The organism is Novosphingobium jiangmenense, from assembly GCF_015694345.1.
Taxonomy (GTDB): Bacteria; Pseudomonadota; Alphaproteobacteria; order Sphingomonadales; family Sphingomonadaceae; genus Novosphingobium; species Novosphingobium jiangmenense.
The window spans coordinates 1-57,489 of record NZ_JADQDC010000002.1 but is presented as its reverse complement, the minus strand read 5'-3'; the positions used below and the strand labels follow the sequence as shown (position 1 = coordinate 57,489).

Below are 57,489 nucleotides of genomic sequence, written 5' to 3'. Positions count from 1 at the left end.
CTGCCATTGGCGACGTAATGGAGGATCACGAAGTCGCGGATGCGCTCGATCTCGAAAGTCGCGAGGCGATTGTAGGCATCGCGGTCTGCGTCCTGCACCGGGCCGTTGGGAAGGAAGTCGACAAGGCGGCTGATTGCGGTCTGGATCAGGTGGATCGAGGTTGACTCGAGCGGTTCGATGAAGCCCGACGACAGACCCACCGCCACGACGTTGCGTTCCCAGAACTTTGCGCGCCTACCGGCCTTGAAGCGGATCGTGCGCGGGTCTGCCAGTTGCTCGCCGTCGAGACGGCCAACGAGCCGCGCAGTGGCTTCGTCCTCGCTCATCATGTCAGAGCAGAAGACGTGACCGTTGCCGGTGCGGTGCTGGAGCGGTATCCGCCAGCACCAGCCTGCAGGCTGGGCAATCGAACGGGTATAGGGAACGAGCGGCTCGGCCCTCGCACAGGGCACAGCGACTGCGCGATCGCACTTCAGCCAATGGCTCCAGTCGACATATTCCACGCCCATTTCCTGCCCGAGCAGCAGGCTGCGGAAGCCCGAGCAATCGACGAAAAGATCGGCTTCGATCACCTCGCCGCGATCCAGCCTGAGGGCCGAGAGGTCGCCGCTAGCGGCATCGCGATCAAATCCGACGATGCGTCCCTCGATCCGGCGAACGCCGCGCGCTTCGGCATAGCGACGCAGGAACGCGGCATAGAGCGAGGCATCGAAATGGTAGGCATAGGGCATTGGCGGCAGGGCACTGCCCTGCGGCCGATCGATGTGGGCAAACTTGTTGCTGTCACAGGCGACAGCATTGAGCACGAATTCGCCAAGCGGCCCGGCAAGGCCCTGTGCACGGCCGCGCAACCAGTAATGATGGAATGGCAAGACGCCGAGGCTGCGCCCGGTCAGGCCGAAGCCATGGATGTAGCGATCGTCGAAACCGCCCCAGCCCTCGAAGGCGATGCCGAGCTTCCAGGTGCCATGCGTCTCGCGCAGGAACTGGGCTTCGTCGATACCGAGTGTCTGGTTGAACAGGCGGACCATCGGAATGGTTGCTTCGCCCACGCCCACGGTGCCGATATCCTCGGATTCGACAAGGGTGATCTGCCAATGCGGCGAGGCGAGCCGGGACAAGGCGGCTGCCGTCATCCATCCCGCCGTGCCACCACCTGCGATGACGATCCTGCGCTGATGTGAAGCTGGCACGTCCGTTCTCCCGCAGTCCGAAATAGAAGAGTGCCTTCTGCGGGCACGTTATGGCAACGTCTCTCTTCCCCCGGAAGGGTGGAGGGGGCGGGATGAGGCCGCCCCCTCCGGAGGGATCAGAACTTGTAGTTGAACCCGGCCATGAAGCGGCGGCCATAGGTCTGGTAGTTGCGGATCTGGAGCGGGGCTCCGTTGTCCACCGAGACGAACGGCTCGTCGGTCAGGTTCTGGCCCTGGACGAACAGCGACAGGCCGTGCAGCGGGCTCGTGTCCTTGAAGTCATAGCCGACCTGGGCGTCGACGATGGTTTCCTTCAGCGCGCGGCGCAGTTCACGCTCACCGCCGAAGCCGACGAAGATGCCCTGGAACGACGAGCGGTGACGGGCCGAGACGCGAGCGTTGAAGCCGGCCTTCTCGAAGAACAGCGTGCCCGAGGCAACCCAGCGCGAATAGTCCGGCAGGTCCATCGCATTGGCGTTCGGACCCGGCTTGATCGAGGTCTTGGTGTAGCCAAGGCCGCCGGTGAAGCCGAACCCTTCGAGCGCCGGGGTGATGACCTCGAACGGCAGGGTGCCGGCTAGTTCGACACCGTAGAGCTTGCCGCCGGTGCCATTGACCGCCGTGTTGATCGTGCCGACGTAGTTGGTGATCGGAACGGGCGCGACGATCGGCAGGCCCGTGTAGTCGTAGGGGACGACATCCTTGTAGATGTAGTTGTCCAGCTTCTTGTAGAACATCTGCAGGCCGATGTAGCCCTTGCGACCGAAGTACTTCTCGATGTTCAGGTCCGCCGCCCAGGCGCGGTACGGGCGCAACTGCGGGTTGCCGCCGTTGCCGGTGATCACGCCGCTGTTGACGTTGTAGCTGTAGTCGAGGCTGACCTTCATGTCCTCGAAGCGCGGACGCTGGATTTCGCGGGCCGCGGCGAAGCGGACAACCCAGTCACCCGGAATACGGAAGTTGAGGTTGAGGCTCGGCAGGATGTCCCAGTAGCGGGCGCCGCGAACGGTCGGCACCAGCGATGCGGCGGCGAGGTTCACGAAGCCGCGTGACTTCTGCTCGGTGTTCTGCGCGAGGACGCCGATGTTGCCGTCCATCTCGACGTCGCCAAACGTCGCCTTGAGATCGCCCTTCAGGTAGATCGACATCACGCGCTCGGTGACCGAGTAGGCCTTGGCCGGAACGTCCTTCGAGGCGTTGAGCGTCTTCACGTAGACGCCGTCCTCGACCATGCGGAACGGATCGTAGCCGATGATCGGACCCGCGCCGATGAAGGAGAGGTCGGTAGCGCCGGTGCGGTACTGCTCGGGCACCACCAGAGACTTCGCGCCGCCAGCGAGGTTGAGGAAGTACTCTTCCGGAGTCTTGGCCTTGGTGCGATCGACATAAGCCGTGCCGACAGTAACCTTCGAGAGGAAGCTGTCTTCGAGTTCCTTGCCGACTTCGACCTGGAAGCTCTTGATCTCGTCATCAATGATGCGGTCGTTGTAGTAGCCTTCCTGCGACCCCTTCGGCGCACCGCCACCCCAACCGAGCGGATCGGTGAGGACGATGGTGTTGTAGTTGCCGTAGTCGAGAACGTGGCTGGTGAAGCTTGTGCCGGTCGGGCCGCTGACGAAGGTCAGGGTGTCGGTGGCACCGACGCCACCGCCGGGGCCGGTACCGGCGTTGGTTTCTAGGCTGAGTTCGTTGCGGTCGGTCTTCGAGTAACCGAAGTCGAACGAGGCCGACCAGCCATCTTCACCGGCCCAGGCCGCGTTGAAGCCGCCCGAGAAGATGTCCGAATTGCGCTCGTAACCGTGATTGTTGACGACGGCTTCGACGCCCGAGAACGTGCCCTTGGTGATCAGGTTGCCCGAAGTCTCGATGCCGGTGGGCGACAGTTGCGCACCGCTCCAGGCGAGCGGGAATTCGATCCCGCGCTTGATCTGCTTGTCCTTGAAGTTGCCGTAGAAGCCGTCAACCGTCAGCGTCAGTTCGTCGACCGGCTTGAACTGCACGGTACCCTGGATGCCGAGGCGCTTGAGCTGGGTCGAAACGCCGAACGGCTTCATGCCGCCGATGATCTTGGTGCTGTTCGGACCGTCGGCATAGCCCCAGGCTTCGAACTCCTGCGCCTGATAGGGCTCGTCGGTGTAGGCAGCCGAAAGCGCGACGCCGAGGCGGTCTTCCATGAACTGGCCGACATAGGTTGCCGTTGCGCGGTAACCGAACTCGTTGCTGTCCTTGTTGACCTTGCCGAGATCGGCATAAGTGCCGCGACCGCCGAACGAGAGCAGGCCCTTGCCGAACTCGAGCGGACGGATCGTCTTGATGTCGACGGTGCCGACAAGACCTTGGTGGACCAAGTTGGCTTGCGGCGTCTTGTAGACGTCGACGCGGCTGACGATTTCCGAGGGGAACTGGTCGAACTCGACGTTGCGCTGCTCGCCGGTCGAAGTCTGCGGGCGACCGTTCAGCGTGGTCGAGGACAGGTCGGCGCTCGAACCGCGAATGGCGATGGAGTTGGCGCGACCGAACAGGCGCTGCGTGGTGAGACCCGGCAGGCGGGCGATCGATTCACCGATCGAGGCATCGGGCAGACGGCCGATGTCTTCGGCGGAAACCGATTCCACGATGACCGGCGAGGTCTTCTTGACGTTGACCGCCGTTGCGAGCGCGGCGCGGAAGCCGGTCACGACGATGGCCTGCTCCTGGCCTTCGGGTGCGGCTTCGGTTGCCTGGGCCTGATCCTGTGCCGCTGCCGCGTCCTGCGCCATGGCCGGGGTTGCCGCGAGGGCGACCGTGATGGCGGCGAGCGATACGCCCGCAGCAGCGGATAATGTGCGAATTGCCATGTTGAAACTCACTCCCCCAAGCCGGATCGTTCCGGCCCTGAACCTTGTGCGAAAAGCTCGATCGACTCCGGCGGTTGCCGCTGATCCCGGCCTTCCGCTCCATTTCGGTTTAAAGGGGCGATGAAGAATGACGAATATGGCATACGTATACTATGCGTATCACCGGGCCGAGATTGGTTTCAGATGATGCTTTCCGGCAACGGTCCGCACCTGCAGCAAAGGCCTGAAAACACGGGGCAACAGGTCTGCTCACGGCAACGGCCGAGCGGTGCCATTGCATGAGCCGCGCATCACGCATACACTCCGGCGAGACCGACCACGGGACCACACCGGGCGGTGGGAGTGATGGGGACATGGGGCGCAGGCCTTCCAATAAACCAACCAGTTTCGACATTGCCTACCTCGCCGGCGTTTCGCAGCCGACGGTGAGCCGTGCGCTGCGTGGCAGCAAATCGGTCAGCCTCGCCACCCGCCAGAAGATCGAGGCGATTGCGCGGCAGCTGAACTACACCGTCGACAAGAATGCGTCGTCACTGCGCTCGCAGCGCTCGAACACGCTGGCGCTGCTGTTCTTCGAGGACCCGACGCCCGACGAATCCAACATCAACCCGTTTTTCCTTGCCATGCTCGGCTCGATCACGCGCCATTGCGCCAATCGCGGGCTGGACCTGCTGATCTCGTTCCAGAAGCTCGATGACGACTGGCACAAGCGCTATCAGGACAGCCACCGCGCCGATGGGCTGATCCTGCTCGGTTATGGCGACTACACCGCGTACGAGCCGCGCCTGCGCCAGTTGATCAGATCGGGCACCCATTTCGTGCGCTGGGGATCGGTCGATGAAGGAACGATCGGCGCCACAGTTGGCTCCGACAACTTCGGTGCCGGACGGCTCGCAGGCGAACACCTGCTGGCGCGCGGGCGCAAGCGCATCGCGTTCCTCGGGCAGGCCGATTCCCACTACCCTGAATTCGAGCAGCGCTACGCAGGTCTGGCCAAGGCCATTGCGACCGCAGGCCTGCAACCCGATCCGGCGCTGGTTGTCGATGCAGTATCCTCAGAGGAAGTCGGCTACCGCGCCGCGCGCGAACTGATCGCGCGAGGGAACGCCTTCGATGCCATCTTCGCCGCCAGCGACCTCATCGCCATCGGCGCAATGCGCGCTCTGGCCGAAGCTGGATTGTCCGTCCCGGGCGACGTTGCCGTCGTCGGATTTGACGACATTCCTGCCGCAGCATTCACCTCCCCGCCATTGACCACGATCATGCAGGATATCAGGCTGGCGGGCGAAGCGCTGGTGGAATGCGTGCTGGCGCAGGTGGAAGGACGGCCGCCCAATCCGCGCGTCCTCCCCGCCCGGCTGGTCGTGCGGGCCAGCAGCGGCGGCTGATTCCGCAACGTGCATTTGTTTGGTATTCGTATGCGCATCGATTGCAGCGAGCGGCGGATTCTGCGACTTCGCGCTGCCTGGATCACTTGACGGGCCTGAATTCGATCCAAGGGCGCGGCAGACGTCCCATGCGCGAAACCGTTCGCCATCACGGAGAGACGATGACTGCACCGACCGCCGCCCGCATCGCTGAAAAACCACGGCAGAGCTTCTGGGGCCTGTGGAACATCGGCTTCGGCTATTTCGGCATCCAGCTCGCCTTTGCGCTGCAGAACGCCAATGTCAGCCGCATCTTCCAGTCGCTGGGCAGTTCGGTGGACGATCTGGCGTTCCTGTGGATCGCGGGTCCGGTGACTGGCCTCATCGTGCAACCCTTGATCGGCTACCACTCGGACCGGACGTGGGGCAGACTGGGAAGGCGCCGGCCATACTTTCTGGCAGGCGCGGTGCTTGCCGCACTTGCGCTTGTCGGACTTCCCAATACCGGCCTGCTGCTGCTGGCGGCGGCGTTCCTGTGGCTGCTCGATGCATCGCTCAACGTGGCGATGGAGCCGTTCCGCGCCTTTGCCGGAGACATGACGCCTGATGATCAGCGAGCGCAGGCCTTCGCCTTCCAGACCTGCTTCATCGGTGCAGGGGCTGTGCTGGGCAGTCTCGCCCCGGCCCTGTTCAACTGGCTCGGGATAGCCAACACCGCTGCGGAAGGCGTGATCCCTCCTTCGGTCCGCTACAGCTTCTATCTCGGCGCTGCGGCCATGGTTCTGAGCGTCGGGTGGACTGTGCTGCGCGTGCGCGAGTACTCACCCGAGCAGATGGCCGCTTTCGAAGGCGCCGCCGAAGAGGCTCATGCCGCGCAGCATGAACCCCTTGTCTATCCACGGAGCGGACCCTTCTGGATCGCGGCAGGGACAGTACTTCTCGCTCTCGTCGCCTATCTGGCGCTCGACAAGCAACTCTATGTGCTCGGCGGTGGCCTGGTCGTGTTCGGCGCCATGCAGATCGGGGTTCGCGCCACGTCGGCAAAGGGTGCACTGGCTCATATCGTGAGCGATCTCGCGCAGATGCCCGTGCAGATGCGCCAGCTTGCGTTTGCCCAGTTCTTCACCTGGATCGGCTTTTTCATCGTCTGGATCTACACGACCCCGGTGGTGACTGCCCAAGCCTTTGGTGCAACTGACGCCACCAGCGCTGCATTCAATGCGGGTGCCGACTGGGTCGGCGTGATGTTTGCCTTCTACAACGGCATCGCCGCGATCGCTGCATTCCTTCTTCCGGTCATGGCTCGAAGGATCGGCAATGCGGCCACCCACGCGGTTGCGCTGTTGTGCGGCGCCTCAGGCTTCGTCGGATTGCTCGTAATCCGCGATCCCGGCCTGCTGCTGCTTCCGATGGTCGGGATGGGCATCGCCTGGGCCTCGGTGCTATCGATGCCCTATGTGATCCTCACGCGCGTCCTGCCGCCCCGCAAGTTCGGGATCTATATCGGCATATTCAACTTCTTCGTGGTGATACCGCAGCTGGTGGTGGCCACCCTCATGGGCGGCGTGATGCGCAGCTTCTTTCCCGGCGAACCGCGCTGGACGATGCTGGTGGCGGCACTGATGATGGCTTCGGCGGCAGCAGCAATGATGCTGGTAAAGGAAAACGCAAGGGCTTCTGGCGAATGAGCAAACAAGGACTGATCGGCGCGGTGGAAGCTGGTGGTACGAAGTTCGTGCTGGCACTGGCAACGCAGGATGGCGAAATCCTCGCCCGTACGCGCATGCCGACACAAACTCCGGTCGAGACATGGCCCGCCATGCAGGCGTTCTTCGAACAGGCCGCTGCCGAGCATGGGCCAATCGCCGCATTCGGCGTGGCAAGCTTCGGCCCGATCGACATCGACCCGGCCTCGGCGGCGTATGGCACGTTCACCACCACGCCCAAGCCGGGCTGGTCAGGCGCGCGCTTTCATGACGTGCTGGCCGGCTTCGACGCCCCGATCAAGGTCGATACCGACGTGAATGGCGCTGCGATCGGCGAGTGGATGGCCGGCGCCGGGCAAGGCTGCCGCACGGTTGCATACACGACCATAGGCACGGGGATCGGCACAGGTGTCGTGCGCGATGGGCGTTCGCTGATGGGGATATCCCACTTTGAAAGCGGCCATATCATGCCGCCGCGAGACGCTGCGCGGGATCCGTTTGCAGGCATCTGTCCCTATCACGGCGATTGCCTGGAAGGTCTGGCCTGCGGGCCGGCCATCGAGCGCCGCTGGGGCACCAGTCTCGACAAGCTTGGCCCGACCGAAACCGGCATCGTCGCCGATTACATCGCGCACCTGGCCAGCACGTTGGTGCTGCTGCACATGCCGGACCGGCTGATCTTCGGCGGCGGCGTGATGAAGGCTCCGGGACTGGTGGAGATGGTGCGCAAGGCCACTGCCGCCAAACTCAATGGCTATGTCCAGCATCCGCGTCTGGACGAAGGACTCGAAGGCTACATCGTCACGCCGGGCCTTGGCGACGACGCCGGGATCACCGGCGCGATCGAGCTTGGCCGTCAGGCCCTGGCAGCAAGATAGCGGACCGCAACTTCGCCCTTGCCGCGCAGGGCCCAGGCCTCTCCGGCAAGGCGATGCTGCAACGTGAGGCAATCCGCCCCGCGTCCGGCAATGACTTCGATGCTGCCCGTGTCGAGCCATATCTCGACTGGGGCATCTTCGGTCAGCCGCATCGCGCAACGCTTGTCGAGTTGCGGGGTCACGGGATCGGTCCGCTCGACCGTCAGCGTGCCTTGCGCAAGCGTGCATGCGAGCCTGCGGCCTGCATCGTCAGACAGAGCAAGACTCCATTCCGAATTTCCCGGAAGGCCGAGGAGTGCTGCGGAAGCAAGCGGCTGGCAGCCCTCGTCTGCCGTGATCGTCTCGGCATTCGCGAACAGGGTCCGGCACGACGGCTCGACGGTCTGGACAAGGCGAAAGCCGCCACTGTCCGGACGTAGCGAGAGACGCCGGGGCAGGCTCATTGCACCGCGCCAGCCCTGCGGCGGCAGATGCTTCTGCACGGCATGATTGCCCATCCACCCGATCCAGGTCGGCCGATCCATGCGATCGCGCGGTTCGGTCCAGCCAATCGCAGCGTAGAACTCGTCGCCATGATCGGCCACTTGCCATCCTGTTTCTGGCATGAAGCGCACGCCATCGAATGTGCCGACGCGATAGAGCGCGCCCGAACCAGGCGCGCCTGAGAGCACGTCGACCTTGAACAGCCACCGCGTTTCCTGACTGCCCTCGATCGGTAACTCGACGAGGAACGGACATTCCCACAGGTGGCCGGGAGCGCCGTCGCGAGGTATCTCCGACATCTCGGACCAGCTCTTGAGATCGGGGGAGCTGTAGAGGAGCGCGCGGTTCTCGTCTGACAGCACGACAACCATGATCCAGCGGCGCGTCGGCTCATGCCAGAAGACGCTGGGATCGCGAAAGTCGGCCATCTTTCGGTCAAGCACGGGGTTGCCCGCAAACTTCGCGAAGGTGCGGCCGTGGTCGGTGCTGGCGGCGAGGCACTGGAACTGGTGGAGGCGATCGGTGCGGGCGCCGGTGTAGATGGCGACCATCGCATCTGCGCCGAACCCGGCGCTGTTGGCGTGGTCGATGACGGCGGAGCCTGAGAAGATCATGGTCTGATCTTCCTCGGCCAGAGCGACCGGCAATTCCTGCCAGGTCGCCAGATCGGGGCTGACGGCGTGGCCCCACGACATGTGCCCCCACTCCTCCCCGAACGGGTTGTACTGGTAGAACATGTGCCATTCCCCGTCCTGCCAGACGAGGCCGTTGGGATCGCTCAACCAGTTGGCGGCGGGGGCGTAGTGGTAGCGGGGGTGCATGTCAGGCCTTTGCGGGGATAATGTCGAAAGCGATCGTCATGCGCTCCCCGTCGGTGAAGGGGAACGTGCCGTGCCACATCGTCGACGGGAACAGCGCTAGACGACCGGGTTTGGGTTCGACCGCGCCGTAGGGTTCGAGCGGAAGCGCGAGTTCGGGGGGCGGATTGCCGAACTGAAGATGGCCCGAGGGCGCGGGACCGAGGTCCGCCTCGTCGGGCACCGTGACATAGAGTGCCGAGCTGATCCAACCCATCGGATGGGTATGCGTGGCGTGATAACCGCCGGGACGCAGCCGCACGGACCAACTGCCCGCGAAAAGGAACCGTCCGCGCGGGGCCGCCAGCAGGGAATGCGCGGCGTCGAAGGGTGGCAATTCGGCGATGTACTTCGAGACCGCAGCCTCGATCTTGGAGCGTACCGAGGCGATTACCGGGTCGATGCGCAGCAGCAGGGGGCGCTCGGTCTGGGTGCCGCCGCGCACCGACTGCTCGTGCCACGGCTCATGCATGGTGTGGAGCGTGCGCAGGGTCCTGGCCAGTTGCGCGAGTTCCGGAGCGGTGAAGTCCAGGTCGAAGATCCTGACATCGCGCATCCCGGCATCGAGCCAGTCCACGCGAGCATCCCCAAGCATGCGCCAGCTGAGCGAGAGGTAGGACCAGAACGCCCGCATGGCCGGTTTGCCGAGATGCTTCAGGCAAACGTCGCGCGCGCGTTCCAACTGCCCGCTGCGCAGGAAATGGCGGACGCGGGCGAGGTCGAGGCCGACGTCCTCAACTCCCTCGACACCATCGAACAGCGCAGCGTCGTCTGCCGCCTCGCCGCTCTCGCTGGCGATGAACAGCTTGCCAAGCAGCGAAGGCTGACGTTCGCCCAGCGCTGCTTCGGCATCGGCAATGACGGTTCTTGCCTCATCCCACTGCCGAGCGGTTGCGAGGACGTGGAACCACGCCATGCGCAAGCCGAAGTTGGCAGGATCGCGCTCGATGGCGAGCGGGAAGCTGCGGGCGAAGTCGCTGTCGCCCGAAGTTGCGCGCATCCCGCAAAGACAACGATGACCCTCTATCCACGCGGGATGCTGCGCCAACACGGCCTCGAGCAGCGCCTCCCCTTCCCCGTGCCGTCCCTCGGCAGCCAGCGCAGTCGCGCGGCTGCGCTGCAAGTCGATCCGAGCCGGTTGCAGACGCTGTGCAGCAGCATAGAGATCTGCAGCATCCAGCCCGGCCTCGAAGGAAATCTGGGCCAGACCCAGCGCCACGTTCGCATCGTCCGGCGCTGCCTTCGCAGCGAGCAGGATGGCATCGAGCGCACCGCCCAGGTCCTGCCGCTCGCGAAAGGCGATGGCGCGCTGCAACAGGACCTGCAGATCGCTCATGCGGCGCAGTTGGCCTTGATGAACTGCTCGTGCGTCGGCTGCTGCAGCGCCGCGTGGTGCATGGCCGCGCGCAGCTTGGCGAGCCATTCACGACCGTCGATGGCGCGATAGTCCGCCAGCGGATCGGTGCGTTCCGGGATGTTGCCTTGCCCGATGTGCACCGCGAGCCATGACGGCGCGCCGAACAGGTCAGCATCGCGCTGCACCAGGCGACCGTAGCGGCGGAAATGCTCGATCTTGGTGTGGAGCGTATCGGGCACGTCCATCGCCGCGCAGTAGCGCCACAGTTCGCTGTCGTCGCGCGTGGTGAGTTTGTAGTGCAGGATCAGGAAGTCGCGGATGCGTTCGTACTCACTGACCGCAATGCGGTTGTATTCCTCGATCACGATCGGATCGAAGGTGCGGTCCGGAAACAGCGCCAGCAGCTTCGAAATGCCCGCCTGGATCAGGTGAATGGAGGTGGATTCGAGCGGCTCCATGAACCCGCTCGACAGGCCCACCGCGACGACGTTCTTTTCCCAGAAGGACTTGCGCCGCCCAGTCACGAACCGCAGCGGACGCGGATCGGCGAGCGGCTTGCCATCGAGGCGCGACAGGAGCTTTTCCGCTGCCTCGTCCTCGGACAGGAACTGACTGCAGAAGACATAGCCGTTGCCAGTGCGGTGCTGCAGCGGAATGCGCCACTGCCAGCCTGCTTCGCGCGCGGTCGAACGGGTGTAGGGCGTCAGCGGATAAGCGTTCTCGCAAGGCACCGCCATGGCGCGATCGCAGGGCAACCAATGCGTCCAATCCTCGTACCCGGCCTTGAGCGCGCCTTCGATCAGGAGGCCGCGAAAGCCCGAGCAATCCACGAAGAGTTCGGCCTCGACTTTGCGACCGTCTTCCAGCGTGACGCCCGTAACGAAGCCCGTTTCGGCATGCTGCTCGACACTTGCGACCTTGCCTTCGATGCGGGTGACGCCCTTGGCCTCGGAGTACTCACGCAGGAACCGTGCATAGAGCCCCGCATCGAAATGATAGGCGTAGTCGAAGGTGGACAGTACGTTGCGCTGATCCGGCATCGGCGGCGCAAAGCGGTTTTCCTTTGCCAGCGCCCAAGCCATCGAATGTTCGTCGAGCGGCGCCGTATCCCCTGCTTCGCGCGCGCGCAGCCAGTAGTGATGCAGGTTGACGATGTCGAAAGCGCGGCCATGCGGACCGAAAGGGTGGAAGTAGCTGTTGCCGAGGCTGCCCCAGTCGACGAATTCGATGCCGAGCTTGAACGAACCCTTGGTCTTGCGGACGAATTCACGCTCGTCGATCTGCAGCGTTTCGTTGAAGGTGCGGATCGGCGGAATGGTTGCCTCGCCAACGCCGACGGTGCCGATCTCATCGGATTCGACCAGTGTGATGCTGCAATTGTGCCGCAACGCCTGCGCCAATGCTGCGGCGGTCATCCAGCCAGCGGTGCCCCCGCCGATCACGGCGATGGAGCGGATCATCAGGCCAAGATCGTTCATCCCTCGGTGCTCATGCAAGTCATGCCTCTCTCTGGCGTCCCTTCTTCCCTACCGCTCTTGCGGCGATATTGGAACGGAAGGGCGAGACGCATGTGCGCCCCGCCCCTCCCTGATGCGACCCGAATTTGTCGTGAGGAGGTGTCTGGTCCTCCTCCCGCCAGCATCAGAAGTTGTAGCGGACCGAAGCCGACACGGTGCGGCCGAGCGCCGGTGCGCCGCCGATCACGGTCGGGTTGACCGACGCATCGGCGATACCGCCGTTGCCACGCAGATCGAAGGTGTCGAACACGTTGTAGACCTGCAGGCCCAGTTCGAGGTTCTTCACCGGATAGACGCGGAGCGACGGGTTGAAGATAGCCTTGCCCGGATATTCGAAACCGCCATCGTCGATCGCGCTGGTCTGGCCGGTCATCGCCAGGCCGACCGTGACGAGATCGCCGAAGTCGTAGTTGGCCGAAGCGGTGTAGATCAGATCAGGCAGGTTCGGCGAACGCGAGTAGGTGGTAGCACCCGCCGTCTGGCGCTTGGCCTTCGAGTAGGTGGCGTTGCCGACGAAGCTGAAGCCACCGTTGCGGTAGGTCGCGAAGAACTCCGCGCCGGTCGACTTGAACTTGGCGTCGATCACGCAACCGCCCGAACCACCGGGGCAACGCGTTGCCGAAAGCTCGTAGGTCGACTGCTTGAAGTTGCCCTTGAGCAGCGTCATTTCCATGGTGAACTGGCCACCGAGCAGATCGCCGCGGCTCTTGATGCCGAGTTCGTGCTGGGTGACGAAGTCCACCGAAGGCGTCACGCCGTCAGCAGTACAACCGTTGCTGCCGATGTCGCTTGCACGGCACAAGGCACCATCGTTGCGGATCTTGCCGCCCAGGGTCTGGCGGTCGCTGTTGAAGCGGCCACCGCGCGAGGTGCGGGCGAAGATCGTCAGGTTCGAGGTCGCCTTGAAAAGCGCACCGACAGTCCACGAGGTGTAGCTGCGCGTGTAGTTCAGGTTCTCGCGAACGCCGTCGGCGGTGATCGCCGGGATGGTCACGCCACCGCTGTTGACCGGGAACTCGCTGCCGCCACCAATGGCGTAGCCGGTCGACTTGATGCGCTCGAAGCGGACCGAACCGTCGACGCCGAACTGGTCGTGGTCGAAATCCAGCGAGAGGTACGGCGCGGTGTTGGCGTACGAGAGGTCATAATCGCGCGAGCAGCAGCTGCCCCAGTTGTTGTTGTAGCCCGAGGTACCGGCCTGCGTCAGCTTGTTGCCGGCGCTGTCGAACAGGTCGAGCTGCGAGGGATTGTTGCCGTTCAGTTCGCGCAGCGACTTGTTGACGTGCCAGTCCATCGCGATCTTCTGGTTCATGTAGAACAGACCGGCGCGGGTGGTCAGCTTGCCCGAGGCAACGTCGAACTTGCCAGCCACCGTCAGGTCGTTGGCGAAGCTGCCGATGTCGCGGATGTTGGTGCGGACATTGACGTTGTTGTCGAGGTAGCGGTCGGTGAACAGCTGCCCGGCCTTGGGACCGCTGGCATAACGGATCGCGGCAACGGTGCTGCCGTTGACCGTCGAACCCAGAACCGAAGAAGTCAGTGCAGTGTTCAGGAACGGCGAGGCGAACGCACCGCTCATGTTGGTGTAGCGCATGTTGTTATCGACGGTGATGCCACCATCGAAATCATAGTGGAACTGGCTACCGAAGGACTGCGCCTTGGTGGTGATGCCGTCCATCTTGACGCGCTCGAGGTTGCCCTCGCGATTGTAGATCAGGAAGTCCTGGTTGTAGATCGAGTAGTTCGAGGAATCGCGACCATCGAAGCCCGGATAGGGGCGGATGTTCGTGACCTTCTTGCCGGTGATGGTGGCGAGCGCGGGGGCACCGGTGTAGTTCGGCTCCTGCGTGTCAGCAACCTTGAACAGCAGGCGGAAGTAGCCGCGGCCTTCATTGAATTCCTTGGTCAGGTTGCCCTTGACCTGGAACGAGTCCGACACGGTATAGTCGGCCTTGAGCGGGCCACGGCCGGTCTTCACGAAACCGCCGACGTGGAAGTACATGGTGTCGTTGATCGGGCCGCCATAGCGGAAATCGGCGCGGGTCTCGTCGTAGCCGAGACCACGGTTGATCGAGACGAAGCCACCTTCCTGCTTGCCGGTGTGGCTGATGTAGTTGATGACGGCGCCAGGTGCCTGCGAGGCGAAGGTGCCGGCCGAGCCGCCGCGCACGCCTTCGATGTTCTGCACCGAACCGTCGAAGCGGGTCCAGTAGTCGTTGTTGCCGAACTGGATGTCGCCGAACAGGACGGTGGGCAGGCCATCTTCCTGGATCTGGACGAACGGCGAACCGCCGGTGGCTACGGGCAAACCGCGCACGGCGATGTTCGAGTTACCACCGGGGCCGGCGGTACCGGCCACCTGGATACCCGGGATGGCGCGGAAGACTTCGGCTTCCGAGGTCGGGCGGATCGCCTGGATGGTTTCGGCCGAGATCGCGCTGACCGAGACGGCGCTGTTCAACTGGGTCTTGTCGCGACCCGATGCGGTAACGACGATCGCATCGAGACCAACGGATTCGGGCGCGGTCTCTGCAGCATCGGCCTGGGCTGCGTCCTGCGCTGCGGCAGGCATGGCAACCATCGCGCCGGAAAGCGCGACGAGCGATGCACAGGCGTAAAGGGGCGTAAGCTTCATATTTCCTCCCACCAAGAAGCTCCTGCAGCAGCTGCAGGAATCAGTCACCGTCTCGCTAGACGTCACTACAATCGTTTGCAACACCAATTAGCAATCGATTGCAGTGTTTCCCTGAACTGTGCCCGATGCGCAACACCTACCCCTTCCCGACAGGTCCTGGCCAAAGCAACATGATTGACATGCGCGGCGATAACATCGCATCAATCGGGCTTGGGGCGTTGCGCAAGATCGCGCGCAGAAGCGCTTGTGCAGGACATGCGAACTTCATGGACGACGTAAAAAAGCCCGTAAAGATCAAGAACATTGCTGAACTGGCAAGGATCGCCGGAGTTTCGGCGGGCACCGTTTCCCGCGCACTCGCCGACAAATCTCTGGTCAACAAGGAAACCCGCGAGCGGATCCAGGCACTCGCCCGCGAACACGGCTTTCGCCCGAACCAGATGGCGCGCCGGCTGCGCACGCAGCAGACTGGCGTCATCGGTGTCGTCATTCCGCTCGGCCATGAGCGACGCCAGCACATTTCCGACCCGTTCTTCATGACCCTGTTCGGCTACCTCGCCGACGAACTGACCGAGAGCGGACACGACCTCATGCTGTCGAGGGTCATCCCCGGTGACGAGGAATGGCTCGATCGCATCGTCGATTCCGGCATGCTCGATGGTGCTCTGGTGATCGGCCAGTCGGACCAGTTCGAGGTGATCGAACGGGTTGCCGAGCATTATCGCCCGCTCGTCGTCTGGGGCAGCCACCGCGCAGGCCAGAAGCAATGCACTGTCGGAGTCGACAATGCTGCCGGCGGCGCTCTGGCGGCAAGGCGGCTGCTGGCGCGCGGAGCGAAGCGGCTTGCCTTCTTCGGCGACACGCACGGCCCCGAGATTGCCGAGCGTCAGCGCGGGGTGGAACAGGCAACGGCGGGCTTGGCGGATGTCAGTCTGGCGACTTTCCCGACGCATCTGGCCAGCGATGAAATGGCCAGCCAGATTGCCGGCCATCTCGATGCCGTTGGCGATGCCGTCGACGGCATTGTCTGCGCCTCGGACATGATAGCGATGACGACGATCCGCATATTGCACGAACGCGGCTTTGCAGTGCCTGAGCAAGTCGCGGTTACGGGTTTCGACGATCTGCCGCTCGCCACCCGCATGGTCCCGCAGCTTACCACGGTGAAGCAGGACATTGCTGCCGGCGCGCGCGCCATGGTGGACTCGCTACGCCGCCGCATCGCCGGAGAGGACGCTCCCTCGACCATCATGCAACCGGAGCTCGTCCAGCGCGAAAGCGCCTGAAGCTCAGGCTATTGTGACGCGATCACCATCGAACTTGAGCGTGAAGCGCGGGGCGGGCGTTCCGCCGAAATTGCTGCGCAGCAATTCGGGATGGTCGGCGACGGTACGCCCTTCCATTCCCCAGTAATCGACGAAGCTCCACGCGACGCCTTCGCCGGTTACCCACCAGCTGTAGGACTGCTTCAACTCGTCGGCGGGATTCGCGGCGACAAGGCTGGTTCCGTTGATCGGCCGCCATGGGCCGGCCATGCTGTCGGCGACCATGCCGTAGAGTCCGTTCGGTCCCGCAACCGCCGCGGGGGAAAACGTGTGCGTTTGGGTGGACCAGAACAGGTAGTATCTGCCGTCGCGGACGATCACGTGCGGGCGCTCGAGCTCGTTATTGACGCCGACAGCATCGATCAGCGGATCGCCTAGATTCCAAGTCCCGTTGTTCAGCGTCGCGATGCCGATATTGCCGTTGAAAGGATCGTCAGACCACGCGGCGCTGCCGGTAAACAGGATGTGTGCCTTGCCGGTCGCGGGATCGCGCAGCCAGGCGGGATCGCGGAACCCCTTGATCTGCCCGGGCGCGCCGCTGTCCTGCCGATCGAGCACGTACCTTTCCCCGTCTGCCACAACGATCTCGCAGGGGGGCTGCCAATCGCCGGGCCCGGAAGCCCCAAGGCGGCCTTCGCTCACGAAGAGCCTCTGCTCGAAAGTCTGGGTCGGCTCGTCACGCCGTCCGGCGGCGGTGAAGAAGTGCTGCACGGTCACGCCGTCGTCCATCAGGACGGCTGATCCGGCCCACTCGCGACTGCCCGGATTCAGCCCGTCAGGAAAGGCGTTGCCGTGGTCAGTCCAACCGTCGTCACCGAATGAAATCAAGCGGATACGGGCGTGGCCATGGCGCTCGACCGGGTCGGCGAAGACGGGCGAGGACAGGAAGAACCACCAGTTGCGGCCGAGGTGCTCTACCGTCCGGCCGTCCTCATGCGCCAGGGGCCAGCAGTCCCACAGATCGAGGTGCTCGAACAGGCGGACGACATCTTCCTTGCCGATCAGGGGAATGCAGGGCGGATTGCCATAGCCGGTCGGCTCCCAACGGCTTGCGCCGAACGGACCAAGGGACTGAACTACCGCGGAAATCTGAGACATTTCGAACTTTCTGGGATGAATATCAGGCGCGCTTGCGCATGTGGAAGATGGTGACCGTCTCGGCCTTTGCGGGGGGCGAGGGCAGGCCGGCATGGGCGAGCCACGCGGCATCGAAGACCTGCGGAGCGGATTTCATCGCGTCAAACAGTGGCGCGCTGTGTGCGGCATGGCCGCCCTCGCCTCCGGCAATGCGAAGCAACTGCACCTCCCAAGTGCCTGAAAAGCCGACGAAAGGGAGCGGCAGCGGCTGCGGGCGGCGGTCTGCAGGAGGCTCTGCGCGGATGACGAAGAGCAGCAATTCGTCATCGCGTCCCTGGGCTTGCCACAGCATTTGGTCGGCGCCTTGGCCCAGCCAGACCCGGCCTTCGTGGAGCAGGTCACGCCATTGTTTGTGAAAGAAAATCCAGTCGGAAAGCTCGGCATGATCGGCATCGGAAAGCGTGCGCGGGTCCATTTCGACGCCGAGATGGCCGGTCATGGCCATGGCAGCGCGAAACGCGAGCGAATGGCGGCGACCGGTAGCATGCGCCGGACTTGCCGCGATGTGCGAGCCCATCACCTCAGGCGGCAAAAACGAGAGAAATCCGCGCTGTATGCCGATCCGACTGACGGCGTCGATGTTGTCGCTGGTCCAGTACCGATGGCAGAAGTCGGCCATTCCGGCGTCATTGCGACCACCGCCACCGGCACAGGACTCTACCTCAACTCTCGGGTGCGAAGAGCGAACTCTCGCGAGCAGAGCATAGACTCCGCGAAGCTGAGCGGCACCTCCGGCGGGCGCGAGATCGCGGTTGTGGTCCCACTTGAGGTAGGTGATCGGAAGCTCGGTCAGGAGGGTGTCGAGACATTCGAAAAGATAATCACGAACGTCCTCGCGCCGCATGTCCAACACGAGCTGGTTGCGCGCCGTCGGCCTTGCCCTTCCCTCTGACGCCAGCACCCAATCCGGATGGGCGCGGTAAAGGTCACTGTCCGGGTTGATCATCTCCGGCTCGACCCACAGGCCGAATTCCATGCCCAGCGCGTTGACGCGATCGGCCAGCGGCTTGAGGCCGTTAGGATACTTGCGCGGATCCGGCGTCCAGTCGCCAAGACCTGCGGTGTCGTCGTCACGGTTGCGGAACCAACCATCGTCGAGAATGAAGCGCTCGACCCCGACCGAGGCCGCAGCTTCGGCGAGCGCGACGATGCGGTCCTCGTCATGGTCGAAGTAGCAGGCTTCCCAGGAATTGAGATGCACCGGACGCGGGCGCATCTTGCCGCCGGGCCACTGCAGGCGCTTGCGCACCGCTTCGTGAAATGCCGCTGCCGCACCGTTCCGCCCCGAGGCCGAGACCGTGAAGATGGCGTCAGGCGCAGTCCAGATTTCGCCCGGACCGATCACGACCTCACCCGGTTGCAGCAATGCGCCTGCGCTGATCGTCCAGAAGCCTTCATCGTCGCGCTCGATCGCGATCCGATTGTCACCAGTCCACGCCAGTTGCAGCGCGCGGACCACTCCTGCGTGGAAGGTTGCGCCTTCATCCAGCAGGTAGGCCCCGCCCGGTCCACCATGGCCCGAAATGCCGCGACGGACTTCCCGCACCCACGCCTGTTGCGGCATCGGCTCGCAGCATTCGACAAGCTCGGCATTGTGCCGGCCGCGCCACGAGATGATCTCGCGCGCAGCGGCAGGAACGGGCAAGAGCGCACTGGCCAGCCAATCCACGGTGAAGGCTTCCGAGCCGATGTTGCGCACGGTGCTTCGGCATACGTATGCCGTGCCGACCACCTCGAACACCTGCTCCAGTTCGAGGCCCGAAATTTCGTCCCGGTGCAGGAAAGTGATAGCGCTGCTGGTTTGCGAAACACTTGTCGCTGCAAAGCCGACGGTCAGGGGCATCCCTGCCCGGCTCGCACGCAGGACCTCGGGGCCAAACCAGCCCAGACGGGATACAGGGGCCACACTCAACGGCACATCCTGATCGAGCGAGTAGGAGGCGGGCGCGCGGCTTGCAGACAGCGGCGGCAGATTGTCCACATGAACCGTCGGGCCGCAATGCCGCCAGACCGGGGACCCATCTTCCCGGACATCCCAGACCAGCGAGCCGGCGCCCGCGTGCAATGCAATCGAGCCCGTCATCACGCGGCCAGAGCTGCCTGTGGCATCGCGCTGACGCGGCCTTCGCGGACCCACAGGACCGAGAACCCGGCAAGCGCCAGCGAAACCCCGCAGAACATCAGCATGTTGCGCGGATCGCCGCCAAGCGCGAGCTTGTAGGCATCGAAGCCGATGGAAACGAAGCCGAGGTCAAGCCGGCTCATCACCACGGCGAAAAGCAGCATCGGGATGACGATCATCATATTGAAGATCCCCATGTAGACGCCGGTGCGCTGCGGCGGGATCGAATTGGTGAGGATCGCGTAAGGGTTGCCCATGATGCTGCCCCAGGCGAGGCCGATGCCGATCGCGGGCAGGAAGAGCAGCGCCTTGTCCGTGACGTTGGGCAGGAGGAACATGCCCACGCCGCCTGCAAAAAGGCACAGCGCATGGAGCGGCCCCGGCCCGATACGCTTGACCAGCGGCACCATGGCAAAGGCGGTGACGAACGAGATGGCGTTATAGAAAGCCGCGACTTCGCCGTTGGTCAGGACGGCGGTGTGGAACGCGCTGCTGTGAACGTCTGCCGTGCCATAGACCGTGCGGCTGATCGAATAGACGGCGTAGGTCCAGTACCCTGACATGCCGACCCACTGGAACAGGCTCATCAGCCCGAGCTTGCGCATGGCTACCGGCATATCGGCAATGGCCTCGCCGATCTCGCGCAGGGTGGCCGCCACGCCCTTGGGCTGGGCCTTGATGTGGGCCACTTCCTCGTCCGTCAGGGGCAGTTCGGGGACCCGGAGAACGGACCACAGGATCGTGGTCATCGAAAGCACCGCGCCGATCATGAAGACGATGCGCACGGTGTAAGGTATGCCGTGGCTGTCGACCCAATCCTGGTTCATGCCGAAGCCGACGAGCAGTGAGGGCGTGAGGAACGCGAGCATCTGGGCCAGACCGGTGAACGCGCTCTGCGAGAGGAACCCGGCCTGACGCTGGTCCGGGTTCAGGCGATCCGAGACATAGGCGCGATAGGGCTCCATTGTGATGTTGTTGCCGGCATCAAGGATCCACAGCAGCGACATCGCCATTAGTATCGAGCTCGACAGCGGCATGAAGAACAGGCCGAGGCAGCACAGTACCGCACCGATCAGGAAGTACGGCGTGCGACGCCCCCACTTGCTGGCAGTGCGATCGCTCATCGCGCCGATGATTGGCTGCACCAGCAGCCCGGTAATCGGGCCTGCAAGCTGGAGCATGGGGAGCTGGGATTCGTCAGCACCGAGGTAGCTGTAGATCGGGCCCATGTTGCCCTGCTGCAGACCGAAGCTGAACTGCAGGCCAAGGAAGCCGAGATTCATTTCCAATATCCGCGCCAGCGGCAGATGCGGTCTGCGGATACTGCTTGCAACTTGCATGCGCGAACTCTCCCATCGGGTTTAGCGACCCGTTGGAGCGATCATGTCACATGCGGATAAGAAAGACAACAATCGATTGCATAAGGTGGCGAGAAGGCCATCACGCCAGAGTGCGGCTAGTCCTCAGAACTGGATCGCGCTTGGCGGGGTGGTTGATAACACTGCTTCTGCTCGCTCGCGCATCCTGTTCGCGAACTGCCCATGCGTGATGACGTAGAGTTCGTTCGCGACAATGGCGTCGGCAACCATCTCTCCGACCAGATCGGGGTCCATCCAGTCGTTGCCAACCACTCGCTTGGCAAGCGCCTGTTCCGATGCGACGAAACCACTGCCCTCACGCAAGTGCGCGGGACGATTTCGGGCAGCCTCGTGGATGTTCGACCGCACGAAGCCGGGGCACAAGACGCTGCAACCGATGCCCTTTGCGGCAAGGTCCGCCCGCATGTTCTCGGACAGGTTGAGCACCGCGGCCTTGCCAGCGGCATAGATAGCCAGATGGCCGGGCATTACCACCGAGGCGGCGAGGGACGCCGTGTTCACGACATGACCGCCGCGTCCGTGCGCGATCATCTGTGGAAGGATCGACTGGAGACCGTTGACCACGCCCCCGAGATTGACGCCGAGACCGAAGTCCCAGTCTGCGTAAGTCGCCTCCAGCACCGGTCCTTCAACACCGACCCCGGCGTTGTTGACGAGGATGTCGACGCCCCCAAGTTCGTCATCAAGCCGCCGGGCGGCATCGGCATAGGCGGCGCGATCGGTGACATCGAGCTCCATGGCGATCACGCTTTCGCCAAGGCCCTCGGCCGTCATCGCCTTGAGGGCCTTGCCGATATGGTCGGGGCGCAGGTCGGCGATGATGACGAAGGCATCGCGTTTGGCCAGAGCCTTGGCAATCCCCAGACCGATGCCTGAAGCTCCGCCCGTAACGAAGGCATTGCGGCCGGCAAAGGATGTGATCGCCATAGGTCTTCTCCCACTGTCCCGGTCGATCATTCAGCCGGGTTTATCAGTACCTTGCACTGGTGCGTGCGCTTGCGCAGGCTCTCGAACACATTGGGCGTTGCATCGAGCGAAATCGTGTCGGTTACCAGCAGACGCGGTTCGACAGCGCCGCGGTCAAGCGCATCAAGGGCAGCTTCGTATTCCTGCCGGGTAAAGAAGGCAGAGGTGATCAACCGGACCTGCTTTGACAGCATGGCGAAGCTGTTGAAGGTGTCGGGCCGGGTGCAAAGGCCGAGCAGGACGATCGTGCCATCGTTGCGCACCTGATCGACGGCTTGCGCGATCAGGCCGGGAACGCCGACGCATTCGAACACTACGTCGGCCTTGCCGCCAAGCGCGCGTTCGGCGCTGCCGATGGGGTCGGCGGGATCGACGACGAAATCGTGCGCACCCATTTGCAAGGCGCGATCGCGTTGCCATTCGGCGAGGTCCTGCACGACCACGCGCCCTGCCCCGTAGCGGCGCGCCCAGAAGGCGACGGCGAGGCCGATGGGGCCGGCTCCGAGGACAAGGACCTTGTCGCCGATCTTCATCCGGCTGAGGGCAACGCCGTGGAGGGCGACGGCGAGTGGTTCGACGATGGCACCATCGGCAAGGCTGGCGCTCTTGGGGAGGCGGACGCACTGGTTGGGCCTGGTCAGCGCGTATTCGGCATAGCCGCCGCCCTGGAGGCCGAACTTCTCGCACCACTGGACTTCGCCCGTGCGGCAGTAGTGGCACTGGCCGCAGCTCTGCAGGGGGACGACCGAGACGAGATCGCCGGTCCTGAGGCCCTCGACGCCCTTGCCGAGTGCGACGACTTCACCGGCGAACTCGTGGCCGAGGATGGAGCCTGCGCCCTGCCCGTAGGCCGGGTCCTCGGTCATGTGCAGGTCGGAGCCGCAGATGCCGCAACGGCCAACCTTGACGATTACGTCGCCCTCACCCGGCGTGGGATCGGCGATGGTCTCGACGGCCAAGGGCTGGTGCAGGCCCTGCATCACGGCGGCGCGCATGGGGCTGGCCTTACTTGTACTTGCCGAGCATCATGCCGCCGTCGATCACGACATGGCTGCCGGTCATGTAGTCGGACGCATCGGACGCGAGCAGGAGGGCGAGCGGCTTGAGCTGCTCCGTCTCGGCCACCGAGCCTAAAGGAACGATGGCATCCCATGCTGCGCGGGCGACCGGGTCCTTCTTGAGCCAGCCTCCGCCGATGTTGGTGACGAAGGGGCCGGGCGCGATGGCGTTGATGCGGATCTTGAACTCTGCAAGTTCGAGGCCGAGGGCGCGGACCATGTGCAGGACGCCAGCCTTGGCGGGCATGTAGGGCAAGCCGACGATGGGTTCGGTGACGAGGCCGGCGTTGGAGGCGGTGGTGATGATCGAACCGCCGGTACGACCGTTGGCACGGCCCTCCTTCTTCATGATGCGTACGGCGTTGCTGACGGTGTAGAACACGCCGTTGAGGTTGACCTGGATCGAGCGGTCCCAGCGGTTGTGGTCGTAGGTATCGACCTGGCCGTCCTCGTTGCGGTGGCCTGCGGGATTCCAGAAGCCTGCGCCGGTGTCGATGCCGGCGTTGGCAAAGCAGATGTCGAGGCCGCCATAGGCGCGGTCGTGCGCGTCGAAGGCGGCGGCGACGTCGTCCCAGCTGGACACATCGAGCCGGTCGGCCCGGACCTCATACCCCAGTTCGCGCAGGCGGGCGGCTTCACGCGAGGCGCCATCGGCGTCGATGTCGGTCAGCGTGACGGCAGCGCCGGCCTCGGCCATGGCTTCGGCATAGGCGAGGCCGATGCCCGATGCGGCGCCGGTGACCAGCGCGGAGCGGCCCTTGATGTCAAACCTGTCGAGCGTTCCCATTGGCATCCTCTTGTATTGATTGTCGTTCGCGATCGATCAGGCGCTGCAGCATGCGGCGGGCGCGGACGCCGCCGCCGTCGCCATTGAGGATCAGCGGGCGCAGGTCCCAGAAGTCCTGTCCGCGCATCAGGCGGTGGCTGTCGCGGATGATCGGCATGTCTTCCTGCTCGAACGCGAATTCGAGCGCGCCACGCATGGCGGCGGTGAACTCGGCGTCGCCCAGCTTGTAGTCGCGGGCGGTGGCCCAGAAGTAGTGGGTTGTATCCGGCGTCTCTGGCGTGAAAGCGTGGAGCGAGGGCAGCAGAGTGCATTGCTCGCGCGGTGTGCCGGGATCGCCTGCGCGGAAATCGAAGTAGAGGACGGCGGGGGCGTGCCACTGGACGAGGCCGTAGAAGTCCTGTTTGCGCCCCTCGGTGCCCATGACTGCGGAGATGCCGACGGAAAGTTCGTCGTTCAGCCGCACGTATTCTGCAAAGACACTCTCCGCGTCCTGCCAGAACTTACGCTCGCCTTCGGTGAAGGCGCTGGCGACAAGCGCGGGGTGGACGAAGTTGGCGTGGCTGAGATCGAGGATGTTGTCGCTGTAGAGTTCGTAGTGGCCTTCGGCGACAGTAGCGCCGCGCACGGCCTCCCACTTCGGGTCGGACAGCCAGGCGAAGTCGGGGATCAGGGCCGGGTCGGCTTTCTCCGGATCGCCCATCCATATCCACAGCAGGGCGTGGCGCTCGACCAGCGGATAGACTTGCAGCCGCGCATCGGGAAGCTGGCCGCCGGGGTGGGGATTGTGGATGCAGCGTCCCTCCCCGCTGAAGCGCAGGCCGTGGTAGGGGCACATCAAGGCGCCATCGATCACGGTGCCATGGCCGAGAGGGGCGAAGCGGTGCGGGCAGCGCCCGGTGATGGCCTGCGCTACGCCTTCCGCATCACGGAAAAGCGCAACCGGTTCTTCGAGGAACGTGCGCTGCTGCGGTTCCGCGCCGAGATCACTTGCCCAGCCTGCCACGTACCAGGTGTTGCGCAAGTACGTAGCCTGAGGCTGGGCGGAGAGTTTCGGAACGGGACCGCTGCTCACGGTTGTGCCCTCAGAGACAGAGCGCAGGATTGATCGCGATGTTGTTCTCGCGGCAGTAGGTCTCGTAGTGGTTCATGAACCACCACACGTCGAGCGTTTCGACATGGTTGCCGTGCTCGTCGAAAAACTCGTTGGCGCCCTGCATGTGGAACAGGGCCTTCATACCATTCGGGTCATCGGTGACGAGGGTGTGCGCGGTGCCAGGCGTTTCGGTGATGAAATCGCCCGGACGGCAAACCCAGTCATATTCGAGGTAACGGAACGAGCCTTCGAGGCCGATGGCCCAGACCTTGCCGCGGTGCTTGTGGGTGCCGATGACGCCCGGCCCTTTGATCCACAGCACGTTGACATAGACGTTCTCGCGCACGTCGAAGGCTAGGTGACGGATCGCGGCGTTGTCGCCGAAGGGAACCCACGGGCTCTCGACTTCCGAGGAACCGACGTAGGTGCCCTCGACGCCCTTGGCGCGGATGAGGTCACCGTAGAGTTCGGGGACGTTGACGATCTTGTAGGCGCCCGAAGGCGGCGCGGTCATGGTACCCATGGTGGCCTCAGAGATAGAGCTTGGGATTGATGGCGATGCCGTTCTCGCGGCAGTAGGTCTCGTAGTGGTTGATGAACCACCAGACGTCGGTGGTATCGACCAGCACGGCGTTCTCGTCGTAGAACTCGATCGGCCCCTGCATCCATCCGAAGAGCTTGCAGCCTTCCGGGTGGTCGGTGACGAGCGTGTGGCTCTCTCCGGGCGTTTCGAGGATCAGGCCGCCGGGTGTCGCCACCCAGTCGTATTCAAGATAGCGCACGCTGCCTTCGAGACAGACCATGGTGATCGTGCCGCGATGGAAGTGCGTGCCGATCACGCCGGGGCCCTTCACCCACAGGATGTTGGAAAACAGGTTCTGGCGGACGTCGAAGGCAAGGTGCTTGATCGCGGCGTTCTCGCCGAATGGCACCCAAGGGCTGTCGACATCGGTCTGGGCGTCGATGTAGCGACCGCCGGGGCTGAGACGCTTGACCAGGTCCTTGTGCGCGAAAGGAACGTCGACGATCTCTGCCTTGTCCGAAGGCGGCGCGGTCATCACGGTGGCGGTGCTCATTATGCAGGTCCTCTCAACGGATCAGCGTGTCAACGTAGTCGGCACCGATGCCGACGGCATCGTAGTGCTCGCGCGCGGCCTTCATGTAGTCGAACACGTCGTAATGGCCGACGGTGTTGCCCTCGTCATCCAGCCACATCAGCGGGCCGGAGACGACAAAGAACACCTTCATCGGGTCCTCGTGTTCGTAGCAGACCAGCGTGTGGCTCTCGCCCGGCGTTTCATAGACGAAGTCGCCGGCGGTCGCGGTCCAGCTGTGCTCGAGATAGGCCCACTTGCCGCTGATGGTGTAGGCCCAGATCGGGTGCGGGTGATAGTGGCGGTTCACGAGGCCCGCCTTCTTGCTCATCAGGACATCGGCCCACATGTTCTTGGCCGGGCTGATCCAGACAGGCTTGGAAAAAACGGTTTCGGAGATCGGCACCCAGTAGCGCTCGTCGCCCTCGGCAATCTTGGGCATGTAGACTTCGGGCAGGCCGCCTTCGCGGAAGACCTTGTCGACCGGCTTGATGTCCTTCCAGAATTCCGTGTGCGCCGCTTCAGGCATTGTCTCTCTCCGTTCTCATTTGTGAGGAACGCGGGCGAGGATGAGGGGACGAACCCCGCCCGCGCTTCCTGTCAGTGCATCAGAACTCGAAGCCGAGCCTGACGTACCATTCGGCCGGACGGCTGTAGGTGCCGTAAATCTGGCCGCCCGCGATCTGCGCCTGACCGGTCACCAGATAGCGCTCGTTGGTGATGTTGGTGCCGCCAACCGTGAGATTCCACTGGTTGTCGGGTGCCTGATACTGCAGGCTGGCGTTGACGATGTCGGTCGTCGGACGCAGCAGCAGGATCGTGCCCTCGGTGTCGTTGCGCATGCCCGTGGTGTGGGTCCAGTCTGCCAGCGCGACGATCTTGCCATCGCCGATTGCCATTTCGAAGCGCGGAGCGACGTTGAACTTCCATGACGGCGCCTTCGGCAAGTCCGACCCCTTCTGCACGCCGAGCTGGAACGGATTGGGCGCAACCTGCGCCGGAGCCAGCACGCTCGTGTAGTAGGCATCAAGATGGCCCGCCGAAGCGGTGATGGTGAAGCCATCGGCCGGGGCTGCGACCATCTCGATTTCGAAGCCCTTGATGCGGGCGTCACCAGCGTTCTGAATGGTCGGAGACACCCCCTGCTGGAAGTTCAGTTGGATGCCCTTGTACTTGGTGGTGAACACTGCGGCGTTGAGCTGCAGCCTGCGGTCCAGCAAGGTCGACTTCACGCCGGCTTCGAAGGTTTCGGCAACTTCTTCACCAAAGGTCGGCGCAACTGGCAGCGGGTTGGAAAGGCGGGTCGTCCAGCCACCGGTTTTGTACCCGCGCGAGAACGAGCCATAGGCCATTACGTCTTCGGTCGGATGCAATTGCAGGCCGAGCTTGTACGAGAAATCATCGAACGTCTGCTTGTTCGGCGAAGTCGGATAATAGCGGAACGGCTGCGACGGAATCGGGAAGCCGACAGCCGCCGCGCAGGCGGAGCTGGGATTGCCGGTCGCGGGATCGGTGGCGAGGCAGTTGAACAGCTTGTAGTTGAAGCCGTTCGCGTCAGCCTGGGCGCCGTCATACTGCTTGTTTTCCTTGGTGTAGCGGGCACCGACCGAAATGCCGATCAGATCGCTGACGCGCCAGTCAATCTGGCCGAAGCCTGCATAGGCTTCCGTATCGACCTTGCCCGGACCATCGACCTGCAGCAGACCGGCCGAGAAGGTCACGAAGTCGCGCAGATCACCCTTTTCCTTGAAGCCATAGCCGCCGAGCACGAAGTTCAGCGCCCCGTCCATTGCCGAGCCGGTCAGCTGGACTTCCTGGCTGAACTGGTACTGGTCGACGATGAAGCTGGTCTGGAGGATCGGCAGCGGGGAGTTGTCGAGGTCGACGCCCGCCTTGAAATCGACTTCGCGATACGAAGTGATCGACTTGAGCATGACATTGTCCGAAAGGTCATACTCAAGGTTGAGACCCAGACCCCACTGCTTCAGCTTCGAGAAGTTGTTGCCATTGGCGTAAGTCGTATCCTTGTCGGTGTTCACCCAACGACCGTCGTACGGCAGCAGATTGTTGAACGGATCGCCGTCGACGTTGCGGCTGGCAAGACCCGGAATGGTGTTGTAGCCGTTCACGCTAGAACGCGGTCCGCACAGTGCGGTCGCATTGCGGGCCGCGATCTGGTCGGCGGTCGCCCCGATGCAGAAGTTGTAGAGGCCTGCGAACAGGAAGCCCGAACTGCCCGTTACGACGTCAAGCGCGGTGCCGGGGATGTTGTTGGCGGCAACGCCCGCGAACGGCCCCGGGATCGGCGTGACAGCGAGAACGGTGTTCGCGGTCGAATCCTGATCGATGTTGGTGTAGTCGCCGCTCAACGTAGCGCGGAAGCTTGTGCCGTTGTCCCAGCGCAGCTTGCCACGCAGGTTCCACGAATTGTCGCCACCCTGGCGACTGCGGGTTTCATACCCGGAAGCAGGGAACTGGGTGAAGCTGTCGTTGGCCCCGGCATTGGGATAGGCGATGCGCTTCTGGAAACCATCGCGCTTGTGGATGCCGAAAGCGACCGACGAGCTGAGGCCTTCGGTCAGCGGAATGTCGACCAGGCCACGAGCCTGGACGCGATTGAAGCGGCCGACGGTAACGTCGCCCTTGACGTGGAACTCCTTGCCCGGCGTATGCGTCACGATCGAAATCGCGCCACCGATGGTGTTCCGACCGAACAAGGTGCCCTGCGGCCCCTTGAGGACTTCGATCCGCTCGACATCGAGCAGATCCTGGTTGGCGCCGATCGAACGGCCGAGATAGACGCCATCAAGATAGACGCCGACGGCAGGGTCGATGTTGAACGCGAAGTCGGAGGAACCAATGCCGCGGATAGTCGCGCCGAGCACGGCGCTTGAGCCGGAGAACGGGGTCGATGCGTCAAGGGTGACGTTAGGCGTGATGCCCGAGAGCGCCGAGACGTCGCCCACCGCGCGCTCCTGCAAGGCGCCGGCGGTGAAAGCGGTGATTGCAATTGGCACGTCCTGGACGTTTTCCGCGCGCTTCTGGGCCGTCACGACGATCTCTGCGATACCGCCGGTGCTGCTGTTTTCGGCCTGAGCCTGCTCTTGAGCAAACGCCGGCACGGCGAGGGCCGTTGCCAGTGCTGCGATGGAAACCGATGCAATTCTCATGGTTTTCCTCTCCCTGTTGTTTCGTGGTTGATTGCCAGACCGGGACCCCTGCCCCGGAATCACGCCAGCCTGATACGCACTGGCGGAACTTGTCGCTTGCACTCACGCGCAAGCCGATCAGGACTGCTGCGCAAACTTCGATGCTGCGCAGCATTCCCCTACGTCATGCGGCCCATCCGCCAGTCGCGCGGGGCCGCGCCAAACTGCTGCCGGAAGCAGCGGGTGAAGTAGGCGCTGTCGTTGAAACCCAGTTCGAACGCGATCTCCGTGATGCTGGCATCGGGCCGCGCGACGAGCCGGTCCGCAGAGCGGCGGAGCCGCTGTTCGAGGATGTAGGCCGTGGGCGTCGTGCCCATTGCGGCAAAGACATTCTGCACTGTGCGGACCGAAATGCTGCAGGCATCGGCGATCGAAGCCGTGCGCAATGCAGGGTCGGCGAGATTGGCGGCGACCGTTGCCAGCACGCGCCGACGCAGTTCGATATCGCCATTGGCGACGACCGGGCGCTGCGAGCCGCGCATGGCCATGGCGGCAAGATCGTAGAACACCGCGTTGACCCCGGCTTCCCACTCGGGATCTTCGGCTGCGCCCTCACCCTGCTGCCACAGCGACAGCAGGAAATCGTGAAACACCCTGCCACCGGGCGTTGCTCCGCACATGCGCTGGAGCAAGGCGTCGTCGACACCGGGGAAACGCTCGGCCAAGGGGGCACGGGGGAACTCGACGACCAGCATCTCATGGCCGGTCAGCTTGATCGAGTAGGGCGAGTGCGGGCTGGCGAGTACGAAGTCGCCGGGTTCGAGCACGCATTCCGCCTGCTTCTGCGAATGCTGGCTCGTGCCGCGGCACTGCAGGTGCAGGATCAGCCGCTCCTCGTTCTGCGGAAGCGGTGTGCGCCCCACGGCCGAGTGGGTGGAGTCGGTGCGGATCATGTCGAGTTCGCCGACCCGCCAGGCCAGCATCTTTCCCGAAAAGTCCTCTCCGGGCACGTTTACGAATGAGCCCGTGAAGACCCTGTCGGCAATTTCGTTCCAGTACCGTGCACGCTGCGGCGGTGCCACGTCACGCGTGTGAAATCTGAGAAGTTCGCCCATTGTGCTTCCCTCCCTTTGTCAGGCCCCGAAGGCCATGGCCGGTCCGGCGCGCCGGGCAACTACGCGCGGCGCGGATTCGATCAGTCCAAGCGTGAGCAGTCCGGCCAGGATGGTGCAGCCGAACATGAGCCAGAGCGGCGCGGACAGGCCGTAGACATCGGCAAGGCTGCCCGCGAGAAACGGCGAGAGTACGCCGCCGAGAACCTCGCCAGTCCCCATCACCACGCCGGTCAGCGTTGCAGTCAGGCGCGGGTCGACCGATTCCGCGGGGATGGTCGCCATGAACATCGGGAACAGGCCGTTGAGGCCCCAACCGAAGAAGAAGATTGCAGCGAGCACCCAGGTCGAACCTTCATAGTACAAGCCGCCCAGAGGCAGGATCACGCCGAGGAAGGAGAAGAAGATCATCACCGGGCGGCGTCCGATCGCGTCCGAGATCGCGGGGACGACGAAGCTGCCGAGGCCTGCGGAGATGCCGAGCGTTGCCATCAGCCAGCCCATCGTCTCAGGGGCAAAGCCGCGCGCCTTGGTCAGGTAAAGCGGCATGAATGCCCAGCAGACGACAAGGTACGAGACAAGCAGGATCGAGATCAGGGCGCAGAGGATCACGTTGCGATGCGCGAAGGCCTCGCGCAGGGTTATGCGCGGCGAGGCGTCGTCATGCGCCTCGACCGGCGGTTCGCGCAGGGTGAACCAGATCAGGGCGGCAGTGACGAGGCCCGGCACGGCTGCAAGATAAAAGCCGGTGCGCCATCCGGCTGCGACGGCGACCGGTACCAGCAGGATGGGCGCGAGACCGGAACCAAGTAGGTTGGAGCCAAGGTTTTGGGCCACGCCCATGGCAAGTCCGCGACGCTCGGGCGCAACTTCCGACACGATCATCGAGTGGCTCACCGGCATGACCCCGCCCTCGGCCGCACCCATGAGCAGGCGGGCGCCGAGCAGCATCAGGAACGAGGAAGCGGCACCCGAAATGAACGAGCACAGGCAGTAGGCGACAGTCGCCACGACAACCACCGGCTTGCGCGACCCGAGCTTGTCGGAAATCCGGCCGACCAGCAGGCCTGACAGTGCCCACGTCAGCGAGAGGGCCGAGCTGAACATGCCGACCTGGGTGTTGGTGAGGTGCAAGTCAGGCTGGACGAACGGCATGAGGAAGTTGAGCGCGTTGCGATCAAAGAACAGGATGCCGAAGTTCAGGCTCAGCAGCGCGGTCACCCACACCTGGTATCCGCCGCTTCTGGTTGTGCCCGTGGTCATCCTGCTTTCCCCTCGTGATAGTTTTTTTATGCGCTGCTCAGATGAACGGCCGGACAGGTTCGGAACCGTCCCAGCCTTGCGAGGCGCGCCACATCGCGGTGAAGTGTGCGTCCATGCCGGGCGTTGCCGGGATCAGTTCGAGAAAGCCGGGGGCAGCGGCATCGCCGCCCTCGAGATAGGCCACGCTCCCGCCGGTCGGGACAGCCGCCTTGAACGCAAGCTCGTAGCCGCGCGCGTTGTAATCAACGAGGTCCGCTTCGACATCGGCACAGGCTATGCCGAAGTGGTGAAAGCCATAGCCGCGCTGCTCAATGGTCTCGCGATAGACCGAAGGATTTGCGTCCAGCGGCTGGATCAGTTCGATCTGCATGTGCCCGGCAAAGCCCATGGCGATGGTGACATCGGCGGTCGAAGGCGCGCCGCGATAGAACTGGTCCGGGGCGAGAAAGTGATCGAGCAGGAAGAACGGTCCCGCACCGCAATCGCGCTGGAAATGGGCGATCGAAGCGCGGATGTCCTCGACCACGAAGGCCGTCTGCATCACACCGCCAAAGGGCTGGCCGAAGCCAAGCAACTGCGTCATCGATTTCCTCTCCTGCGCCCCATCTCTTGCGGACGGCGGCGCACATGACTGCTCAAAGCGTTATTGCGACTTTCCCGAACAGGCCCGCCGACGACTGATAGGCGTAGGCATCACGGGCGTTTTCGATTGGGAAAGCCTTGTCGACGACCGGCTTGATGCCATGCTGGTCGATGAAGGCATTCAGCCTCTGGGCCATGCCCTTCGAGCCGACGAAGATCCCCCGGATCGAAGCACCCTTGAACATCAGGCCATGCGGGTTGGTGTCGCCCTCGCGGGTCAACACGCCGATCAGAGCGATCTCACCAGCAAAGCCCACTGCCGCGATCGACTGCTTGAGCGTGCCCGCGCCGCCGACCTCTACCACCTTGTCCACGCCGCCACCGGCAAGGCGCGCTGCTTCGGCACCCCATTCTGGCGTTGTGCGGTAATTGATCACGTGATCGGCGCCGAGCGCCTTTACCCGCTCGAGCTTTTCATCCGACGATGATGTGGCGATCACGGTTGCCCCGGCAGCCTTGGCAATCTGCAGGGCAAGCAATGAGACGCCCCCGGTTCCGAGAACCAGCACTGTATCGCCCGCCTTGACCGGCCGAGGCCCTTCCATCAGCGCGTTCCACGCCGTGACACCGGCGCAGGGAAGGCAAGCTGCCTGCGTGTAGTCCAGTGTCTCGGCCAGCTTCACGACGCCACGCTCGGGCAGAACGACGTAATCCTGCAGCATGCCCGGAGCGGGAGGTGCGCCCAGCGCCACGCCCATGCCGGGGTTTGGCGGGCCATCCATCCAGTCCTGGAAGAAGATACCGGCCACACGATCGCCGATCTTGAGGTCTGACACGCCGTCGCCGACAGCCGCGATCTCGCCAGCACCATCCGAAAGCGGCACCGTGTCGTTCTGGACAACTCCGCCCATGTAGAAGCCGAGCGGAATGATCTGGTCGCGATAGTTCAGCGAGCAGGCCCGCACGCGCACGAGCACTTCGCCCGGACCGGGTTTCGGAATGTCGGCCTCGTCCAGTCGCAAATCGTCAAGCGACGTCGAGCCTGCGGAAATCACCCACTGGCGCATCGGCATTTTCTCCCTGTGAGAGGGATCATCACCGATTCAGCGCGACAAATTAATCAGTTGGACAAACGAATTTCACACAATGAAATCTAACTCGGGTTCGCCTCTAGTGCTACCGCGATTGCCCGTGCCGTTGCCTTCAGCGCGTCGAGATGACGCTGGACGACCGCTTCGTCGGCACCTCGACGACCGGGCCACGTGACGTTGATCGTCGCGATCGGGGAACCGCCGACCATGATCGGCACCGCCATGGAGCGGCGGCCATCGCGCAGCACAAGCTGTTTCGAGCGATCAGGCCACGGTAGGAGAGGATCGCGCGTAGCGTACCCGCGCTGCCTCACCTGCTGCAACATCTGGCGCAGTTCGGCTTCACTCCCCTCGGGCGGGTTTGCGGGTCGCAGTCGGTCGATAATCGAGTCCCGCTCAGCATCACCGCAAGCCGCGAGATAGGCCCGCCCGGTGGCCGTGTGAATGTAGGACAGCTTGACTCCAACTGGACCGAGGATCGCGGAGTCGAGCCGGAACAGCGGGCTGTTGGTCTCGAGGATCTCCATGTGATCGAGTCGCGGCGCCGCAAGCACTGACGGCCATGCCACTTTGGTCGACAGGGCCTTCATGTGCGGGGAGGCCACTTCGGCAATGTGGGCCGCAGACGTGAACGAGGCGCGCTCGATCCGGTCCACATGCGGAAGATAGGCTCCGTCGGCCAGGCGCTGCCACACGAGCCCTTTTTGACCCAGAGTCACGAGCATTCGCAACAGCGTGGCCTTAGGCAATCCTGTCGCTTGATGCAGTTCGTGAAGGCTCGCCGCCTTTCTCGTCTGCACCTCGATCAGCACGTCCAGTCCACGCTCCAGCGCGCGCACGGTCTTGACCCGGCGTTCCAGCATCCATCCTGCTCCGGCAAATTCTGCGTTTCACCTTATGCAACGCAAAATCACGAAACCCCCGTGCAAAGTCAACCGCGCTGTCGCAGCAATAAGGGACGGAGAGGAAAACCAACGATGTCGAAACCGAGCGTCCTGTTCATCTGCACCCAGGATACCAAGGAAGAGGAATCCCGCTTCACCCGCGCCTCGCTCGAAGCCGCAGGCGTCGAAGTGGTCCACCTAGATCCCAGCGTTCGCCGCAGTGTCGGCGGTGCGGAAATCTCGCCGGAGATGGTCGCCGAAGCGGGTGGCATGACGATCGAGGATGTCCGCGCACTGGGGCACGAAGGCAAATGCCAGGACGCCATGATCCGCGGCGCCATTGCCGCCGCGCACCAGTGGGACGCAAAGCATCCGGTTTCCGGCATCCTCGCGGTCGGCGGCTCGATGGGTTCGGCATTGGCAGGAGCGCTGATGCAGAGCTTCCCTTATGGCCTGCCCAAACTGATCGTCTCGACCATGGCCTCGGGCTTCACCAAGCCGTACATGGGCGTCAAGGACATCGCGATGATGAACGCGGTGACGGACATTTCCGGCATCAACACGATCAGCCGCGACGTTTTCCGCAATGCTGCCAATGCCCTTGCCGGCATGGCCAAGGGCTATGACCGCGACAAGGGACCGGAAAAGCCGCTGGTCCTGATCACCACGCTCGGCACCACCGAAATGAGCGTGAAGCGCATCCGTCAGGCGCTCGAGAGCGATGGCTGCGAGGTCATGGTGTTCCATTCCTCGGGCGCCGGCGGACCTACGCTGGATGGCCTCGCCACCGACAAGGATGTGGCGCTGGTGCTCGATCTTTCGCAGACCGAGATCCTCGATCACCTGTTTGGCGGGCTGGCGGATTCCGGACCCGATCGCGGACGCCCGGCACTGCGCAAGGGCATTCCCACGATCCTCGCCCCCGGCAACGCCGATTTCATCATCGGCGGGCCGATCGATGCATCGCGCCAGCAGTTTCCGGGGCGCCGCTATCATGAGCACAATCCGCAGCTGACTGCGGTGCGTACCGGCATCGAGGACCTGAAAAGACTGGCCGATCACCTCGCCGCAAATGTGCGCGAAGCGAACGGCCCGGTCCGGGTGTTCACGCCGCTCAAGGGCTTCTCCAGCCACGATAGCGAGACCGGGCACCTTCAGGACCTCTCGGTTCCCGGCCCATTCGCCGAATACCTGGCACAGGTCATGCCCGAGGGCGTGCCCGTCACCGCCATCGATTCCCACTTCAACGACGAAGCCTTCTCGAGCGCCGTGATCGCGGCCGCGCGCGAGATGCTGGCTGCAAAGAACTGATCCGGAAATGACTGACGACCTGCCCCTCACCCACGAAGACATCGCCGAGATCGCCGCGATCCTCGAGAAATCGGGCTATCGCGAACTCGACCTGTCGACCCGCCGCTTCCGCCTTCGCGTGGCCAAGGGCGATAGTTCCGACAGTGGCGTGACGCAGGAATGGCAGTGGGCCGGATCGGCGGCGGAAGTAGCCGCCGATACCGCTAGAGCCGAGGCCGATCCCGACGCCATTTGCTCACCTCTCCCCGGCACGTTCTACCACGCCCCCCAGCCCGGTGCGCCGCCGTTCGTGCAACCGGGTGACGAAGTCGGCCCGGAGACCGTGATCGGCATCGTCGAGACCATGAAGCTGATGAACCCCGTTCATGCCGGACGCAGCGGGCGCATCGGAGAGGTCCTCGTTCCCAATGGCACGCTTGTCGCCAAGGGCGAAGCGCTGGTGCGGCTGACCTGACATGATCCGCAAGCTGTTCATCGCCAATCGCGGAGAGATTGCGCTCCGCGTGATCCGCACCGCGCGCGCCATGGGGATCGAGACCGTGCTCGGTGCATCCGAAGCGGATGCCGCGTCACTTCCGGCGCAATTGGCGGACCAGGTCGCGATCGTAGGCCCCGGTCCCTCCTCGCAGGGCTATCTTGCGATCGATCGCGTGGTCGAGGCGATGGTCAAGTCCGGGTGCGATGCGGTTCACCCCGGATACGGTTTCCTGTCTGAGAACGCATCCTTTGCGCGCGCGGTTCACGCCGCTGGTATTCGCTTCGTCGGGCCGGACATCGAGACGCTTGAAGGCATGGGCGACAAGCTCGCCGCGCGGGCGCTGGCAGTCGAAGCTGGCTTGCCGGTGCTTCCCGGTGGCGAAGCCGCCACTCGCGCCGATGTCCACGCCCGCGCCGCGCAGACCGTTTACCCGCTTCTGCTGAAGGCCGTGGCCGGTGGCGGCGGCAAGGGGATGCGACGCGTCGATCGACCGGAAGACCTGGATTCCGCCCTCGACATGGCTCAGGCGGAAGCGCAGGCCGCCTTCGGCAACAGCGCCGTCTATGTCGAGCGCTTCGTGGCGCGTGGGCGTCACGTTGAAGTGCAATTGCTGGGCGATGGCACCAACGCCATCCACCTCGGCACGCGCGATTGCTCGATCCAGCGTCGCTTCCAGAAGCTGGTCGAGGAGGCCCCTGCCCCGGCCATGCCCCTTGCGGCGCGCGAAGGTATCGAGCAGGCGGCAGTGAAGCTGGCTCGGCATATCGGCTATCGCGGAGCAGGCACGGCCGAATTCCTTGTCGATGCCGAGGATTTCTCGTTCTACTTCCTCGAACTCAACGCCCGCATCCAGGTCGAGCACCCGGTGACCGAGGCGATCACCGGGGTCGATCTGGTCGAACAGCAGTTGCTGGTGGCGATGGGCAAGCCGCTCTCGCTGACGCAGGCGATGGTCCGACCGCACGGTCACGCCATCGAGGTGCGCATCAACGCCGAAGACCCCGACGCAGACTTCCGCCCTTCGCCCGGACACGCGACCCGGGCTTGCTGGCCTGCCGGAGAAGGCGTCCGCGTCGATACGCACATCGGTATCGGCGGCGAGGTACCGCCGTTCTATGATTCGCTGATGGGCAAGCTCATCGTGCATGGCGAGACGCGCGAACAGGCGGTCGAACGCCTCGCCCACGCGCTGCGATCGCTGCACATCGAAGGGCTGCCCACTACTGCCCCGCTCCACCGCCGCATCGTCGCCGATCAGCGCTTCATCGCAGGCGGCGTCGATACCGGCTTCCTCACGGGACTTGCCCAATGACCGAAATCCGTCTCGTCGACGTCACCATGCGCGACGGCAATCAGAGCCTGTGGGGCGCAACAGGCCTGAACACGGCGCATATGCTGCAGGCCGCTGCCTTGACCGAGGCCTGTGGTTTTCGCGCCATCGACTTCACCTCGTCGAGCCACATGGCCGTGGCTGTGCGCTACTTCCAGAACAACCCGTGGGAGCGGCTGCGCCGCATGTCGGCCGCGATGCCGACGACGCCGCTGCAGTTCATCACCACCGGCTTGCGTTTCATCGCCTGGCAGCAGGCCGATCCCGAGTTCATGCGGCTTGTCTACCGTGCACTGCAAGCCAATGGCGTCGGGCGGTTCGTGCTGCTTGATCCGATGCACGAGGTGCCGGCGGTCATCGAAGCGGCCAAGCTGGTGAAGGAAGAAGGCAACGCCGAAGTCATGGCGGCACTCACCTTCACGCTCTCCGAAATCCACACCGACCAGTTCTATGCCGACTTTGCCCGCGCGGTCGGGGAGAGCCCGAACATCGACCTGTTCTATATCAAGGACCCGGCGGGCCTGCTCTCGGTAGACCGCGCCCGCACGCTGGTCCCTGCGGTAAAGGCCGTCATCGGCAATCGTCCGCTCGAGATCCATGCCCACACCACGGTCGGTCAGGGCATGATGGCCAGCCTCGAGGCGGCGAAGCTTGGCATTTCTGCGATTCACGTGGGGGTCGGCCCGGGAGGCGATGGATCGTCACTGCCGGAGGCAAACCGGATGGTCGCCAACCTCGAAGAAGCGGGCTTTGACGTCGGTGTGGACAAGGCCGCGCTCAAGCGCCTGACCACCTATTGGCAGAGCGTGGCGCTGGCAGAAGGCCTGCCGCCCGGCACGCCGCAGAACTTCGACGCCAGCTTCCTGCGCCACCAGATTGCAGGCGGCGTGATGACCACGATTGCGCGGCAGCTCGATGAACTGGGCCTCTCCGACCGGATGGGCGCGGTAATCGAGGAGACCGGGCAGGTCCGCGCCGACCTCGGCTTCCCGATCATGGTCACGCCGTTTCCGCAGATGGTCATGACCCAGGCCCTGTTCAACGTGATCGGCGAACGGCGCTATGCGCAGGTTTCGGATCAGGTCATCCGCTACTGCATGGGCAAGTTCGGCAAGCCCACCTCGCCGGTGGATCGCGAGGTTCTTGCCACGATCATGGACCGCCCCCGCTCGCGCGAGTTGGAGAACGAGCCAACCTTCCCTGCGCTCGGCGATCTGCGCCGCCAGTTCGGCTACAACCTCCCCGACGAGGAGTTTCTGCTGCGCGCTGTCATGCCCGCCGAACAGGTTGATGCCATGCTCGCCGCAGGCCCGTCGCGCGCGACCTATTCGCCCAAGGCCGCCCCGATCATCTCGCTGCTGCGCAAACTCGCGGCCAAGCCTGACGCACGCGACATCGTGATCGAGCGCGGCAACTTCCGCCTCGCCCTCCATGCCGGAGCCTCGCTTTGACTTTGACCGCTGACTTCAAAGCCCGCCTGCGCGATGCGGCCGGCTTCATCTTCGACATGGACGGCACCATTGCCCTTGGCGATGCCAAGAGCGGCGGCCATCGCGCGCTGCCTCATGCGGTGGACGTGCTCAACGCGCTGAAAGACAGCGGCAAGCCCTTCGTGGTCTTCACCAACGGCACGGCCAAGCCGCCGGTCGCCTATGCCAATTCCCTGCGCAATGCGGGCTTTCCGGTGGACGACGACCAGATGCTCACGCCATCGTCCTCGGCGGCTGTCTGGTTGTCCAAAGCCGGCGTCGACAAGGTGCGCGTTCTCGGCAATCCCGGCTGTGCGGAACCATTGATTGCCGCAGGCCTCGATGTGGTGGGGCCGTCGGAAGAGGCGGAAGGCGTGGAGGCAGTCTATACCGGCTGGTTCCGCGAGTTCGATTTCAACGCGCTCGAAGCCGCATGTCATTCGCTGTGGAACGGGGCGCGTTTGGTCACGGCTAGCAACGTGCCGTTCTTCGCCACCGAGAACGGTCGGGCGATCGGAGCGAGCTTCCCGATCAACGCCATGCTGACCGCGATGACGCGCAAGCGCCCACGCATCCTGGGCAAGCCCTCGAAAGTCGCTTTCGAAACGGCGCTGACGATCATGGGCCTGCCGCGCAGCGCCACCAAGGATGTCGTTGTCGTGGGCGATGACCCGGCGCTCGAAATGCGGATGGCCAATGCGGTCGGGGCGCACTCGATCGGTCTGGCAACGGGCATCATGGGCAGTGATCTCGCCTTGCCGGAAAAGGACCGGCCGTCGGTCCTTCTCAACGATCTCAAGCCACTGCTTGACGCGATCTAACGCTTCTTGCGCGCCGTTGGCGCATGAAAGTCCGGATGCTTGTCGGCAATCCAGAGCAGGAAGCGCGCCAGATCAGGATTGGCGCGGAGCAGCGCAAGATTGTCGCCCATTCGCGCCAGGTCCGCATTCGGGAACGTGGCGTGCAAGGTGCGATGGCAGATCGGGTGCAAGGGCACGGAAGTCCTTCCGCCCCTGCTTTTGGGAACGGGGTGATGCAGTTCCACCCGACGTCCCAGATCGCGCCTGCAAAGCCAGCATGGGCCAATAACGGCAGGCATCAATCGGTCATGGCGGGTTCCGACGGTGGCCTTCCCGACCGCCAGAGGTAGAGTCCGGCACCGACGATGATGAGAGCCCCTGCCGCAGCAACGATGTCAGGCCGCTCGCCGAACAGGGCCCATCCGAACGTGCCTGCCATCAGCAACTGCACATAAGTCATCGGCGCAATCGATGCTGCACCGGCCCGCGTGGTCGCCAGGTAGATCAGGGCGTGCGCACAACTCGCCGAAACCGCAATGATCGCGGACTTGATCAAGACCGAGGTCGGCAAGGCCGGAACCGCGAAGAAATGCACCCCACTGAAATGTCCTGCGGCGGTGCCAATGCACAGAAAAACCGCGCCAATCAGTGCCACATTGAACTGCATGGACAGCGCAGACCCGGTGCCCGCGACCTTGCGGTTCGCCACCATGAGGGAGGCCATCCCGGTTGCGGCCACCACCGGCAAGAGAGCGACCGGTCCCAGCAACGCCAGATTGGGACGCAGGATGATAAGCACGCCGGAAAAGGCCACGATCGTCGCGATCCATGTCTCGCGGCGCATCGGTTCGCCCAGCAGCAGCGCGGCAAGGATCGCCGTGATCATCGGGCTGGTAAACGAGATCGCAGTCGCCTCGCCGATCGGCATGAGATGAACGGCACTGAAGAACGACATCGCCGACATCGCCACGCTGAAACCGCGCAGCACCTGCCAGCGCAGCTTGGGAAAGGCAAAGCCCTTGGGTCCTTCACGGATCAGCAGGATGAGCCCCAGCCCCGCCGCACCGAAGACATAGCGCAAGGCGCCGATCGCAGTGCCTGGCCATGCCCCGGCCATGCTCTTGACCAGCACGTCACCGACCGAAAGCAGCGCAAAACCGCCCAGGGCAAACAGCAATCCGGACCTGTGACTTTCCTGCAAGCTAAGAGTTTCCCTTGCGCCGCACCACGTGGTTATCGACCATAACCAAAGCTCTAGCGGCCAAGTCGCGTCCGCTCCAGCAGGAAGTGCGGCACTTTACCGGTAGTTAACCATGCCGCCCTAGAAATACGGACTTGCGGGGCGCCGGGGGCCTTTCGCGCAAGGACGGAAACGGGGCCACATGACCAAGCTTATCATCCAGATTCCCTGCCTCAACGAGGCCGACAGTCTGCCCGATACGCTCGTAGCCCTGCCCCGCCGCATTCCCGGCATCGACAAGATCGAAATCCTGATCATCGACGATGGAAGCACGGACGGCACCGCCGAAGTCGCCCGGAGATTTGGTGCGCATCACGTCGTCCGCCATCGCCGCAACCGGGGCCTTGCTGCCGCGTTCCAGAGCGGCCTCGACTCCGCGCTTGCCGCTGGCGCCGACATCATCGTCAACACCGACGCCGACGGACAATACGCGGGCGAGGACATCGCCAAGCTCGTCGCACCGATCATCGCCAACGAGGCCGATCTGGTGATCGGCGATCGAGGCGTGGGCCGCAATGAACATTTCGGCCCGATCAAGCGTCGGCTCCAGCGCATTGGCAGTGCGGTGGTGCGAAACCTGTCGGGCACCGAGGTCACCGATGCTGTCAGCGGGTTTCGCGCGATCAGCCGCTCCGCCGCACAGCGGATCACCATCACGACCGAATTCAGCTACACCACCGACATGCTGATCCAGGCCGGACGCAAGCGGTTCAAGATCGTCAGCGTGCCGATCCGTACGAATGCCACCGAGCGCCCCTCACGCCTGTTCAAGTCGATCCCCCAGTTCATCGCGCGACAGCTGATGACGATGGGCCGGGCCTATGCGACCTACAATCCGCTGCGCACATTCGCGCTTATCGGCGGCACGATTGCGTTGGTCGGCCTGCTGCCGGTTCTTCGCTTCCTGGCGCTGTGGGCAATGGGTGATGGCGCCGGACACGTGCAGTCCCTGGTGCTCGGCGGCGCGATGATCGTTCTCGGAACTCTCACGGGACTCCTCGGCGTGCTGGCCGAACTGATCGGGGCAAACCGCAAACTCCTCGAAGCCGCACTCGGACATATCCGCAGGCTCGAACAGGACATCGCAACGCTCAAGGACCGCACCCCGCCGAGCCTTGATTGGCGCGGGGAGAATGGCTCGGACAAGGAAGCGGCATGACCGCGGTATCCCAAACGGCGACATCACCTCAGCCGACCCTGAAGACCAGCGACAGATCGCATCTGATCGCACTGGGTGCGCTTCTCGCAGTATTGGCGCTGCAAACTCAGGTGGTACTCTACCGCGCGATCAACTGGGATGAGTTCTGGCACTACAGCCTAACCGTGCTGGCGACGCAGGGGCGGCTCGATCAGCCGTTGCAAACCTTTTTCACGCGCGCGTTCATGTGGGTGCCAGGGCTGCCCGGCAACGCTGTGGACCACGTCGTCCTGATCCGCCTGTTCATGCTCGGCTATGAACTGGTGACCCTTGTCTGCATTGCCGGTATCGCCACGCGGTTCAGCGACCGGACAACCGGCCTCCTGTCCGCGCTTGCCTATCTGGCGGCAGGCTACGTCCTGCAGCACGGCACGTCCTTCCGCTTCGATCCGCAGGCAACTGCGCTGCTGATGGCAAGCCTTTGGGTACTGCTTTGCCGCCCGACCAGCACGCCGTGGATGCTGCTCGCAGGCGTGCTTGGCGGCTTGGCCGGCCTCGTCACGATAAAGGCCGTTCTCTATGCGCCAGCCTTTGCGGGCGCCTTCTGGCTTCGCTGGACTGAAGGCGGGAAGGACCGCGCCTACTTCAAGGCGGTCGTCACGATGATCGTCGCCGCTGCGCTGACATTCGCGATTGCCTATACGCTCCATGCCAACAGCATTGTCGAGGCGAGCGGACGCGGGGCGAAGGATATCGTCGGCTCATCGGCCGAAAAGATGTTCAGCCTCACAAACCACCCCTACTGGCGACACAACCTGAAGGGCGCCATTTTCTCGCCTGCCACCACACTGCTTGTTCTGGCAGTCCCCTTCGCCCTGCTGCGCAGCCAACGCTCTGATGCAGAACGGATCGCGCTGGCGGGGCTTTGGCTGCCGCTCACGACGCTCGGCTTCTATCACAACACCGCGCCCTACTATCACGTCTTCATGCTGGCTCCCGTGGCGGCATCGGCATGCATAGTGATCCAGCTTGCCACGCGACGCTATGGGGCCTTGTTCATCGCCCTGTCCCTTATTGCCGGCGCAGCAATCACGATGAGCCGCGAAGAGCGCGTTACACTCGAGAAGCAGCGCCAACTGGTCGCGGCGGCTAACGAAATCTTCGGGGCGCCAGTCGGCTACTTCGACAGCTGCGCCATGTTGGGCCAGTTCCCGAAGGCAAACGGCTTCATGACTCCCTGGGGCACCGAACGCTACCTGCGCGGCGAATTGCCGAGCCTTGAGCAAATTCAGCGCGAGCGCATCGTCCCGCTGGTGGTGAACGATGACCAGATGTTCGCCGACGCTCTCAACTCGAAGAAAGCCGTCCGCGAGCTTCTGCCCTCCGACCTTGCCATGTTGCGCAAGAGCTACCTGCATTTCTGGGGTCCCTTCTGGATCGCAGGCTTTGATCTTCGACAGTCGGATGCACCATCAACCATCAGCGTGGTTGTTCCGGGTCCGTACACAGTGGCATCCGGGAAAAACATCGTGATCGATGGCGTCCGCCATGCGGCCGGTGCTGTAATCGAACTGGAACGCGGCCAGCACACGGTGGCAGCGAATGCCGGAGCCGTGCGCCTTCTATGGGGCCGCAATCTCCGCATGCCTGCGCAACCAGCGCCGTCCGAACCCTACTTCACGTCCTTCTGAAACGATGAAGCTGACCTCGACTTTGACTGGTCGCATCGACGGGCTAACCGACCTTCGCGCGAGGCTGCAGATCCTTTCGGCCCGCCACCGAGCGTCACTGCTTATTGCCGCGACCGCGCTGTTCGCATGCGGCAGCTGGTACGCCTTTCGATCGCTTGGCCTGTCTCCGCTCGATCTTGATCTCCGGGCGCTTCTGGCAACAGTGCTGCTCATGCCGCTGTCGCTGCTCTATTCCGGACTGGGGCTGGTCCTGCTTTCGCGCTGCGTGGGGGCAAAGACATCTCTGCAGCAGGCTACGACAATCGCCTCATACGGCACTCTGGCCGAGGCATTGCCCGTACCGGGCGGAGCAATGGTCCGGGTTGGCGCACTGATGGCGGCCGGGGCCAGCGCTACGCGAAGTTCGCTGCTGGTGCTGATGACAGCGGTCTTGTGGATTGCCCTTGCGAGCCTCGGATGTGGCTTTGCCTTGTGGCTTCATCAGGCCCCTGCCAGCTGGCTCCTTGCCTCTGTCGGCCTTGTCGGCGTGATCATGACTGTCTCTTGGCTGGCGCGACACGTCGGAGCGAAGCTGACACTGCTGACCGTCGGCCACCGCTTCTCCGGACTGGTCCTGATCGCGGTTCGGCTTCACTTCGCGCTGCTGTGTCTGGGATTGCTGGTGCCGCCGATCAATACGCTGCCGTTTGCCCTGGCAAACATTGCGGGCTCTGCGGCGTCCATCGCTCCGGCGGGCCTCGGCATCAGCGAAAGCCTTGCCGCGCTTGTTGCGGGATCCGTCAAGGTAGCGCCGGCGGCGGCGTTCCTTGCCGTCGGGCTTGACCGTCTGGCCTGTCTGGCGGCCAGTGCGCTTGCCGTGCTTGCCAGCCTTCTCACCAGAGGGCCGAGCCAGGCACCTCAAGGCGACGGCAGATGACTGGAAAAACGGTCGTCTGGGGCACGTTCGATTGTGGCAAGCCGCGCGTGCGGATCATGCTTGAGGCCTTGCGCGAACTCGAGCCAAACCTTGTGGTTTGCCACCGCTCCCCATGGACCGGGATCGAAGACAAATCCGTGCTTGGACCACGCGCGCGCGTAATGGTCCTCCTGCGCTGGCTGGCGGCCTATCCGGCTTTGCTGTTCGCCTATTTGCGGGCGCCGCGTCATGACCGCGTGGTGGTACCTTACCCCGGTATTCTCGATGTTCTGATCCTCTACCCTTTCGCCAGACTGCGCGGTGCGCAGATCTGCTGGGACATGTTCCTTTCAGCATACGACACTGTCGTGATCGACCGGCAGATGCTTCGCGCCAACGGTCTGTTCGCCAGGCTGCTCTACGCCACCGAATGGCTGGCGACGCGCGCCGCACAGACCATACTGCTCGATACCCGCGAACATGCCCGCTATATCGCCGACCTCTATCGCCTGCCTGCGGCCAGGACAAAATCGGTCTGGGTCGGGGTCGAAAGCGACGTTTTCACGCCCGCGCGCAATCCACCGACCGGAAAGCCTGTCAAAGTCCTGTTCTACGGCCAGTTCATTCCGTTGCACGGCCTGCCGGTCATCGTCGAGGCTATCCGCCAGATCGCTGGACGTCTCGATGCACCGGCAATGGAATTCACGATCATCGGCACCGGCCAGGAACAGCCGACCGTCGATGCCATGATCAAGGAACATCAGTTAGGGAATCTGAGGCGTGTTCCTTGGGTGGACTACAGCCTCCTTGGACAGAAGATTGCCGATGCCTCGATCTGCCTCGGCGTGTTCGCCGCCGACGGGAAGGCAGCTCGCGTAATCCCGAACAAGGTGTTTCAGATTCTCGCTGCAAAGCGACCGCTGGTAACCATGGACTGTCCTGCGATACGGGAGATCATAGCGCTTGGCAGGTCGATAAGGCTTGTTCGCCCCGGAGATCCCTCAGATCTTGCCGACGCTCTGGTCGCACTGGCAAACGAACTGTGCGACCCTGCAAAGGCTGCAGAAATTCATGAGGCCGCGCAGAAGGAAATGCCCATGGTCGGAATGACTGTCGTCCGGGAACAACTTGCAAGTGTGCTGGAGACACAGTGAGCACGACCACGATGCCCCTCGCCCCGTCCGAAGCCCGGGAAAACCTGTTCCGCAAGGACAGGCAATACGGGCCTATGCTGGAAGGATCATGGGTGCCGGCCCCTCGCTACGTACTTCGGCGAGAGCGCATCTTGGCAGCTCTGGCCGCACGAGCGCCGGGACGTGTCCTGGAGGTAGGCTGCGGCGCTGGCGCCTTGCTGCGCGAACTGGCCGATCTCGGGCACGAATGCACCGGCCTTGAAGCCGCCCCCGCCGCCGCGTCGGTGGCACGGACCATGAACAACGGTGCAAATCGCACGCAGATCGTCAGCGATCCTTCTTCCGACTGGAACGAAGGTTTCGACATTCTTCTGGCGTTCGAGGTGCTTGAACACATCGAGCAGGATGCGCAGGCACTTCGGGAATGGCTGGCATGGTTGAAGCCCGGCGGCCTAATCATACTGTCGATGCCGGCCCACATGCGCAGCTGGAGCAAGCGCGACGAATGGGCGGGCCATGTCCGGAGGTACGAGCGCGAAGATATCCTGAGACTGGCTGCAGAAGCCAAGGTCCAAATCGAGCTGATCGAGTGCTACGGTTACCCCCTGGCAACCTTTACCAACTGGCTTGCAAACAAGCGATTCCGGAACAAGGAAAAGGCTGGAGGTGCGGCTGATCCGCTTGCCGCCACGGCAGCCAGCGGAACAGACCGTTCGGTCGATCTTGCCTATTTCGGCATGCAGCAGAACTGGCTCGGTCGCTTCGCCATGACGCTGGCCTGCTGGACCCAGCGACTGTTCCTGAAGACAGACCTTGGCGACGGATACATTATCGTCGCCAGCAAGTCCTGAAATGGCACGCATTAGGAAATCTTCAAAGTTTCAAGTCTATTCACCATTCCTGAAGACGGATCGCTGACCAGATTGGTCGCATGATCCTCGGGAAGCTGACGGGAAACTGCGGATGAGCGCTTTCGGGCGAAAGAACGGTATTGCAGGCACGAGCAGCGGAGGCCGTCCTTCGTTTGGCGTCGCGCGCCCCATGCGCAATGGCGAGGCACCGCAAGCAGCGAGTCCCTCGCCGGCCGCCGTACCGATGCCAATGCCCATGGGCGGCGATCAGTTTCCGCCGCTGCCACCGATGGACCCGGTCGATGCGCCGGCAAACGCCGCGTCGCTCAAGGCTGATGCGCTCACCCGCCTTGCTGATCGCGCCAATGGCGTGAACGAGGGCAACTACCAGGCGGAAGGCTTCGAGGCCTCGGTTCACAAGATCAAGGAACAGGTGCTGCCGCGCCTGCTCGAACGCGTCGATCCGGAAGCGGCGGCCACGCTGACCAAGGACGAGCTTTCGGAAGAGTTCCGCCCGATCATCCTTGAAGTTCTGGCGGAACTGAAGGTTACCCTGAACCGCCGCGAACAGTTCGCGCTGGAAAAGGTGCTGATCGACGAATTGCTCGGCTTCGGTCCGCTCGAGGAATTGCTCAACGACCCCGACGTGTCGGACATCATGGTCAACGGGCCAGAGCAGACCTACATCGAAAAAAAGGGCAAGCTTCAGCTCGCCCCGATCCGGTTCCGCGACGAAAGCCACCTGTTCCAGATCGCGCAGCGGATCGTCAACCAGGTCGGCCGCCGCGTCGACCAGACCACGCCGCTGGCCGACGCCCGCCTCAAGGACGGCAGCCGTGTCAACGTCATCGTGCCGCCGCTCTCCCTGCGCGGCACCGCCATCTCGATCCGCAAGTTCTCCGAGAAGCCGATCACGCTCGACATGCTGCGCGATTTCGGCTCTATGTCCGACAAGATGTGCACCGCGCTCAAGATCGCGGGCGCCTGCCGCATGAACATCGTCATCTCGGGCGGTACCGGTTCGGGCAAGACGACCATGCTCAACGCCCTGTCGAAGATGATCGATCCGGGCGAGCGCGTGCTGACCATCGAAGACGCCGCCGAACTTCGCCTGCAGCAGCCGCACTGGCTGCCGCTCGAAACCCGCCCGCCGAACCTTGAAGGCCAAGGCGCGATCACCATCGGTGACCTTGTGAAGAACGCCCTGCGTATGCGTCCTGACCGCATCATCCTCGGCGAAATTCGTGGCGCGGAATGCTTCGACCTGCTCGCCGCGATGAACACCGGCCACGACGGCTCGATGTGTACGCTCCACGCGAACAGCCCGCGCGAGTGTCTGGGCCGTATGGAAAACATGATCATGATGGGCGACATCAAGATCCCGAAGGAAGCCATTTCGCGCCAGATCGCGGAATCGGTCGACATCATCGTGCAGGTCAAGCGCCTGCGCGACGGTTCGCGCCGCACGACCAACATCACCGAAGTGATCGGGATGGAAGGCGACGTGATCGTGACGCAGGAACTGTTCAAGTTCGAGTATCTGGACGAGACCGAAGAGGGCAAGATCATCGGTGAATTCCGCCCGTCGGGTCTGCGCCCTTACACCCTGGAAAAGGCGCGCCAGTTCGGTTTTGATCAGGCTTACCTCGAAGCCTGCCTCTGATCCGGGATCAGGCCGCGAACCATTCCCTCGCGGCCAGCCCCAGGAACACGCAGGCGGCGATGAACGTGACCATGTAGATCACGGTCCAGGGCATGAACCCGACCGCATCAAGGTTGACCCGCCGCAGCCGACGGCGCTCCGCCCACACCGAGGTCAGGGCGACGGTGAGCGCCAGCGCTCCCGCCGTGAGGTGAAACTGCCAGATGTGCGGGAACAAGTCTTCCATTGCCCGCCAGATGGGCAAGGAAGGGGTTGATCGCAAGGGGCAAAGGCCTATTGCCCAAGGCAATGTCCGCACCGAAGCCACCCGCCCAAGACCGTCCGATGCTCGCTCTCGGCCTGCGTTTTCTGGCGACGGTGCTGTTCTCCGTGATGCTGCTGCTGGTCAAGTTGACTGGCGAGCGCAACATTGCCCTGCCTGAAACGCTGTTCTTTCGCCAAGCCCTCCCCGCGCTGGCCATCTTCGGCTGGCTGGTCGCGCGCGGACAGGTTGGGCGCCTTAAGACAAAGCGCCCGTGGATCCACGCCCGGCGCGCCCTGATCGGCGGTACGGGCATGTTTCTCACTCTCGGCGTTGTCAGGCTGCTGCCGCTGGCAGAGGCGACAATTCTCGGCTTCACCACGCCGATCTTTGCCGTGATCCTGTCCGCTGTCTTCCTGAAGGAAAAGGTCGGCGTCTGGCGCTGGACCGCCGTGCTGATGGGCCTCCTTGGTGTGCTGGTGATTGCTGGACCGGACACGTCAAGCCTGCCACCCTTCGGCATTGCAGTAGGCATTGGCGCTGCATTCATGGTCGCTCTGGTGACCATTCAATTGCGGGACCTCGGACGCACCGAAGAGCCTCTCACCGTGGTCTTCTACTTCTCGGCCTTCAGCGCGCCGGTGCTTGCGCTGGGCCTGATCGGGCAGGACTTGCACCACGATCTGGTGGGGTGGGCCATGCTGATCGGGATCGGCGTCTCCGGTCTGTTCGCGCAGATCGCGATGACCGCATCGCTCCGCTTCGGCTCGGTCTCCAGCGTGATCGTGGTCGATTACATCCAGTTGGCATGGGCGACGTTCTGGGGCTGGCTGATCTTCGACCACCTTCCGCCGGCTACGACGTGGCTTGGTGCGCCGATCATCATCGGGGCGAGCCTGCTCATCGCCTGGCGCGAGCACGTGCTTTCGCGCAGCCGGAACCCTGCCCCTCTGGCCACGTGATGGAACCGCGCCAGCCATGGCGCGTTTTCCCCTTCGTCCTGATCGTGAGGCCTGTCCTCACAAAACAAGTTCGAAAGGTGAAAGCCATGATCCGCAAGTTCGTTTTCGCCACCATGATGGGTGGCCTTCTCCTCGGCGCCACCGCCTGCAACACCGTTCGCGGCGCCGGCGACGACCTCAAGTCGGCCGCAAACACGACCGAAGAAGCAATCAACTGATCGTTTCTTTGGCGAGAAAATGGGCCGCTCCAGACATCCGGGGCGGCCCTTTTCGTATCTTTAGTCCTTGTAGACCAGCTTGGGCTTTCGCGCCGCCAGCGTCTCATCAAGGCGACGGCGTGGAGCCAGATGCGGGGCTGACTTGAGCAGTTCGTCCCCTGCCCGCGCCCGCTCGGCCAGCGAGCGCATGGCACCGATGAACTGGTCGAGCCCGGCCTTGCTCTCGGTTTCGGTCGGCTCCACCAGCATCGCGCCGTGGACGACGAGCGGGAAGTAGACCGTCATCGGGTGATAGCCCTCGTCGATCAGGCCTTTGGCGAGATCGTTGGTCGAGAACCCTGGGGCAAAGCCATCGTCAGAGAACAGCGCTTCGTGCATGCAAGGGCCTGCTGCACCGAACGGGGCATCGAGCACGTCGTCGAGGCTGCGAAGCACGTAGTTGGCGTTCAGCACCGCATCGCCAGATACCTGCCGCAACCCGTCAGCGCCGTGGCTGAGGATGTAGGCGAGCGCGCGGGTGTACATGCCCATCTGGCCGTGGAAAGCGCACATGCGGCCGAACGCATGCGGGTGCTCCTCATGCGCCTGCTCTTCCTCGATCAGCTTGATCGAGCCATCGGCCTGCCGCGCGGTGAAGGGCAGCGGACCGAACGGGGAAAGCGCTTCGGACAGCACCACCGGCCCTGAACCCGGACCACCGCCCCCGTGCGGGGTGGAGAAGGTCTTGTGCAGGTTGATGTGCATGGCATCGACGCCAAGGTCACCCGGACGCACGCGCCCGACGATGGCGTTGAAGTTGGCACCGTCGCAATAGACGTATCCGCCCGCAGCGTGGACCGCATCGGCGATGATCTTGAGATCACGCTCGAACAACCCGCAGGTGTTGGGATTGGTAATCATCACGCCCGCAACGTCCGGCCCAAGCCGCGCAGTGAGCGCTGCGGTATCGACGCGACCGTCCGGGGTGGCCGGGATATTCTCGACCTTGAACCCGGCGAAGGCCGCCGTCGCCGGATTGGTGCCATGCGCGCTTTCCGGCACGAGGATGACGTCGCGCGGATCGCCCTTGGCTTCCAGAGCGGCGCGGATGCAGAGCAGACCGCAAAGTTCGCCATGGGCACCGGCCTTTGGCGTCATCGCCACGCCGTGCATGCCGGTGAGTTCGATCAGCCAGTGCGCCAGCTCGTTGATCACACCCAGTGCGCCTTGCACCGTGTGGACCGGCTGCAGCGGATGAACGTCGGCAAAGCCGGGCATGCGCGCGACCTTCTCGTCAAGCCGCGGGTTGTGCTTCATCGTGCACGAGCCGAGCGGGAACAGGCCGAGGTCGATCGCATAGTTCTGCCGCGACAGGCGGGTGTAGTGGCGGACGGTCTCCGGCTCCGACAGGCCCGGGAGATCGGGACGTTCGGCCCGTGCCATCGGCCCAAGGGCCGAAAGGTCGATGCCATCGGTCTCGGGGAAGTCCACGCCCGAACGATCGGCATTGCCGAGTTCGAACAGGAGTGGCTCCTCGAGCTGCAATGCGCGGTTGCAGGTGAAGGTCTGGATGCCGTTGTCGGGCGCGTTCTCGCCCATCGAGGGACGCCATCCGGTGGGATTGATCGCGTTCATGCCAGCACCTCCTTCAGCGCCGAGACCAGCGCGGCGATGTCCTCGTCAGTCGTGCATTCGGTGGCAGCGACGACCATGCCGTTCGCGAGCGCCGTTTCCTGCGGATAGAGCCGCCCGAGCGAGATGCCGCCCAGCACCTGACGGTCGGCGAGATCGCGGACGATCTGGCGCGCGTCGGTCGGCAGGGTCACCGCGAATTCGTTGAAGTAATGGCTGTTGACCACCGTCACGCCGGGCACCCCGGCCAGAGCGGCAGCCGTCTTGCGCGCGGCGAGGTGGCTGAGCTTGGCCATGTCCGCCAGACCCGAACCGCCGAGCAGCGTCATGTGGATCGAGAAAGCCAGCGCGCACAGGCCGGAGTTGGTGCAGATGTTGCTCGTCGCCTTCTCGCGGCGGATGTGCTGCTCGCGGGTGGAGAGCGTGAGCACGAAACCGCGCTTGCCATCGGCGTCTACCGTCTCGCCACAAAGGCGACCGGGGATCTGGCGCAGGTACTTCTCACGGCAACCGAACAGGCCGAGGTACGGGCCGCCGAACTGGAGGCCGACGCCGAGCGACTGCCCCTCGCCCACGACGATATCGGCGCCGAGGCTGCCAGGGCTCTGCAGCACGCCAAGCGCGACCGGTTCGGTCACCACCGCGATCAGCAGCGCACCCGCGCCTTGGGCGGCGGCGGCAATCTTGGCGAGATCGGGGATGCGGCCGAGTATGTCGGGGTATTGCACGACGACGCACGAGGTTTCAGCGTCGATCTTCGCGATCAGCGCATCATCGTCGGGCGTGGCTTCCAGAACCGGCGCGCTGGTGTCGAGCACGTCGCCGGTGAACTTTGCCATCGTGCGCGCGGTTTCGACATAATGCGGATGCACGCCGCCCGATAGCACGGCCTTGCCGCGCTTGGTCACGCGGCCCGCCATGGCAATCGCTTCCCAGCACGCAGTCGAACCGTCGTAGAGCGAGGCATTGGCAACGTCGGTGCCGAACAGCCGCGCTACCTGCGTCTGGAACTCGAACAGCACCTGCAGCGTGCCTTGCGCGATTTCCGGCTGATAGGGGGTGTAGGCCGTAAGGAATTCGCCGCGCTGGATCATGTGATCGACAGTGGCGGGCACGTGGTGGCGATAGGCCCCGGCGCCAAGGAAAAACGGCACCGATCCGGCAGTGGTGTTGTTCGCCGAAAGCCGCGCCATGTGGCGTTCAACGGCCAATTCGGTGGCATGGTTGGGCAGGCCTGCGATGGGGACGGCAAGGCGCGCCTCGGCGGGCACATCGGCGAACAGTTCGTCGATCGAGCCCGCGCCGATGACCGAGAGCATTGCGCTCCGGTCGGCGTCGGTCAGGGGAAGGTAGCGCATGGGATCACAGCTCCGCGACGTAGGCCTGGTAGGCGGCCTCATCCATCAGGCCTTCGAGTTCGGCTGTGTCGGAAAGGGTCATCTTCCACAGCCAGCCCTCACCTTCGGGGTCCGAGTTGACCAGTTCGGGCTCGTCTTCGAGCGCCGCGTTGGCCACTGTGACCTTGCCCGAGACCGGGGCGTAGACGTCGGACGCAGCCTTGACGCTGTCGACCACCGAGGCGCTGTCGCCCTTGCCGACCTCGCTGCCCTCGCCGGGGAGTTCGACGAAGGTGATGTCGCCCAGCTGGCTCTGCGCGTAGTCGGTGATCCCGACCGTCGCTTCAGCGCCTTCGACCGCGATCCATTCGTGGTCCTTGGTGAAATAGCGGCTCATCAGGCGGCTCCTTTGCGATGGTAGCGATGGGGAACGAAAGGCATGGGCACGACGCTGGCGGCGAGCTTGCGGCCGCGCACGTCGATGGAAAGCGGGGTGCCGGGGGCAGCGAGATCGGCCGGCACATAAGCCATGGCGATCGGGCGCTCGAGGCTGGGCGAGAAACCGCCCGAAGTGACGGTGCCGACTTCGGTTTCGCCGGAAAGCACCTTGGCGCCTTCGCGCGCGGCCATGCGGCCTTCGATGGCGAGGCCGACGCGACGGGTGGGCGCTCCGGCACCGATCAGCGGCAGGACCTTGTCCGCGCCGATGAAGCAACCTTCGTTGCGGCGGCGCTTGTTGACGCCGAACAGCAGGTCGGCGCTCACGGGATCGACCGTTTCGGTCATGTCGTGGCCGTAGAGCGGAAGGCCGGCTTCAAGTCGCAGGCTGTCACGCGCGCCTAGGCCGATGGGTTTCACCTGCGACTGGGCGCAGATCAGGTCGGCAAGTTCGGCTGCATTTTCGGCCGGAACCGCGATCTCGAAGCCGTCTTCGCCGGTATAACCCGAGCGGCTGATCCACGCATCGACCCCGCCGAGCTTGAACTGGCCGCCGCGCATGAAAGTGAGTGCGGAGAGCGGGTGCTCGCCGGTGACCAGCTGTTCGAGGGCTTCAAACGCCTTCGGGCCTTGCAGCGCGAAGAGCGCGCTGTCCTCAAGGTGATTGATGGTGACCGCATCGGGCAGATGCTCGCGCAAGTGGCCGATGTCATCCCACTTGGTCGCGCCGTTGACGACGAGATAGAAGCCGGTGCGCCAGCGCGTGACCATCAGGTCGTCGAGAATACCGCCCTCTTCGTTGAGCAGCAGCGAATAGCGCACGCCGCCGACAGGCAGGGTCGAAAGGTCGATTGGCAGGACAGCTTCAAGCGCCGCCTCCACGTCTTCGCCTGACAGGTAGAGCTGGCCCATGTGCGAAACGTCGAAGAATCCGGCGTTTTCGCGGGTCCAGAGGTGTTCGGCGATGATTCCTTCAAACTGGACCGGCATCCAGTAACCGGCGAAATCGACCATGCGGCCGCCGCGCGCGCGGTGCCACTGGTCGAGCGGCAAGGTCAGCGGGCCGGCCGGCACGTCCGGATCGACGTCGGCAATTTCGCCGGAGTTATTGCCAGAGCTATTGTATGTGTCGCTCACAAATATCATTCCCGTGCAGTTCAGACGCCATGCGGCGCCCCCTCTGTCACGGAAACCTGAGAGCTTTCCCCCGCCCGCCTCTCCAGACGGGTTTGGATGGGGTTACCCCTTCGGCGGCCCTTCCCTTTGCGGGAAGCGGCACTTTCCAGAGTGTCGCTATCGACCAACGCGGTCCATTTGCCTGAGAGATTCCGGGGCGGTTGCTCCTTCGGCGTCTCTCGATCCTGAACGAATCGAGAGAACTCTCCCGCGCGATCAGCGACGGTTCCTCTTCGTTGCAGTGCAGCGTGAAGTCAACCGCCGTGAGACGAGCTTATCCCCGGCGCAGGATGCGGCGCATCTCGTCATGCTGGTGGACGAAGCGCCCGCCCTGCTTTGCGCCGGCCAGCGTCAGGATCACGCGAGCAACGTCGCTGGCCTTGGCCGAGCGGTATTTGCGCAACGACCCTAGCATCAACAGGTCCGCCAACGGACTGAGGATCATGCCGATCCGCTCCGCAGGGCGCGGCGCGCCTTCGCGTTTCCCGCGCAGCAGGCCGGGCCGGATCACGTCGAGCCGATCCAGATGCAGCTTGGCCAGCTTGTCTTCCACCTCGCCCTTGACCGAGAGGTAGAAGTTCTTCGACGAGAACTGCGCGCCGACCGAGGATATCACGATCAGCTGCCGCGCGCCCGCAGCCTTGGCGGCAGCGGCACATTCCAACACCAGGTCGTGATCCACAGCGCGGAAAGCCTGCTTGTCCCCGCCGACAGCCTTGATCGTGGTGCCAAGCGCAATAACCACAGTATCCGGGCGGCCTGCCGCAATGGCATCGGACCAGTGCCCGGTGTCGGACAGCAGCATCTCCATCCGCGCCCCCTTGGGCAGCGGCACTTCGCGCCGCGCGACGGCGACGAGGTGGATATCGGAGCGGCCTACCGCTTCGGCCATCACCGCGCGGCCGATCAATCCGGTGGCACCGACAAGAACCACACGCGTCTGCTCAGACATTGCGCAAACCCTCCGGCGCCTGTCCGAACAGCCTGGCGTAGCTGTCGATCGCATAGCGGTCGGTCATGCCCGAGATGAAGTCGGCCATGTGCCGGGTCTTGGCGGGTTCGGTTGCCGGAAGCGAAGCCTGCCAGCTTTCGGGCATCAGCTTCGGATCGTCGGCATAGGCCTTGAACAGAGAGGCAATCACGCCCTTGGCGCGGTCCGCCGTCTGGCACTGCTCCTCGTGCAGATAGAGGCGCTGGTACATGAACTGCTTGAGCGCCCGCTCCTCCTCGCCCATCGCCGCCGAGAAAGTCGCCAGCGGACGACCGGCGCATCGCACATCCTCGACGCTCGCAACGCCTGTCTCTGCGATGTTGGCCTGTGCCGTCGCGATCACGTCGTTCACCATGTGGCCGATCTGGCCGCGCACCAGCTCTCGCAGCATCCGGTCCTGCGGGGCACCGGGAAAGCGACGTTCGATTTCGCGCCACTGCTCGGCCACCGAGGGTAGTTCGAGCAGCTGGTCGAGACACAGGAACCCTGCCCTCAGCCCATCGTCGATGTCATGGTTATCGTAGGCGATGTCGTCCGATATCGCCGCGACTTGCGCTTCCAGCGAGGCAAAGGTGGTAAGGTCCAGCGGGAAGGCCGCGTCCAGTTCCTCAAGCGCCCAGGTCGGCTTGAAGATCGGCCCGTTATGCTTGGCGAGTCCCTCCAGAGTCTCCCACGACAGGTTTAGCCCCTCGTGCCCGCAGTAGGGGCTTTCGAGTCGCATCAGCACGCGCAGGGTGTTCGCGTTGTGGTCGAAGCCCCCCGCCCCGGCCATCGCCTCTTCGAGCGCGTCTTCGCCAGCGTGGCCGAACGGCGGATGGCCGATGTCGTGAGCAAGGCACAGCGCCTCGGTCAGATCCTCGTCCAGTCCCAGAGCGCGGGCAATCACACGCCCGATCTGCGCCACTTCCAGGCTGTGCGTGAGGCGCACGCGGTAGTGGTCGCCATCGGGGGCGATGAACACTTGCGTCTTGTGGCGCAACCGCCGGAATGCGATCGAGTGAATGATCCTGTCGCGATCACGCTGGAACGCGCTGCGAGGGCCGCGCGAGGCCTTGTCGTCCAGCCCGAACTCACGGCCCCGTGTGCGCGCCGGATCGCTGGCGTAAGGTGCGCGGCCCTCGATCACGCTGCGCTCAACCGAGAATCCAGTCGACTGCCGCCTGCGCATGGATGCGCGTGCCGTCGAAGATCGGCAGGACGTTGGCATCGACGTCGATCACCATGTCGAGCTCGGTGCAGGCCAGCACCGCTGCCTGCGCCCCACGCTGCCCCATGTTGGTCAGCATGGTCTTGAACGTGCGCTCGGCCGAGCGCGAGGCCTTGCCCAGCATCAGTTCGTCGTAGATGATCTTGTCCATCGCCTCGACTTCCTCGACCACCGGCGGCAGCAGGCTGACGCCGTGGGCGACGAGGCGCTTGCGGTAGAAGCTTTCCATCACGACGTTGCGAGTGCCGATCAGCGTGGCGTTGCTGACGCCCGCTTCCTTCATCTTCGCGCCCACCGCGTCGGCAATGTGGATCACCGGCACCGAGACTGCTGCCGCCACTTGATCATAGACCTTGTGCATCGAATTGGCGCCAATGAGCAGCGCGGTTGCTCCGGCCTGTTCAAGCCTGCGGGCGCTGTCGGTCAACACCTCGGCAGCATGGTCCCACTGCTCTGGCGTGGACAGCCGGATCAGATTGGTGAAGTCAAGGCTTTCAATCAGCAGCGGCGCGCTTGCCATTTTCGAGGTGCGCGCCTGAACCAGCTGGTTGATGTCTTCGTAGTAGGTGCGGGTCGAAACCCAGCTCATGCCGCCGATAAGGCCGATCTTGCGCAAAACGTTAACTCCCCGGGCTGGGATGACAGCCCCCTGTATGCACCGGCATTACGAAAGGCCGCGCGACAGGTCCAGACCGCTAGCGCTTCTTCTCCGGCGCCAGACCGCTCGCACAGAGCGCTGCGGCGCTTGTCGTGACGCCGAGCAGTTCGGCATCGCCGAGGCGCTTCACCGTGGCGACATAGTCGGCAAGGCCGCGCTTTGGTCCTTGGAGGGCCTGCAACCGCTTGAGCTGTCCGATGCTCAGCCGGTCGGTCATGCGTGTTGCCATGCACGAGGCGTTGGAATCGGAAAGGCCCGCATCGACCAGAGCCGAGCGGACCTTTCCATAAGCCAGTTTCGAGGGCGCGCAGGCTGCCACCGTCAAGGCAATCGCGATGACGGCAGCGCCTTTGCGCATCAGTGCTGCCCCAATCAGTGCTGGAGCGCCTTGACGATGTCTTCGACCATCTTCTTGGCGTCGGCCAGCAGCATCATCGTCTGGTCCATGTAGAACACGTCGTTGTCGACTCCGGCATAGCCCACACCGCCCATCGAGCGCTTGACGAAGAAGATCGTCTTGGCCTTGTCGACGTCGAACACCGGCATGCCGTAGATCGGCGAGGATTTGTCGGTCTTGGCCGCCGGATTGACCACGTCGTTCGCGCCGATGATGAAGGCAACGTCAGCCTGCGCGAACTCGCTGTTGATGTCCTCCAGCTCGAACACTTCATCGTAGGGCACGTTGGCTTCGGCAAGCAGCACGTTCATGTGGCCGGGCATGCGGCCCGCGACCGGGTGGATGGCGTACTTGACGTTGACGCCTTCCTTCTTGAGCACGT

The 57,489-nt window shown here is 63.8% G+C and carries 51 protein-coding genes and 2 riboswitches (1 of these 53 only partly in view); of the genes, 17 read left to right on the top strand and 34 right to left on the bottom strand.

Annotated features, from left to right (window positions below; translation table 11 throughout):
* Positions 1-1,193, bottom strand: the 5' portion of a protein-coding gene (locus I2488_RS02845) for an FAD-dependent oxidoreductase (RefSeq protein WP_196274316.1). It extends 334 nt beyond the left edge of the window; 1,193 of the gene's 1,527 nt are visible here — the first part of the coding sequence; the start codon lies at positions 1,191-1,193; the stop codon falls past the left edge of the window.
* A gap of 116 nt (positions 1,194-1,309) precedes the next feature.
* The gene (locus tag I2488_RS02840; protein WP_196274315.1) at positions 1,310-4,030 is read right to left on the bottom strand and encodes a TonB-dependent receptor; all 2,721 of its coding nucleotides are present in this window, start codon (positions 4,028-4,030) and stop codon (positions 1,310-1,312) included.
* A 353-nt stretch (positions 4,031-4,383) separates the two neighbouring features.
* On the opposite strand from I2488_RS02840, the gene I2488_RS02835 reads away from it, so the two are divergent.
* The 3 genes from I2488_RS02835 (at position 4,384) to I2488_RS02825 (ending at position 7,981) form a co-directional block, all read left to right on the top strand.
* Positions 4,384-5,418, top strand: coding sequence for a LacI family DNA-binding transcriptional regulator (locus tag I2488_RS02835; RefSeq protein WP_196274314.1), 1,035 nt, complete (start codon positions 4,384-4,386; stop codon positions 5,416-5,418).
* A gap of 161 nt (positions 5,419-5,579) precedes the next feature.
* On the top strand, positions 5,580-7,085 hold the full coding sequence (locus tag I2488_RS02830; protein ID WP_196274313.1) for an MFS transporter: 1,506 nt from the start codon (positions 5,580-5,582) through the stop codon (positions 7,083-7,085).
* Positions 7,082-7,981 (top strand): ROK family protein, encoded by a 900-nt coding sequence (locus I2488_RS02825; RefSeq protein ID WP_196274312.1) that lies wholly within the window; start codon positions 7,082-7,084, stop codon positions 7,979-7,981. The genes I2488_RS02830 and I2488_RS02825 overlap by 4 nt, the downstream gene beginning before the upstream one ends.
* Here the strand turns inward: I2488_RS02825 and I2488_RS02820 are convergent.
* The 4 genes from I2488_RS02820 to I2488_RS02805 form a co-directional block, all read right to left on the bottom strand.
* A complete protein-coding gene (locus I2488_RS02820) occupies positions 7,960-9,285 on the bottom strand; it encodes a glycoside hydrolase family 32 protein (protein ID WP_196274311.1) in 1,326 nt (441 codons plus the stop codon). The genes I2488_RS02825 and I2488_RS02820 overlap by 22 nt on opposite strands.
* A gap of 1 nt (position 9,286) precedes the next feature.
* Entirely contained in the window at positions 9,287-10,657 is a 1,371-nt protein-coding gene (locus I2488_RS02815; protein WP_196274310.1) for a putative 2OG-Fe(II) oxygenase, read from the bottom strand.
* Positions 10,654-12,156, bottom strand: a complete 1,503-nt coding sequence (locus I2488_RS02810) for a tryptophan halogenase family protein (RefSeq protein WP_214652184.1) — start codon at positions 12,154-12,156, stop codon at positions 10,654-10,656. Before I2488_RS02810 ends, I2488_RS02815 begins: the two co-directional genes overlap by 4 nt.
* Positions 12,157-12,319: 163 nt before the next feature.
* Positions 12,320-14,830: a TonB-dependent receptor gene (locus I2488_RS02805; RefSeq protein WP_196274309.1), complete on the bottom strand. Its 2,511-nt coding sequence runs from the start codon at positions 14,828-14,830 to the stop codon at positions 12,320-12,322.
* Positions 14,831-15,096: 266 nt separating this feature from the next.
* Between I2488_RS02805 and I2488_RS02800 the strand changes: the two genes are divergently transcribed.
* Positions 15,097-16,116 carry a LacI family DNA-binding transcriptional regulator gene (locus I2488_RS02800; RefSeq protein ID WP_196274308.1) on the top strand — a complete coding sequence of 340 codons (1,020 nt, stop codon included), beginning with the start codon at positions 15,097-15,099 and terminating at the stop codon, positions 16,114-16,116.
* Between the two features lie 3 nt (positions 16,117-16,119).
* Here the strand turns inward: I2488_RS02800 and I2488_RS02795 are convergent, their stop codons facing one another.
* From I2488_RS02795 to I2488_RS02720, 16 genes are all read right to left on the bottom strand, one after another.
* Positions 16,120-17,253, bottom strand: a complete 1,134-nt coding sequence (locus tag I2488_RS02795; protein ID WP_196274307.1) for a glycoside hydrolase family 68 protein — start codon at positions 17,251-17,253, stop codon at positions 16,120-16,122.
* Between the two features lie 22 nt (positions 17,254-17,275).
* Positions 17,276-19,375, bottom strand: a complete 2,100-nt coding sequence (locus tag I2488_RS02790) for an alpha-galactosidase (RefSeq protein ID WP_196274306.1) — start codon at positions 19,373-19,375, stop codon at positions 17,276-17,278.
* Positions 19,375-20,697 carry an MFS transporter gene (locus I2488_RS02785; RefSeq protein ID WP_196274305.1) on the bottom strand — a complete coding sequence of 441 codons (1,323 nt, stop codon included), beginning with the start codon at positions 20,695-20,697 and terminating at the stop codon, positions 19,375-19,377. The genes I2488_RS02790 and I2488_RS02785 overlap by 1 nt, the downstream gene beginning before the upstream one ends.
* A 180-nt stretch (positions 20,698-20,877) precedes the next feature.
* Positions 20,878-21,720 carry an SDR family NAD(P)-dependent oxidoreductase gene (locus I2488_RS02780; RefSeq protein ID WP_196274304.1) on the bottom strand — a complete coding sequence of 281 codons (843 nt, stop codon included), beginning with the start codon at positions 21,718-21,720 and terminating at the stop codon, positions 20,878-20,880.
* A gap of 26 nt (positions 21,721-21,746) precedes the next feature.
* Positions 21,747-22,754, bottom strand: a complete 1,008-nt coding sequence (locus I2488_RS02775) for a zinc-binding dehydrogenase (RefSeq protein WP_196274303.1) — start codon at positions 22,752-22,754, stop codon at positions 21,747-21,749.
* A gap of 10 nt (positions 22,755-22,764) precedes the next feature.
* The gene (locus I2488_RS02770) at positions 22,765-23,604 is read right to left on the bottom strand and encodes an SDR family NAD(P)-dependent oxidoreductase (RefSeq protein WP_196274302.1); all 840 of its coding nucleotides are present in this window, start codon (positions 23,602-23,604) and stop codon (positions 22,765-22,767) included.
* Positions 23,582-24,676: an aromatic ring-hydroxylating oxygenase subunit alpha gene (locus tag I2488_RS02765; RefSeq protein WP_196274301.1), complete on the bottom strand. Its 1,095-nt coding sequence runs from the start codon at positions 24,674-24,676 to the stop codon at positions 23,582-23,584. Before I2488_RS02765 ends, I2488_RS02770 begins: the two co-directional genes overlap by 23 nt.
* Positions 24,677-24,686: 10 nt before the next feature.
* Positions 24,687-25,220, bottom strand: coding sequence for a 2,4'-dihydroxyacetophenone dioxygenase family protein (locus tag I2488_RS02760; RefSeq protein ID WP_196274300.1), 534 nt, complete (start codon positions 25,218-25,220; stop codon positions 24,687-24,689).
* Positions 25,221-25,227: 7 nt separating this feature from the next.
* Entirely contained in the window at positions 25,228-25,773 is a 546-nt protein-coding gene (locus I2488_RS02755) for a 2,4'-dihydroxyacetophenone dioxygenase family protein (RefSeq protein WP_039332131.1), read from the bottom strand.
* 13 nt (positions 25,774-25,786) lie between these two features.
* Positions 25,787-26,320 (bottom strand): 2,4'-dihydroxyacetophenone dioxygenase family protein, encoded by a 534-nt coding sequence (locus tag I2488_RS02750; RefSeq protein ID WP_196274299.1) that lies wholly within the window; start codon positions 26,318-26,320, stop codon positions 25,787-25,789.
* 79 nt (positions 26,321-26,399) lie between these two features.
* Positions 26,400-28,961, bottom strand: coding sequence for a TonB-dependent receptor (locus I2488_RS02745; RefSeq protein ID WP_196274298.1), 2,562 nt, complete (start codon positions 28,959-28,961; stop codon positions 26,400-26,402).
* Between the two features lie 158 nt (positions 28,962-29,119).
* Entirely contained in the window at positions 29,120-30,055 is a 936-nt protein-coding gene (locus tag I2488_RS02740) for a helix-turn-helix domain-containing protein (RefSeq protein ID WP_196274297.1), read from the bottom strand.
* An 18-nt stretch (positions 30,056-30,073) separates the two neighbouring features.
* Complete coding sequence (locus I2488_RS02735; RefSeq protein ID WP_196274296.1) at positions 30,074-31,315, bottom strand: MFS transporter; 1,242 nt, start codon at positions 31,313-31,315, stop codon at positions 30,074-30,076.
* A gap of 37 nt (positions 31,316-31,352) precedes the next feature.
* The gene (locus tag I2488_RS02730) at positions 31,353-31,898 is read right to left on the bottom strand and encodes a VOC family protein (protein WP_196274295.1); all 546 of its coding nucleotides are present in this window, start codon (positions 31,896-31,898) and stop codon (positions 31,353-31,355) included.
* 52 nt (positions 31,899-31,950) lie between these two features.
* Positions 31,951-32,964 carry a zinc-dependent alcohol dehydrogenase family protein gene (locus I2488_RS02725; protein ID WP_196274294.1) on the bottom strand — a complete coding sequence of 338 codons (1,014 nt, stop codon included), beginning with the start codon at positions 32,962-32,964 and terminating at the stop codon, positions 31,951-31,953.
* A gap of 86 nt (positions 32,965-33,050) precedes the next feature.
* Positions 33,051-33,851, bottom strand: coding sequence for an IclR family transcriptional regulator domain-containing protein (locus I2488_RS02720; RefSeq protein WP_196274293.1), 801 nt, complete (start codon positions 33,849-33,851; stop codon positions 33,051-33,053).
* A 114-nt stretch (positions 33,852-33,965) separates the two neighbouring features.
* Here I2488_RS02720 and I2488_RS02715 point away from each other — a divergent pair, with 114 nt between their 5' ends.
* Genes I2488_RS02715 through I2488_RS02695 form a run of 5 tightly spaced genes read left to right on the top strand, consistent with a single transcriptional unit; the run spans position 33,966 to position 39,281 of the window.
* Positions 33,966-35,183: a Tm-1-like ATP-binding domain-containing protein gene (locus I2488_RS02715; RefSeq protein ID WP_196274292.1), complete on the top strand. Its 1,218-nt coding sequence runs from the start codon at positions 33,966-33,968 to the stop codon at positions 35,181-35,183.
* A 7-nt stretch (positions 35,184-35,190) separates the two neighbouring features.
* Entirely contained in the window at positions 35,191-35,637 is a 447-nt protein-coding gene (locus tag I2488_RS02710; protein ID WP_196274291.1) for an acetyl-CoA carboxylase biotin carboxyl carrier protein, read from the top strand.
* Between the two features lies 1 nt (position 35,638).
* Positions 35,639-36,973 carry an acetyl-CoA carboxylase biotin carboxylase subunit gene (locus I2488_RS02705; protein ID WP_196274290.1) on the top strand — a complete coding sequence of 445 codons (1,335 nt, stop codon included), beginning with the start codon at positions 35,639-35,641 and terminating at the stop codon, positions 36,971-36,973.
* Positions 36,970-38,442, top strand: a complete 1,473-nt coding sequence (locus tag I2488_RS02700) for a biotin carboxyl carrier protein (protein ID WP_196274289.1) — start codon at positions 36,970-36,972, stop codon at positions 38,440-38,442. The genes I2488_RS02705 and I2488_RS02700 overlap by 4 nt, the downstream gene beginning before the upstream one ends.
* Positions 38,439-39,281: an HAD-IIA family hydrolase gene (locus I2488_RS02695; protein WP_196274288.1), complete on the top strand. Its 843-nt coding sequence runs from the start codon at positions 38,439-38,441 to the stop codon at positions 39,279-39,281. The genes I2488_RS02700 and I2488_RS02695 overlap by 4 nt, the downstream gene beginning before the upstream one ends.
* On the opposite strand, the gene I2488_RS02690 is transcribed toward I2488_RS02695, so the two are convergent.
* Both I2488_RS02690 and I2488_RS02685 read right to left on the bottom strand, forming a co-directional pair.
* Positions 39,278-39,559 (bottom strand): HNH endonuclease family protein, encoded by a 282-nt coding sequence (locus tag I2488_RS02690; protein WP_196274287.1) that lies wholly within the window; start codon positions 39,557-39,559, stop codon positions 39,278-39,280. The two genes, I2488_RS02695 and I2488_RS02690, sit on opposite strands and share 4 nt — an antisense overlap.
* Entirely contained in the window at positions 39,559-40,437 is an 879-nt protein-coding gene (locus tag I2488_RS02685) for a DMT family transporter (protein WP_246465456.1), read from the bottom strand. Before I2488_RS02685 ends, I2488_RS02690 begins: the two co-directional genes overlap by 1 nt.
* A 205-nt stretch (positions 40,438-40,642) precedes the next feature.
* Here I2488_RS02685 and I2488_RS02680 point away from each other — a divergent pair, with 205 nt between their 5' ends.
* The 6 genes from I2488_RS02680 to I2488_RS02655 all read left to right on the top strand — a co-directional run bounded on the left by I2488_RS02680 (position 40,643) and on the right by I2488_RS02655 (position 47,871).
* Positions 40,643-41,659 (top strand): glycosyltransferase family 2 protein, encoded by a 1,017-nt coding sequence (locus tag I2488_RS02680; protein ID WP_196274285.1) that lies wholly within the window; start codon positions 40,643-40,645, stop codon positions 41,657-41,659.
* Positions 41,656-43,329, top strand: a complete 1,674-nt coding sequence (locus I2488_RS02675; protein ID WP_196274284.1) for an ArnT family glycosyltransferase — start codon at positions 41,656-41,658, stop codon at positions 43,327-43,329. Before I2488_RS02680 ends, I2488_RS02675 begins: the two co-directional genes overlap by 4 nt.
* Before the next feature lie 4 nt (positions 43,330-43,333).
* The gene (locus I2488_RS02670) at positions 43,334-44,245 is read left to right on the top strand and encodes a hypothetical protein (protein ID WP_196274283.1); all 912 of its coding nucleotides are present in this window, start codon (positions 43,334-43,336) and stop codon (positions 44,243-44,245) included.
* 56 nt (positions 44,246-44,301) lie between these two features.
* On the top strand, positions 44,302-45,378 hold the full coding sequence (locus I2488_RS02665; protein WP_246465482.1) for a glycosyltransferase: 1,077 nt from the start codon (positions 44,302-44,304) through the stop codon (positions 45,376-45,378).
* Entirely contained in the window at positions 45,375-46,208 is an 834-nt protein-coding gene (locus tag I2488_RS02660) for a class I SAM-dependent methyltransferase (protein ID WP_343070969.1), read from the top strand. Before I2488_RS02665 ends, I2488_RS02660 begins: the two co-directional genes overlap by 4 nt.
* A 112-nt stretch (positions 46,209-46,320) precedes the next feature.
* On the top strand, positions 46,321-47,871 hold the full coding sequence (locus I2488_RS02655) for a TadA family conjugal transfer-associated ATPase (protein WP_196274282.1): 1,551 nt from the start codon (positions 46,321-46,323) through the stop codon (positions 47,869-47,871).
* Between the two features lie 7 nt (positions 47,872-47,878).
* Here the strand turns inward: I2488_RS02655 and I2488_RS02650 are convergent, their stop codons facing one another.
* Positions 47,879-48,097 (bottom strand): hypothetical protein, encoded by a 219-nt coding sequence (locus tag I2488_RS02650; protein ID WP_196274281.1) that lies wholly within the window; start codon positions 48,095-48,097, stop codon positions 47,879-47,881.
* Positions 48,098-48,159: 62 nt separating this feature from the next.
* Here I2488_RS02650 and I2488_RS02645 point away from each other — a divergent pair, with 62 nt between their 5' ends.
* On the top strand, positions 48,160-49,074 hold the full coding sequence (locus I2488_RS02645) for a DMT family transporter (protein ID WP_246465455.1): 915 nt from the start codon (positions 48,160-48,162) through the stop codon (positions 49,072-49,074).
* An 86-nt stretch (positions 49,075-49,160) separates the two neighbouring features.
* Positions 49,161-49,292, top strand: a complete 132-nt coding sequence (locus I2488_RS19690; protein WP_255460619.1) for a hypothetical protein — start codon at positions 49,161-49,163, stop codon at positions 49,290-49,292.
* A gap of 60 nt (positions 49,293-49,352) precedes the next feature.
* Here I2488_RS19690 and gcvPB read toward each other — a convergent pair whose 3' ends face one another.
* From gcvPB to I2488_RS02600, 9 genes are all read right to left on the bottom strand, one after another.
* Positions 49,353-50,906 carry an aminomethyl-transferring glycine dehydrogenase subunit GcvPB gene (gcvPB, locus tag I2488_RS02640; protein WP_196274280.1) on the bottom strand — a complete coding sequence of 518 codons (1,554 nt, stop codon included), beginning with the start codon at positions 50,904-50,906 and terminating at the stop codon, positions 49,353-49,355.
* Complete coding sequence (gene gcvPA, locus I2488_RS02635; protein ID WP_196274279.1) at positions 50,903-52,261, bottom strand: aminomethyl-transferring glycine dehydrogenase subunit GcvPA; 1,359 nt, start codon at positions 52,259-52,261, stop codon at positions 50,903-50,905. The genes gcvPB and gcvPA overlap by 4 nt, the downstream gene beginning before the upstream one ends.
* Positions 52,262-52,265: 4 nt before the next feature.
* On the bottom strand, positions 52,266-52,637 hold the full coding sequence (gcvH, locus tag I2488_RS02630) for a glycine cleavage system protein GcvH (RefSeq protein WP_196274278.1): 372 nt from the start codon (positions 52,635-52,637) through the stop codon (positions 52,266-52,268).
* A complete protein-coding gene (gene gcvT / locus I2488_RS02625; RefSeq protein ID WP_343070985.1) occupies positions 52,637-53,773 on the bottom strand; it encodes a glycine cleavage system aminomethyltransferase GcvT in 1,137 nt (378 codons plus the stop codon). Before gcvT ends, gcvH begins: the two co-directional genes overlap by 1 nt.
* A gap of 75 nt (positions 53,774-53,848) precedes the next feature.
* A riboswitch (glycine riboswitch) is annotated at positions 53,849-53,974 on the bottom strand.
* Positions 53,975-54,075, bottom strand: a riboswitch (glycine riboswitch).
* Between the two features lie 53 nt (positions 54,076-54,128).
* A complete protein-coding gene (locus tag I2488_RS02620; protein ID WP_196274276.1) occupies positions 54,129-54,806 on the bottom strand; it encodes an NAD(P)H-binding protein in 678 nt (225 codons plus the stop codon).
* A complete protein-coding gene (locus I2488_RS02615; protein WP_196274275.1) occupies positions 54,799-56,013 on the bottom strand; it encodes a deoxyguanosinetriphosphate triphosphohydrolase in 1,215 nt (404 codons plus the stop codon). Before I2488_RS02615 ends, I2488_RS02620 begins: the two co-directional genes overlap by 8 nt.
* Entirely contained in the window at positions 55,979-56,668 is a 690-nt protein-coding gene (locus tag I2488_RS02610; protein WP_196274274.1) for an aspartate/glutamate racemase family protein, read from the bottom strand. Before I2488_RS02610 ends, I2488_RS02615 begins: the two co-directional genes overlap by 35 nt.
* 79 nt (positions 56,669-56,747) lie before the next feature.
* A complete protein-coding gene (locus I2488_RS02605; RefSeq protein ID WP_196274273.1) occupies positions 56,748-57,068 on the bottom strand; it encodes a hypothetical protein in 321 nt (106 codons plus the stop codon).
* 14 nt (positions 57,069-57,082) lie between these two features.
* Positions 57,083-57,489: NAD(P)(+) transhydrogenase (Re/Si-specific) subunit beta (locus I2488_RS02600; protein ID WP_196274272.1), on the bottom strand; the 407-nt coding region annotated here is incomplete at its 5' end.

Excerpts from the sequence above, each read along its gene's own strand:
- I2488_RS02840 (WP_196274315.1), bottom strand. The coding sequence starts at position 4,030 with ATGGCAATTCGCACATTATCCGCTGCTGCGGGCGTATCGCTCGCCGCC.
- I2488_RS02835 (WP_196274314.1), top strand. The coding sequence starts at position 4,384 with ATGGGGCGCAGGCCTTCCAATAAACCAACCAGTTTCGACATTGCCTAC.
- I2488_RS02830 (WP_196274313.1), top strand. The coding sequence starts at position 5,580 with ATGACTGCACCGACCGCCGCCCGCATCGCTGAAAAACCACGGCAGAGC.
- I2488_RS02825 (WP_196274312.1), top strand. The coding sequence starts at position 7,082 with ATGAGCAAACAAGGACTGATCGGCGCGGTGGAAGCTGGTGGTACGAAG.
- I2488_RS02820 (WP_196274311.1), bottom strand. The coding sequence starts at position 9,285 with ATGCACCCCCGCTACCACTACGCCCCCGCCGCCAACTGGTTGAGCGAT.
- I2488_RS02815 (WP_196274310.1), bottom strand. The coding sequence starts at position 10,657 with ATGAGCGATCTGCAGGTCCTGTTGCAGCGCGCCATCGCCTTTCGCGAG.
- I2488_RS02810 (WP_214652184.1), bottom strand. The coding sequence starts at position 12,156 with ATGAACGATCTTGGCCTGATGATCCGCTCCATCGCCGTGATCGGCGGG.
- I2488_RS02805 (WP_196274309.1), bottom strand. The coding sequence starts at position 14,830 with ATGAAGCTTACGCCCCTTTACGCCTGTGCATCGCTCGTCGCGCTTTCC.
- I2488_RS02800 (WP_196274308.1), top strand. The coding sequence starts at position 15,097 with ATGGACGACGTAAAAAAGCCCGTAAAGATCAAGAACATTGCTGAACTG.
- I2488_RS02795 (WP_196274307.1), bottom strand. The coding sequence starts at position 17,253 with ATGTCTCAGATTTCCGCGGTAGTTCAGTCCCTTGGTCCGTTCGGCGCA.
- I2488_RS02790 (WP_196274306.1), bottom strand. The coding sequence starts at position 19,375 with ATGACGGGCTCGATTGCATTGCACGCGGGCGCCGGCTCGCTGGTCTGG.
- I2488_RS02785 (WP_196274305.1), bottom strand. The coding sequence starts at position 20,697 with ATGAATCTCGGCTTCCTTGGCCTGCAGTTCAGCTTCGGTCTGCAGCAG.
- I2488_RS02780 (WP_196274304.1), bottom strand. The coding sequence starts at position 21,720 with ATGGCGATCACATCCTTTGCCGGCCGCAATGCCTTCGTTACGGGCGGA.
- I2488_RS02775 (WP_196274303.1), bottom strand. The coding sequence starts at position 22,754 with ATGCGCGCCGCCGTGATGCAGGGCCTGCACCAGCCCTTGGCCGTCGAG.
- I2488_RS02770 (WP_196274302.1), bottom strand. The coding sequence starts at position 23,604 with ATGGGAACGCTCGACAGGTTTGACATCAAGGGCCGCTCCGCGCTGGTC.
- I2488_RS02760 (WP_196274300.1), bottom strand. The coding sequence starts at position 25,220 with ATGGGTACCATGACCGCGCCGCCTTCGGGCGCCTACAAGATCGTCAAC.
- I2488_RS02755 (WP_039332131.1), bottom strand. The coding sequence starts at position 25,773 with ATGAGCACCGCCACCGTGATGACCGCGCCGCCTTCGGACAAGGCAGAG.
- I2488_RS02750 (WP_196274299.1), bottom strand. The coding sequence starts at position 26,320 with ATGCCTGAAGCGGCGCACACGGAATTCTGGAAGGACATCAAGCCGGTC.
- I2488_RS02745 (WP_196274298.1), bottom strand. The coding sequence starts at position 28,961 with ATGAGAATTGCATCGGTTTCCATCGCAGCACTGGCAACGGCCCTCGCC.
- I2488_RS02740 (WP_196274297.1), bottom strand. The coding sequence starts at position 30,055 with ATGGGCGAACTTCTCAGATTTCACACGCGTGACGTGGCACCGCCGCAG.
- I2488_RS02735 (WP_196274296.1), bottom strand. The coding sequence starts at position 31,315 with ATGACCACGGGCACAACCAGAAGCGGCGGATACCAGGTGTGGGTGACC.
- I2488_RS02730 (WP_196274295.1), bottom strand. The coding sequence starts at position 31,898 with ATGACGCAGTTGCTTGGCTTCGGCCAGCCCTTTGGCGGTGTGATGCAG.
- I2488_RS02725 (WP_196274294.1), bottom strand. The coding sequence starts at position 32,964 with ATGCGCCAGTGGGTGATTTCCGCAGGCTCGACGTCGCTTGACGATTTG.
- I2488_RS02720 (WP_196274293.1), bottom strand. The coding sequence starts at position 33,851 with ATGCTGGAACGCCGGGTCAAGACCGTGCGCGCGCTGGAGCGTGGACTG.
- I2488_RS02715 (WP_196274292.1), top strand. The coding sequence starts at position 33,966 with ATGTCGAAACCGAGCGTCCTGTTCATCTGCACCCAGGATACCAAGGAA.
- I2488_RS02710 (WP_196274291.1), top strand. The coding sequence starts at position 35,191 with ATGACTGACGACCTGCCCCTCACCCACGAAGACATCGCCGAGATCGCC.
- I2488_RS02705 (WP_196274290.1), top strand. The coding sequence starts at position 35,639 with ATGATCCGCAAGCTGTTCATCGCCAATCGCGGAGAGATTGCGCTCCGC.
- I2488_RS02700 (WP_196274289.1), top strand. The coding sequence starts at position 36,970 with ATGACCGAAATCCGTCTCGTCGACGTCACCATGCGCGACGGCAATCAG.
- I2488_RS02690 (WP_196274287.1), bottom strand. The coding sequence starts at position 39,559 with ATGCCTGCCGTTATTGGCCCATGCTGGCTTTGCAGGCGCGATCTGGGA.
- I2488_RS02680 (WP_196274285.1), top strand. The coding sequence starts at position 40,643 with ATGACCAAGCTTATCATCCAGATTCCCTGCCTCAACGAGGCCGACAGT.
- I2488_RS02675 (WP_196274284.1), top strand. The coding sequence starts at position 41,656 with ATGACCGCGGTATCCCAAACGGCGACATCACCTCAGCCGACCCTGAAG.
- I2488_RS02670 (WP_196274283.1), top strand. The coding sequence starts at position 43,334 with ATGAAGCTGACCTCGACTTTGACTGGTCGCATCGACGGGCTAACCGAC.
- I2488_RS02665 (WP_246465482.1), top strand. The coding sequence starts at position 44,302 with ATGCTTGAGGCCTTGCGCGAACTCGAGCCAAACCTTGTGGTTTGCCAC.
- I2488_RS02655 (WP_196274282.1), top strand. The coding sequence starts at position 46,321 with ATGAGCGCTTTCGGGCGAAAGAACGGTATTGCAGGCACGAGCAGCGGA.
- I2488_RS02650 (WP_196274281.1), bottom strand. The coding sequence starts at position 48,097 with ATGGAAGACTTGTTCCCGCACATCTGGCAGTTTCACCTCACGGCGGGA.
- I2488_RS02645 (WP_246465455.1), top strand. The coding sequence starts at position 48,160 with ATGTCCGCACCGAAGCCACCCGCCCAAGACCGTCCGATGCTCGCTCTC.
- I2488_RS19690 (WP_255460619.1), top strand. The coding sequence starts at position 49,161 with ATGATCCGCAAGTTCGTTTTCGCCACCATGATGGGTGGCCTTCTCCTC.
- gcvPB (WP_196274280.1), bottom strand. The coding sequence starts at position 50,906 with ATGAACGCGATCAATCCCACCGGATGGCGTCCCTCGATGGGCGAGAAC.
- gcvPA (WP_196274279.1), bottom strand. The coding sequence starts at position 52,261 with ATGCGCTACCTTCCCCTGACCGACGCCGACCGGAGCGCAATGCTCTCG.
- gcvH (WP_196274278.1), bottom strand. The coding sequence starts at position 52,637 with ATGAGCCGCTATTTCACCAAGGACCACGAATGGATCGCGGTCGAAGGC.
- I2488_RS02620 (WP_196274276.1), bottom strand. The coding sequence starts at position 54,806 with ATGTCTGAGCAGACGCGTGTGGTTCTTGTCGGTGCCACCGGATTGATC.
- I2488_RS02615 (WP_196274275.1), bottom strand. The coding sequence starts at position 56,013 with ATGCGCAGGCGGCAGTCGACTGGATTCTCGGTTGAGCGCAGCGTGATC.
- I2488_RS02605 (WP_196274273.1), bottom strand. The coding sequence starts at position 57,068 with ATGCGCAAAGGCGCTGCCGTCATCGCGATTGCCTTGACGGTGGCAGCC.